Annotated in this window: 39 protein-coding genes, 1 pseudogene and 1 riboswitch (1 of these 41 cut by a window edge); of the genes and pseudogenes, 24 read left to right on the plus strand and 16 right to left on the minus strand. The window is 74.5% G+C overall.

Going from position 1 to position 46,485, the window contains the following annotated elements:
• The 5 genes from egtD to AB0K43_RS01535 all read right to left on the minus strand — a co-directional run.
• Positions 1 to 344 carry the 5' portion of an L-histidine N(alpha)-methyltransferase gene (gene egtD / locus AB0K43_RS01515; protein ID WP_363634541.1) on the minus strand. The gene continues 628 nt to the left of window position 1, outside the view, so only the first 344 of its 972 coding nucleotides appear in the window; its start codon is at positions 342 to 344; its stop codon lies off the left edge, out of view.
• 59 nt (positions 345 to 403) lie between these two features.
• Complete coding sequence (gene egtC / locus AB0K43_RS01520; RefSeq protein WP_363634543.1) at positions 404 to 1,183, minus strand: ergothioneine biosynthesis protein EgtC; 780 nt, start codon at positions 1,181 to 1,183, stop codon at positions 404 to 406.
• Positions 1,183 to 2,466, minus strand: coding sequence for an ergothioneine biosynthesis protein EgtB (egtB, locus tag AB0K43_RS01525; protein ID WP_363634700.1), 1,284 nt, complete (start codon positions 2,464 to 2,466; stop codon positions 1,183 to 1,185). The genes egtC and egtB overlap by 1 nt, the downstream gene beginning before the upstream one ends.
• 125 nt (positions 2,467 to 2,591) lie before the next feature.
• The gene (gene egtA, locus AB0K43_RS01530; protein ID WP_363634545.1) at positions 2,592 to 4,163 is read right to left on the minus strand and encodes an ergothioneine biosynthesis glutamate--cysteine ligase EgtA; all 1,572 of its coding nucleotides are present in this window, start codon (positions 4,161 to 4,163) and stop codon (positions 2,592 to 2,594) included.
• Positions 4,164 to 4,297: 134 nt separating this feature from the next.
• Positions 4,298 to 5,485: an aminotransferase class I/II-fold pyridoxal phosphate-dependent enzyme gene (locus AB0K43_RS01535; protein ID WP_363634547.1), complete on the minus strand. Its 1,188-nt coding sequence runs from the start codon at positions 5,483 to 5,485 to the stop codon at positions 4,298 to 4,300.
• Between the two features lie 259 nt (positions 5,486 to 5,744).
• Between AB0K43_RS01535 and AB0K43_RS01540 the strand changes: the two genes are divergently transcribed.
• Positions 5,745 to 6,341: an antibiotic biosynthesis monooxygenase gene (locus AB0K43_RS01540; protein WP_363634549.1), complete on the plus strand. Its 597-nt coding sequence runs from the start codon at positions 5,745 to 5,747 to the stop codon at positions 6,339 to 6,341.
• An 81-nt stretch (positions 6,342 to 6,422) separates the two neighbouring features.
• Here the strand turns inward: AB0K43_RS01540 and AB0K43_RS01545 are convergent, their stop codons facing one another.
• Entirely contained in the window at positions 6,423 to 7,157 is a 735-nt protein-coding gene (locus AB0K43_RS01545) for a helix-turn-helix domain-containing protein (RefSeq protein WP_363634551.1), read from the minus strand.
• 224 nt (positions 7,158 to 7,381) lie between these two features.
• Here AB0K43_RS01545 and AB0K43_RS01550 point away from each other — a divergent pair, with 224 nt between their 5' ends.
• From AB0K43_RS01550 to AB0K43_RS01560, 3 genes are all read left to right on the plus strand, one after another.
• Positions 7,382 to 8,050: a DUF4097 family beta strand repeat-containing protein gene (locus tag AB0K43_RS01550; protein ID WP_363634553.1), complete on the plus strand. Its 669-nt coding sequence runs from the start codon at positions 7,382 to 7,384 to the stop codon at positions 8,048 to 8,050.
• 50 nt (positions 8,051 to 8,100) lie between these two features.
• A complete protein-coding gene (locus AB0K43_RS01555) occupies positions 8,101 to 8,943 on the plus strand; it encodes an alpha/beta hydrolase (protein WP_363634555.1) in 843 nt (280 codons plus the stop codon).
• A gap of 339 nt (positions 8,944 to 9,282) precedes the next feature.
• Entirely contained in the window at positions 9,283 to 10,266 is a 984-nt protein-coding gene (locus AB0K43_RS01560; protein WP_363634557.1) for an RIO1 family regulatory kinase/ATPase, read from the plus strand.
• Positions 10,267 to 10,518: 252 nt separating this feature from the next.
• Here the strand turns inward: AB0K43_RS01560 and AB0K43_RS01565 are convergent, their stop codons facing one another.
• Both AB0K43_RS01565 and AB0K43_RS01570 read right to left on the minus strand, forming a co-directional pair.
• Positions 10,519 to 10,731, minus strand: coding sequence for a hypothetical protein (locus tag AB0K43_RS01565; protein ID WP_363634559.1), 213 nt, complete (start codon positions 10,729 to 10,731; stop codon positions 10,519 to 10,521).
• A gap of 52 nt (positions 10,732 to 10,783) precedes the next feature.
• Positions 10,784 to 11,020 (minus strand): hypothetical protein, encoded by a 237-nt coding sequence (locus tag AB0K43_RS01570; protein ID WP_363634561.1) that lies wholly within the window; start codon positions 11,018 to 11,020, stop codon positions 10,784 to 10,786.
• A gap of 167 nt (positions 11,021 to 11,187) precedes the next feature.
• Here AB0K43_RS01570 and AB0K43_RS01575 point away from each other — a divergent pair.
• From AB0K43_RS01575 to AB0K43_RS01585, 3 genes and pseudogenes are all read left to right on the plus strand, one after another.
• Positions 11,188 to 11,256: pseudogene (locus AB0K43_RS01575) on the plus strand (hypothetical protein); the annotation flags it as partial.
• Positions 11,257 to 11,399: 143 nt separating this feature from the next.
• Positions 11,400 to 11,882: a UTRA domain-containing protein gene (locus AB0K43_RS01580; RefSeq protein WP_363634563.1), complete on the plus strand. Its 483-nt coding sequence runs from the start codon at positions 11,400 to 11,402 to the stop codon at positions 11,880 to 11,882.
• A 511-nt stretch (positions 11,883 to 12,393) separates the two neighbouring features.
• The gene (locus AB0K43_RS01585) at positions 12,394 to 14,211 is read left to right on the plus strand and encodes a glycoside hydrolase family 6 protein (protein ID WP_363634702.1); all 1,818 of its coding nucleotides are present in this window, start codon (positions 12,394 to 12,396) and stop codon (positions 14,209 to 14,211) included.
• A gap of 118 nt (positions 14,212 to 14,329) precedes the next feature.
• On the opposite strand, the gene AB0K43_RS01590 is transcribed toward AB0K43_RS01585, so the two are convergent.
• Together AB0K43_RS01590 and AB0K43_RS01595 are read right to left on the minus strand one after the other, a co-directional pair.
• Positions 14,330 to 15,496: a winged helix DNA-binding domain-containing protein gene (locus AB0K43_RS01590; protein WP_363634565.1), complete on the minus strand. Its 1,167-nt coding sequence runs from the start codon at positions 15,494 to 15,496 to the stop codon at positions 14,330 to 14,332.
• A gap of 86 nt (positions 15,497 to 15,582) precedes the next feature.
• Positions 15,583 to 17,349: a glycoside hydrolase family 15 protein gene (locus tag AB0K43_RS01595; protein WP_363634567.1), complete on the minus strand. Its 1,767-nt coding sequence runs from the start codon at positions 17,347 to 17,349 to the stop codon at positions 15,583 to 15,585.
• Between the two features lie 208 nt (positions 17,350 to 17,557).
• Here AB0K43_RS01595 and AB0K43_RS01600 point away from each other — a divergent pair, with 208 nt between their 5' ends.
• The 11 genes from AB0K43_RS01600 to AB0K43_RS01650 all read left to right on the plus strand — a co-directional run bounded on the left by AB0K43_RS01600 (position 17,558) and on the right by AB0K43_RS01650 (position 32,112).
• On the plus strand, positions 17,558 to 18,364 hold the full coding sequence (locus AB0K43_RS01600; RefSeq protein WP_363634569.1) for an SAM-dependent methyltransferase: 807 nt from the start codon (positions 17,558 to 17,560) through the stop codon (positions 18,362 to 18,364).
• On the plus strand, positions 18,361 to 20,493 hold the full coding sequence (locus tag AB0K43_RS01605) for an EAL domain-containing protein (RefSeq protein WP_363634571.1): 2,133 nt from the start codon (positions 18,361 to 18,363) through the stop codon (positions 20,491 to 20,493). Before AB0K43_RS01600 ends, AB0K43_RS01605 begins: the two co-directional genes overlap by 4 nt.
• 361 nt (positions 20,494 to 20,854) lie before the next feature.
• Positions 20,855 to 21,685, plus strand: coding sequence for a glycosyltransferase family 2 protein (locus AB0K43_RS01610; protein WP_363634573.1), 831 nt, complete (start codon positions 20,855 to 20,857; stop codon positions 21,683 to 21,685).
• The gene (locus AB0K43_RS01615) at positions 21,682 to 23,001 is read left to right on the plus strand and encodes a glycosyltransferase (protein WP_363634575.1); all 1,320 of its coding nucleotides are present in this window, start codon (positions 21,682 to 21,684) and stop codon (positions 22,999 to 23,001) included. The genes AB0K43_RS01610 and AB0K43_RS01615 overlap by 4 nt, the downstream gene beginning before the upstream one ends.
• 6 nt (positions 23,002 to 23,007) lie before the next feature.
• Positions 23,008 to 24,357 (plus strand): glycosyltransferase, encoded by a 1,350-nt coding sequence (locus AB0K43_RS01620; RefSeq protein WP_363634577.1) that lies wholly within the window; start codon positions 23,008 to 23,010, stop codon positions 24,355 to 24,357.
• Positions 24,354 to 25,736, plus strand: coding sequence for a lipopolysaccharide biosynthesis protein (locus AB0K43_RS01625; RefSeq protein ID WP_363634579.1), 1,383 nt, complete (start codon positions 24,354 to 24,356; stop codon positions 25,734 to 25,736). The genes AB0K43_RS01620 and AB0K43_RS01625 overlap by 4 nt, the downstream gene beginning before the upstream one ends.
• Complete coding sequence (locus AB0K43_RS01630; protein ID WP_363634581.1) at positions 25,733 to 26,725, plus strand: glycosyltransferase family 2 protein; 993 nt, start codon at positions 25,733 to 25,735, stop codon at positions 26,723 to 26,725. Before AB0K43_RS01625 ends, AB0K43_RS01630 begins: the two co-directional genes overlap by 4 nt.
• Complete coding sequence (locus AB0K43_RS01635; RefSeq protein ID WP_363634583.1) at positions 26,722 to 27,537, plus strand: polysaccharide deacetylase family protein; 816 nt, start codon at positions 26,722 to 26,724, stop codon at positions 27,535 to 27,537. The genes AB0K43_RS01630 and AB0K43_RS01635 overlap by 4 nt, the downstream gene beginning before the upstream one ends.
• A 2-nt stretch (positions 27,538 to 27,539) precedes the next feature.
• Positions 27,540 to 29,516, plus strand: a complete 1,977-nt coding sequence (locus AB0K43_RS01640; protein WP_363634585.1) for a glycosyltransferase — start codon at positions 27,540 to 27,542, stop codon at positions 29,514 to 29,516.
• A complete protein-coding gene (locus AB0K43_RS01645) occupies positions 29,513 to 30,838 on the plus strand; it encodes a glycoside hydrolase family 16 protein (RefSeq protein ID WP_363634587.1) in 1,326 nt (441 codons plus the stop codon). The genes AB0K43_RS01640 and AB0K43_RS01645 overlap by 4 nt, the downstream gene beginning before the upstream one ends.
• Positions 30,839 to 30,861: 23 nt before the next feature.
• Positions 30,862 to 32,112 (plus strand): ATP-grasp domain-containing protein, encoded by a 1,251-nt coding sequence (locus tag AB0K43_RS01650; RefSeq protein ID WP_363634589.1) that lies wholly within the window; start codon positions 30,862 to 30,864, stop codon positions 32,110 to 32,112.
• Between the two features lie 24 nt (positions 32,113 to 32,136).
• Here the strand turns inward: AB0K43_RS01650 and AB0K43_RS01655 are convergent, their stop codons facing one another.
• Positions 32,137 to 33,348 (minus strand): FAD-dependent oxidoreductase, encoded by a 1,212-nt coding sequence (locus AB0K43_RS01655; RefSeq protein ID WP_363634591.1) that lies wholly within the window; start codon positions 33,346 to 33,348, stop codon positions 32,137 to 32,139.
• A gap of 170 nt (positions 33,349 to 33,518) precedes the next feature.
• Positions 33,519 to 34,166, minus strand: a complete 648-nt coding sequence (gene ribA / locus AB0K43_RS01660; protein ID WP_363634593.1) for a GTP cyclohydrolase II — start codon at positions 34,164 to 34,166, stop codon at positions 33,519 to 33,521.
• Positions 34,167 to 34,347: 181 nt separating this feature from the next.
• On the opposite strand from ribA, the gene AB0K43_RS01665 reads away from it, so the two are divergent.
• A complete protein-coding gene (locus AB0K43_RS01665; RefSeq protein ID WP_363634595.1) occupies positions 34,348 to 35,256 on the plus strand; it encodes an NADP-dependent oxidoreductase in 909 nt (302 codons plus the stop codon).
• A gap of 3 nt (positions 35,257 to 35,259) precedes the next feature.
• The gene (locus AB0K43_RS01670; RefSeq protein ID WP_363634597.1) at positions 35,260 to 36,024 is read left to right on the plus strand and encodes a VOC family protein; all 765 of its coding nucleotides are present in this window, start codon (positions 35,260 to 35,262) and stop codon (positions 36,022 to 36,024) included.
• 166 nt (positions 36,025 to 36,190) lie between these two features.
• Here the strand turns inward: AB0K43_RS01670 and lnt are convergent, their stop codons facing one another.
• Both lnt and cobN read right to left on the minus strand, forming a co-directional pair.
• Entirely contained in the window at positions 36,191 to 37,747 is a 1,557-nt protein-coding gene (gene lnt, locus AB0K43_RS01675; protein WP_363634599.1) for an apolipoprotein N-acyltransferase, read from the minus strand.
• A 109-nt stretch (positions 37,748 to 37,856) separates the two neighbouring features.
• Complete coding sequence (gene cobN, locus AB0K43_RS01680; protein ID WP_363634601.1) at positions 37,857 to 41,522, minus strand: cobaltochelatase subunit CobN; 3,666 nt, start codon at positions 41,520 to 41,522, stop codon at positions 37,857 to 37,859.
• Between the two features lie 131 nt (positions 41,523 to 41,653).
• Positions 41,654 to 41,761: riboswitch (cobalamin riboswitch) on the minus strand.
• Positions 41,762 to 41,873: 112 nt separating this feature from the next.
• Here cobN and AB0K43_RS01685 point away from each other — a divergent pair.
• The 3 genes from AB0K43_RS01685 to AB0K43_RS01695 are packed head-to-tail and all read left to right on the plus strand — an operon-like array spanning position 41,874 to position 45,201.
• Positions 41,874 to 43,076, plus strand: a complete 1,203-nt coding sequence (locus AB0K43_RS01685) for a cobalamin biosynthesis protein CobG (RefSeq protein WP_363634602.1) — start codon at positions 41,874 to 41,876, stop codon at positions 43,074 to 43,076.
• Complete coding sequence (locus tag AB0K43_RS01690) at positions 43,073 to 43,699, plus strand: precorrin-8X methylmutase (protein ID WP_363634604.1); 627 nt, start codon at positions 43,073 to 43,075, stop codon at positions 43,697 to 43,699. Before AB0K43_RS01685 ends, AB0K43_RS01690 begins: the two co-directional genes overlap by 4 nt.
• Entirely contained in the window at positions 43,696 to 45,201 is a 1,506-nt protein-coding gene (locus AB0K43_RS01695; protein ID WP_363634606.1) for a precorrin-2 C(20)-methyltransferase, read from the plus strand. The genes AB0K43_RS01690 and AB0K43_RS01695 overlap by 4 nt, the downstream gene beginning before the upstream one ends.
• 42 nt (positions 45,202 to 45,243) lie before the next feature.
• Here AB0K43_RS01695 and AB0K43_RS01700 read toward each other — a convergent pair whose 3' ends face one another.
• On the minus strand, positions 45,244 to 45,495 hold the full coding sequence (locus AB0K43_RS01700) for a hypothetical protein (protein WP_363634608.1): 252 nt from the start codon (positions 45,493 to 45,495) through the stop codon (positions 45,244 to 45,246).
• Entirely contained in the window at positions 45,479 to 45,967 is a 489-nt protein-coding gene (locus AB0K43_RS01705) for an ATP-binding protein (protein WP_363634610.1), read from the minus strand. Before AB0K43_RS01705 ends, AB0K43_RS01700 begins: the two co-directional genes overlap by 17 nt.
• Positions 45,968 to 46,147: 180 nt before the next feature.
• Here AB0K43_RS01705 and AB0K43_RS01710 point away from each other — a divergent pair.
• Positions 46,148 to 46,485 (plus strand): Scr1 family TA system antitoxin-like transcriptional regulator (locus AB0K43_RS01710; RefSeq protein ID WP_363634612.1); only part of this gene is annotated, 338 nt, incomplete at its 3' end.

Here is a 46,485-nt window from a genome sequence, read left to right on the forward strand (position 1 = left end):
ACGTCCACCGGGATGTACGTCTCCAGGGTGCCCAGCTCCTGGAGTGCGTCCAGCAGCAGCCGGGTCTTCTCGGAGGAGCCGGAACCGAGCTCCACCAGCGTCCTGGCCCGGGTGATCGCGGCGATCGCGCGGCCCCGGCTGGTCAGGATCTCCCGCTCGGCCCGGGTGGGGTAGTACTCCGGCAGCCGGGTGATCCGCTCGAACAGCTCGCTGCCCCGGGCGTCGTAGAACCACTTGGGCGGGAGGGTCTTGGGACTCGCGGTCAAGCCGTGCTGCACGTCATGGCGTAGCGCGTGGCTGAAGTGGTCGGCGGGCAGCTGCCGGGTCAGATCGTAGGAGCTCACGACAGGTCGTCCTCTCAACTCGTCAACTGGGGTGGTGGCTGTTGGACCGGTTTGGCCGGTCAGGTCGCTCTGATCGGATGGACGTCGACGCCGCTGCGGTCGGCGATCAGCAGGGAGCGGTCCGGCACCGGGATCCAGCCCGGCCCGTCGTCGCCGGGTTCGGAGGCGACCAGGACCGAGCCGCCGTGGTCCGGACCGGTGCCCTCGGGCGTCCGGGTGCCCTCGGTGCGGTGGAACAGGGTGTCGCCCCAGGCCGTCGCCGCGATCGAAGTCCCGTCGGTCAGCAGCAGGTTGAGCCGGGCCTCGCCGTGACCGGCCAGCGCCTGCACGGCGTGGGCCAGCGCCTCGCCCGGCGGGGCGCCCGCCCGCAGGCGGTGCAGCACCAGCGCCCAGACCAGCGCCGAGTCGCTGCGCGCCTCCAGCGCCAGCAGCTCGGCGGGCGGCAGCGCGGCGGCGGCCTTGTCGTACCGCTCGGGCCAGCCGGGCAGCGCGCCGTTGTGGCTGAACAGCCAGCGCCCGGCGGCGAACGGGGCCGCCGCGCTCTCGCCGTCCGCGCACCCCGGGGTGGCCGAGCGGACGGCGGCCAGCAGCGCCCGGGTGCGCACCACCCGGGCCAGGTCGGCGAAGGACCGGTCGGCCCAGATCGGCCCGGCCCGCCGGTACCGGGCGGGGACTTCGTCGCCGTCCGCGTACCAGCCGACCCCGAAGCCGTCCACGTTGACCGTGCCGTGGCGCTGCGAGCGCGGTGCCCAGGACTGCCGGTACAGGCCGAACGGCGGCTCCACCAGCAGCTGCTGGATCGGCACCGCGGGGCCGAGGTAGGCGAGGTGGCGGCACATCAGTCGTCCTCGGCGGAGCGCGCGGTGCGGAAGCCGGCGAAGATCTGCCGGCGGATCGGGTAGTCCCAGTTGCGGAAGGTGCCCCGGCAGGCGACCGGTGCCACCGCGAACGAGCCGCCGCGCAGCACCTTGTACTCCGGCCCGAAGAAGACCTCGGAGTACTCCCGGTACGGCCAGGCCCGGAAGCCCGGGTACGGCAGGAAGTCGCTGGCCGTCCACTCCCACACGTCACCGATCAACTGCCGTGCCCCGTACGCCGAACCACCCTGCGGGTAGCTGCCGACCGGCGCCGGCTGCAGATGCCGCTGACCGAGGTTGGCGTGCTCGGGGCCGGGAGTGGCGTCACCCCAGGGGAAGCGGCGGGAGCGGCCGGTGGCCGGGTCGTGCCGGGCGGCCTTCTCCCACTCCGCCTCGGTGGGCAGCCGCCGGCCGGCCCACCGGGCGTAGGCGTCCGCCTCGTACCAACTGACGTGCAGCACCGGCTCGTCCGGTGGCACCGGCTCGACCGCGCCGAACCTGCGGCGCAGCCACTGGCCGCCCTCGCTGCTCCAGAACAGCGGCGCGAACAGGCCGCTGCGCTGCCGGTGCTCCCAGCCCTCGGCCGTCCACCAGCGGGGCTCGTCGTAGCCGCCGTCGGCGATGAACCGCTGGTAGGCGGCGTTGCTCACCGGAGCGGTGTCCAGCCGGAAGGCCGGCAGCTCGACCCGGTGGGCCGGGCGTTCGTTGTCCAGCGCCCACGGCTCGGTGTCGGTGCCCATGGTGAAGGGGCCGGCCGGGATCAGGACCTCCGCCGGCAGCCGCTCGGCACCGGCGGGCGCGGGCGGGGGTGGTGCGGTCAGCGCGACCGGGCCCCGGCGCAGCTGGTGGGTGATCAGCATGGTCTCGTCGTGCTGCTGCTCGTGCTGGGCGATCAGGCCGAAGGCGAAGCCGTCCTCGAGCAGCGGCGTGCCCTCCAGGGGGCTGGCGGCCAGCAGGTCCAGCACCCGGCCACGGACCTCGTGCGCGTAGGAGCGGGCCTCGGGGGGCGGCAGCAGGGGGAGGGTCGGGCGCTCGGAGCGCGGGTGCTCGAAGGCGTCGTACAGCGGATCGATCTCGGGGTGCATCGGGTCGCGGCCGCCGACGTTGCGCAGCAGCCACAGCTCCTCCTGGTTGCCGATGTGCGCCAGGTCCCAGACCAGTGGCGACATCAAGGGGGAGTGCTGGGCGGTCAGGTCGTGGTCCTCGACGCAGTCGGTCAGCCGGGCGGTGCGCGCGCGGGCGGCGATCAGCTCGTCGGCGATCAGCTCGCGGAGCGCGGCGGGTGCGGCCCCGGCCCCGGGTGCGGCCCCGGCCCTGCGTACGGGGGTGGCGGCCGGTGCGGGGGTGGGGCGGTCGGCGCGGGTGGTGGTCGGCTCGGGCCGGTCGGTGTTCAGCACGGTGCGGCCTCCTCGGGGACGGGGCGGGCGCCTGCTCGCAGGGTGTCGAGTTGGTCGTCGGCGGGGCAGCGGCCGCGCGCCGGGTAGCGCTCGGCGAAGGCTGTCAGCCGTTCGCGCAGGAGGTCGGTGCCCTCGGTCCGGCCGAGCGCCTGCTCGGCGGCGCCGAAGCAGGCCAGGGCGGCCCGGCGCAGCTCGGGGTCGGTCATGCCCAGGACGGCGGCTCGCTGCCACAGCGCGTTGCGGGGGGCGTTCGCGGTGAAGTCGACGCGCGCGGCGGCGCGACCGTTCATGGATCCGCGCGCGTTCACGGCACCGCGACCGTTCACGGCTGCGCCGTCATTCACCATCTGGTGAATGTTCGCGCTCTTGTGAACGCTGCGGGGGTCACGACCGCTCACGGCTGCGTGAATGTTCACTCCGTCGCGAGCGCTCGCACCGTCGTTACCGTTCACCGCCGCGCTACCGTTCACCCGGGCCCCGACGTTCACCCTGTCGTGAGCGTTCACGCCGGCGCGAACGCTCACTCCACCGCGACCGTCCACACCCTCGACGGCGTGCAGCCGCTCCAGCGCCTCGAACGCCGCATCGGCGGCCACCGGGTCGTCCAGCAACGCGCTGACCAGCGCCAGCGGCGTGAGCCAGCCGTCGCCCGGCTGGGCGTCCAGCATCCGCAGCTCCATGTGCCCGCGCGGGCGCACCGGCGGGAACAGCGTTGTGCGGTGGTAGTCCAGATCGGCCAGCGTGGCCGGCCGCTCGCCCGCGCCGCGCAGCCAGTCCCGGAAGCGCAGCCCGGTCGGGGCCGTCCACGGCAGCCCGTCCGGCCGCTGCACGCACAGCACCTTGGCGTCGAGCACGTACCGCGCCCAGGCGGCCCGCGGGTCGCCGTCCGGCGCCGGGGCCAGCGTGCGGCTCGGGTCCATCCGGGACCACACCATCTGCCGGGTCGACCGGTAACCGGTCGGGCGGCCGTCCAGCAGCGGCGAGTTGGCGAAGGCTGCGACCAGCACCGGCCCGAGCAGGTGCACCAGGCGCCAGCGCTCCGCCAGCGACTGCGCCCCGGTCGCGGTCCCCGCATCCACGCTGACCTGCACCGACGCGGTGCCGCACATCATGATCCGGCCCCACGGCCCGGACTGGGCGAAGTACTGCTCCATCGCCAGGTAGCGCGGGTGGGCCAGCTGCATCCGGCGCTCGCGGGCCAGCGGATCGGTGCCGCTCCCGGTCAGGCACAGACCCTGGGTGGCATACGCGGCGCGGAGGGCCGCCTGGTCCCGCAGGAGATCGTTCGCGCATCGGGCGGCGCCTTCGGCGGGCGGGGAGCTGAGCTCGACCTGTCCGCCGGGTTCGTGGGTGAGGGTGGCGCCCGCCGGAAGCCGCGGGCCCTCGGGGTGACCGGGCAGCGTCGCGATGGCGGCGGCCGCCCGAGCCGGATCCACCGGAGCGTCGGGACATCGGGAGTCATGGACGAACCACTCGGTCTCGACCCCGATCAACCGGGGCGGACCGATCTTGAAACAGATGCCGGCCAGGTGCTCCTCGGCCGATGCCTCGGTCAGCGGTGTCACGCTCGGTGGCGGTTCCTGCTGTGCCGTTGCCTGGTGCGGACGTGCGGGTATCACCGGACTCACCATCCCTCGGTTCGCGATTTGCGGCCCGGTTCTTCCTGCTCAGTCTGCAACGCGGCAAACCTTGGCGCCGCTCAGAGTCCGTCCATGCAGGTCAGCCGGGTGAGTGCGAGGCGCAGGCGGGCGAGCGGCAGCGCGTAGTTGAGCCGGAGGCGGCCGCGGCCGGCGGCGCCGAAGTCGGAGCCGTCCGCCAGTTCGACATCACGTTCGGTGAGCAGCGCCTCCCGGGTCCGTTCGGGTGGCAACCCGGGCGCCAGGCCGGCCCGCCGGCCCAGCGCGGCCGCGTCCAGCCAGAGCAGGTACGAGGCCTGCGGCCGCGCCAGCACCGCGTCGCCCAGGGCGGCCACGGCCAGGTCCCGGGCCGCCGCCAGATGACCCAGCAGCCCCTCCAGCCACTCCTCACCCTCGGTCAGTGCGGCCCGCTGCACCACCTGCTCCAGCAGCCCGCCCTCCCAGCACCCGTACCCGGCCATCACCGCGCCCAGCCGCTCGCGCAGCCGCCCGTCCGGCACCAGGGCGAAGCAGCTGGGGATGCCGGAGGTGTTGAAGGTCTTGCCGACCGAGTTGAGCGTGACCGTGCACCGGGCCGGCCCGTCCTGGGCCGCGGCCGCCGAACCTGCCGAACCTGCCACCGCCACCGCCACCGGGTGCCGGGCGCCCGCGTCGGGGTGGACCAGGTCGCCGTGGACCTCGTCCGAGATCAGCAACCCGCCCGACTCCGCCGCGAGTTCGGCCAGCGCCCGGATCTCCGCGGGCCGCCACGGGCGCCCGGACGGATTGTGCGGGCTGCTCACCAGCACCGCCCCCGGCCGGAGCCGGGCGAACTCCTCCAGCGGCAGCCGGTACCCGTCCGCGTCCGGGAGCAGCGGCACCTCGTGGTACGGCAGCCCAGCGGCCCGGCAGACCGGCCCGAACCCGCCCCACTCCGGCGAACCGAACACCACCGGCCCCCGCGGTTCGGCGGCCTCCAGCAGCAGCCGGACGGCGGTCCGCGGGCCGAACGGCAGCAGCATCACCCAGTCCGGGTCCACCTCGACGCCGTGCCGGCGGCGGTACCAGTCGGCGACCAGCCGCCGCCCGCCCGGGTCGCACACCGTGTACCCGAAGGCGCCGTGCCCGGCCCTGGCCGCCAGCGCCGCGCCGACGGCCGGCGGGCCGGGCAGATCCATGTCGGCGAGGCCGAGCGCGATCCGCCCGGCACCGGCGCGGGCCCACTTGCTGCTGCCCGTCCCGCTGCGGTCGAACGACTCGAACCCGAACACGGCTGCTCCTTCCGATCATCCGGCCCCGCCGGCCCACGCTACCGGGGCCCACCCGGCCCACCCGGCTCACCCGGCCCACCCGGCCAACCCGGCCAACCCGGCCAACCCGGCCAACCCGGCCAACCTGGCCCACCCGGCCAACCCGGCCCACCCGGCCGCCACGGCCGGCCGGCCCGCCTCGCTCCGTGGACGGCGGCGACGCCGACCACCCCGACCCCGTAGCCTGCCCGCCTGGAGCGACCGGATGCGGGAGAGCGGCATGGCTGTGGTGGAGGGCGTCGGGGCCGGCGCGGGCGAGCACGGCGAGCAGGGCGAGCAGGGCGAGGAGGTCACGCTGTTCGTGGCCCGGCGGGTCGATTCCGGGTACGAGGAGTCCTTCGAGGCCTGGGCACGCGGCATCCTCGGCGCCGCCGCCGCCCACCCGGGCAACCTGGGCACCGGTCTGCTCCGACCCGCCGGGGCCGGCGACCCCTGGCACCTGCTGCTGCACTTCCGCGATGCCGAGGCGTTCCGGGCCTGGCAGTCCTCGCCCGCCCGGGCGGCCTGCTTCGCCCGGGTCGACGGCCACCATGTGGAGGTCGCCCGACGCGAACTCCACGGCATGGAGGGCTGGTTCGCGACCACCCCGACCGGCGCCCGGCGCACCCCGCCCGCCCGCTGGAAGATGGCGGTGGCCTCCACGGTGGCGATCGCCCCGCTCACCCTCACCGTGAACCTGCTGCTCGCCCCGCACCTGGCCGGCCTCCCGGTGGCCGTCCGCACCCTGCTGCTCGCCCCGCTCATCAGCATCCTGATGACCTATCTGGCTCTCCCCGCCGTCACCCGCCTGCTCCGCCGCTGGCTCTTCCCGGCCTGACCCCGACCCCGGCCCCGCGCCGACCCCGGCCCGGGTCGGCCGTAGCGCCAGACCCGGCCCCGGCAGCGATCCGAACATGGCTCAGGTGGCCCCGTCCGAGGGGGGTTCGGCCTTGGTGTAGAGCACCTCGCGAGCCTGTTCCGCGGCGCGGGTGATGCTCTCGCTGACGAAGTCGAGGAACCGGGCGATGTTCTCCAGGCGGGCGGCGGCGGGGGTGCCGGGGCCGAGGATGGCCACGCCCTGCTGTGCCGTCTCGATGATCTGGGCGTTGGCCCGGGCGCTGGCGATCATCGCCTGGTACCAGACGTCGTCGTCGACGACATAGCGGTCGCGGCGGCGTTCGTCGCGTTCCCGGCGGACCAGGCCCTGGCTCTCCAGGAACGCGACCGCCTTGGAGATGGACGCCGGGCTGACCTGGAGGCGCTGCACGAGTTCGGCCGCGGTGAGGCTGCCCGCGTCGGTGGTGTAGAGGCAGACCATCACCCGGGCCATCATCTTGGGCGTGCCCGCCTGCATCAGGACGGTGGTGAACACCTCCTCGTACGCGCGCACGGCCTCGGCGTCGCGTCCGTGGGCCGGCGGGGGCGCCTGCGTGCCGTGGGGGGAGGCCTGCGCGCGCCGGTGGGTGCGGCGTTCGGTGGCGCGGTGGGCCAGGTCGGCGCGGTAGGCGGTGGGGCCGCCGTTGCGCAGCACCTCCCGGGTGATCGTCGAGGTCGGGCGGTCGAGCCGTCTGGCGATCTCCGCGTAGGCGAGGCCGTCGGCCACCCCCAGCGCGATCTGCTGGCGTTCCTGCTGGGTGAGCCTGCCTCCCGGCATCCGCGATCTCCTTCGTTCTCCTCGGGATCGCCAGCATAGCGTTAACCCGCAGCCCATTGCAACGAGCGGCTCCCTGACGTTGCATTACCTTCGAAGACCATTGCAACAATTTTGCGCCATCTGCCTGCAGGGATAGGGATTTTGCGCAACAAGACTGTTGAAGGAACCTCGAACGCAACGTAGCGTTTCCAATGTCAGAAACGACAAGCCGAAGGACACGGACCATGCAGAAGTTCCAGACCCCCAGCCCGATCTCCACCACCCTCGACATCCCCGCCGGGCGCATCCGGTTCATCGCCGCCGACCGGACGGACACCACGGTCGAGATCCTCCCCGCCGACCCCACCAGGAGCCGCGACCTGAAGGCCGCCCAGCTGACCACCGCCGACTACCGCGACGGCACCCTGCACATCGAGACCGCACCCGCCAAGAACCGCGTCCTCGGCCACCCCGGATCCATCGAGGTGACCGTCCAACTCCCCACCGGCTCCAGCGTTCAGGCGAAGACCGCCACCGCCGAGCTTCGCGGTGTCGGACGGCTCGGCGACATCACCTACGAGAGCGCACAGGGCTCGATCAAGCTCGACGAGGCCACCAGCGCCCACCTCACCCTCCTCGCCGGCGACATCACCCTCGGCCGCCTCGACGGTCCTGCCCGGATCAGCACCGCCCAGGGCGACATCCACATCACCGAGGCCACCCGCGGCACCGTCACCCTGCACACCCAGGCCGGCGACATCTCCATCGGCGTCACCCGCGGCGCCTCCGCGTCACTGGACGCCGGCACCACCTACGGCCGCATCCACAACGCACTCAACAACACCGACCCCACCACCACCCTCACCATCCACGCCACCACCGCCCACGGCGACATCACCGCCCGCAGCCTCTGACCCGCCGCCCGACCCGCCGAGCACCGGACATCCCGCGAAGGAGCAGCACCATGACCGTCAGCAACCCCACCCACCGGTCCGCCTGGAGGGGCACCGTCCGGGTCGACGACACCGCACTGGCCGTCACCGACACCGGCGGGCCCGGCCGGCCCGTCGTCTACCTCAACGGCTCCTACGCCGACCAGTCGCACTGGCGGCGCGTCATCGCCGACCTCGACACCGGCAGCACCGGCAGCACCGGTAGCACCGCCTTCCGCCACATCACCTACGACGAGCGCGCCCGCGGCAAGTCCGAGCGCGCCGCCGACTACTCCTTCGAGGCGTGCCTGCGCGACCTGGACGCCGTCCTCACCGCCCGGGCCGTGGAGCGGCCGATCCTGGTCGGCTGGTCCTACGGCGCCATGATCGCGGTCCACTGGGCCGCCCGACACCCCGACCGCACCCACGCCGTGGTCTCCGTGGACGGCGCCCTGCCCCACGACTGGCTCGACGACGCCGCCCGGCAGCAGATCCGCAAGCTCTTCCGCCGGCTCAGCCCGCTCTTCCCGATCGCCCGCCCGCTCGGCCTCGCCGCCCGGATGAGCGCCGCGCAGCACGCCGAGATCAACATCGAGATCAACGAACTCTGCGCGCCCGCCGCCCTCGAACCCGTCCTCGACCGCCTGACCGCACCCACCCGCTACCTGCTCGCCAGCGGCGGCAACCTCGGCGGCGACGCACAGCTGATGGAGAAGATCCGCACCAACCTCGACCCGGTGCTCACCCGCAACCCCAACATCCGGATCAGCGCCAAGGTCCCGAGCAACCACTCCAAGATCCTCCGCAAGGACCACCGCGCCATCGCCGACGCGATCCGCGAACTCGCCACCACCCAGCACCGCAAGGCCGCCTGAGTCATCGGTGCCGGACGGGAGTGCGCGGACATCCGCCGGGCCGGGAGCAGCAGACGTCGCACCGGAAGCCGCAGGCCATCACGCCGGCTTCCGGTGCGACGCCTGCCGAACAATTCGGTTGCGCCGTGGGCGGGAGCGGTTAAGGTACTGACGTCCTCGCCGGTGTCGTGCGAGGGCCCGAGTGCCTGATGTCGAGGAGGTGTGTCCGGATGGTTGCCGCCGTGTCGCGGCGCGCCTTGGTGTGCGCGCCATACGCCTTCCTCGTTCGTCATCTCCCCACCGGCTGACAGCGCGTCGTATCGGACGCGCCCGGTGGGCCACTCCTCAGGAGCCACCGCAGTGCGTGAGCGCTTTGCCGACAGCGATTCCTTCTCCCGTATCCGCCCCAAGGGCGGTGCCCGGCGGGGCCGCCGGTCCGATCGGTTCGACGACTTCGAACCCGAGTACTTCCCCGTCGAGGAACCCCGGGCCGCCGAGTCGGCCGAGGACTCCGACGCCTTCTACGCTCTCGACGCACCCGCCCCGGTGGCGGACGGCCCCGCCGAGGGCGACCGCTGGTCCACCTGGGACCGGTCCACCCCCACCGAGAAGGGGCCCGAGCCGCGTCCCGCCTGGGTGGTGACCGAGCTGGCGGCCGTGGACACCGAGCTCGGGATCGTGAAGACCGGCAAGGAGGCCGACGTCTTCCTGCTGGAGCGCGGCGTGCCGGGCACCGGGCGGCGCACCCTGATGGCCGCCAAGCGCTACCGGGACGCCCAGCACCGGATGTTCCACCGGGACTCCGGCTACCTGGAGGGCCGCCAGCACAAGGAGTCCCGGGTCTCCCGGGCGATGGCCAAGCGCACCGCGTTCGGCAAGGAGGCGATCGCCGGCCAGTGGGCGGCGGCCGAGTTCGCGGCGCTGTGCCGGCTCTGGTCGGCCGGGGTCGCCGTGCCGTACCCGGTGCAGATCACCGGTACCGAGATCCTGATGGAGTTCGTCGGCGACGAGGGCGGCAAGGCCGCGCCCCGGCTCGCCCAACTCCGCTCCGAGGAAGCCGACATCGAGGACCTCTGGGAGCAGCTCGGCCGCAGCCTGTCGCTGCTCGCGTTCGACGGGTACGCGCACGGCGACCTGTCGGCGTACAACATCCTCGTCCACCACGGGCGGCTGGTGATCATCGACGTGCCGCAGATCGTGGACGTGATCGCCAACCCGCGCGGGCTCTCCTTCCTGGAGCGGGACGTGCGCAACGTCGGGGCCTGGTTCGCCTCCCGGGGCCTGCCCGGGAGCCGGGTCGACGAGCTGGTCGAGTCGCTGACCGCCGACGCGCGCCTGGGGTGACCCGGCCCGGTTTCGTCAGGTCGGCGAGCGGGGCTCGGGAGTCACCTACCCGGCCCCGCCCGCCCGGCCGGCGTTGCCGTACGGGCGGGCCCGCACGCCAGGGCATCCCGCCCCGGGGCATCGGGCCGCGCGGGGCAGTCCCGGTGCTGATCGACCGCCTCCGCCCGGTCGTTGATCGGTCGGACCGGATGCCCGAGCACATAGTCCCGGCAGTCCACGCAGTACCCCATGGTCCGTGCCACGGGCGCCTGTTCAGCCACGGATCCGTCCCTCGTCGAGGTACCGGCGGGCCCGGATCCACTGCTCGGCGCTGCCCCGGAGCGGGTAGCGCTCCAGCTCGCCGCCGGTCTCCACCCAGGCGCCGTCGTGGTGGAGGTCGCGGATGCCCCAGAGCACCCGGCCGAGGGTGTCGGGCGGGAAGTGGTCGACCTGGTAGCGGCCCGGCTCCCAGCGGTGCTCCGTCATGGTGCGCCGCCGGGGGCGGATCCCGCAGCCGGGCAGGGGAGTTGGCGGATGGTCACAGGTCCTCCTGGATCTCGACCCAGATCTGGGTCAGCCCTGCGGCGCCGGACGCGCCCCAGCGGTCGGCGGCCGAGAGGGCGCCGAGGATGTCGGCCCAGCGCTCGGGGCCGCAGTCGGCGGGGACGGGTGCGCTGATCCGCAGGCCCGCCTCGGTGCGGTGCGCGGCGGCCGGCTCCCCGGTGGCCCGTTCGATGGCACGGCGCAGAGCGGTCGCGCGCGCACTGATCTGCACCGAGCCCCCTATAGGTACGGTTGAACAGTATCGATACAGTACCCCCACTCGCGCTACCGTGTCATCCAGGTCATACCGATGCAGTAGAGAGGGACGCCGTGACGGACACCCCGCCGTACCTCCGCATCGCGGACGAGTTGCGCGCCCGGATCGTCGACGGCGGGGTGGTGGCGGGCGAGCGCCTCCCCTCGATCAGCGAACTGGCCGAGGAGTACGGCTTCTCGGGCGGAGTCGCCCAGCGGGCGTACGGCATCCTGATCGAGGAGAACCTGGTGGTGGCCCGCCCCGGCGCCGGTTCTTCGTCCAGTCGCAGGAGGCGCCCAAGGTCCTGGTGCGGCATCAGCGGGTTGGCCCGGGGCGGGGATCGCCCATCCGGGCGATGCTGGCCGAGCAGGGCGTGGATCCGACCCGCCGCACCGAGTCGTCGACGGCCAGGGCGGATGCGGCGATCGCCGCCCGGCTCGGCGTCGCGGTCGGCGACCCGGTGGTGCACACCGGGTACGTGCACCTCGCCGACGGGGTGCCGGTGCAGCTCACGGACTCCTGGGAGCCGATGTCCGTCACCGGGAACAGCCTGATCGTGCTTCCCGAGGCGGGCCCGCACGGCGGTATCGGCATCGCCGACCGGATGGCCGTGATCGGGATCGAGGTCGGCCTCCCGGTCGAGCGGGTGAGTGCCCGTCAGGCCACCCGGCAGGAGGCCCAGAAGCTCGCGGCCCAGCCCGGGGTGGTGGTGCTGGCCGTCGAGCGCACCCACTACGACCAGGCGACCGGCCGCCCGGTGGAGACCGCCGACATCATCCTGCTCGGCTCCCGGTGGATCGCCGAGTACGGTCGCCGGCCCGAGCCCGGCCGTTCCTGAGCCCGCCGCCGATTGCTCCCGGCCTGGGGTGGTGGCCGGCCTTCGGGAGCGCTCCCATGTGCGCGGAGCCTTCATCTTCTGAACGCTGCTGCACCGCTTGACGATTGACTGTGTGCATGGCTTGATAAGCGGTGAGCTCAGAACCCCCACCTGGCGGGCGGACGTTCCAGCGAGCTCCCGCCGTGCCGCTCCGGACGGCAGCTCAGTTCCGCGACTCCGTAAGCCCGTTGACGCCAGGTTGCACCGCCCGCTATGGGAGCGCTCCCATAGCGGGATGCCGAACAGCACGTCAGGATCCACCCCCACCCGAAAGGATCCGTAAGTGCCATCCCACCTCCTGCGCGGACTGCGCGCAGCACTCGCCGTGACGGCCCTGACGGCCGCCGGCGTCCTCCCGGCAGCCGCCGCCCAGTCGGCCCAACCAGCTTCCACCCCGGCCCGGTCGGCCCAGGCGGCCCGGACGGCGGAGGCCGCCCGGGTCGACAACCCGTACGCGGGCGCCGGCGTCTACGTGAACCCCGAGTGGTCCGCCCACGCGGCGGCCGAGCCCGGCGGCAGCGCCGTGGCCGGCCAGCCGACCGCCGTCTGGCTGGACCGGATCGCCGCCATCCAGGGCGGGGCGGGCTCGATGGGGCTGCGGGCCCACCTGAACGCGGCCGTCACCCAGGCCGCCGGCCGGCCGTTCGTGGTCCAGCTGGTCATCTACGACCTGCCCGGGCGCGACTGCGCCGCCCTGGCCTCCAACGGCGAGCTCGGCCCGACCGAACTCCCGCGCTACAAGACGGAGTACATCGACCCGATCGCCGCCGTCCTGGCCGACCCGGCCTACGCCGGGTTGCGGATCGTCACCACCGTCGAGATCGACTCGCTGCCCAACCTGGTCACCAACGCGGGCGGCACGGCGACCGCCACACCGCAGTGCGACACCATGAAGGCGAACGGCAACTACGTCAGCGGCGTCGGCTACGCGCTCGCCAAGCTCGGCGCCGTCCCCAACGTCTACAACTACATCGATGCCGGCCACCACGGCTGGCTCGGCTGGGACTCCAACCTCGACCCGACGGTCCAGTTGCTGCACCAGGCGGCCACCGCCTCCGGCAGCACCGTGGCGAACGTCCAGGGCTTCGTCGTCAACACAGCCAACTACTCGGCCCTCAAGGAGCCGAACTTCACCATCGACGACTCCGTCAACGGCACCTCGGTGCGGCAGAGCAAGTGGGTCGACTGGAACCGCTACGTCGACGAGCTCTCCTACGCCCAGGCCTTCCGGCAGCGGGCGGTCGCGGCCGGTTTCGACGCCGGTGTCGGGATGCTGATCGACACCTCCCGCAACGGTTGGGGCGGCACCGCGCGGCCCGCCGGTGCGGGGCCGAGGACCAGCGTGGACAGCTATGTCGACGGCGGGCGGATCGACCGCCGCCTCCAGGCCGGCAACTGGTGCAACCAGTCCGGCGCCGGCCTCGGCGAGCGGCCCGCGGCGGCCCCGCAGCCCGGGATCGACGCCTATGTGTGGGTGAAGCCGCCGGGGGAGTCGGACGGCGCCAGCTCGCAGATCGCCAACGACGAGGGCAAGGGCTTCGACCGGATGTGCGACCCGACGTACACCGGCAACCCCCGCAACGGCAACCAGATGTCCGGCGCACTGCCGAACTCCCCGCTGGCCGGGCACTGGTTCTCCGCGCAGTTCCAGGAGCTGCTGAAGAACGCCTACCCGCCCCTGGGTGGCAGCGGTGGCCCGGACACCACCGCGCCGACCACGCCCACCGGGCTGCGCTCCACGGCCGTGACCTCCTCGGGCGTGTCGCTGGCCTGGTCGCCCGCCACCGACAACGTCGGCGTCACCGGGTACGACGTGTACCGCGGCGGCGCGCTGGTGGGCTCGACCACGGCCACCTCGTACGCCGACAGCGGCCTGGCCGCCTCGACCTCGTACAGCTACACGGTGCGGGCCCGGGACGCGGCGGGCAACGCCTCGGCCCTCTCGGCGGCGCTGGTGGTCGGTACGAGCGCGGGTACCGGCGGCGGTTCCGGTTGCACCGCCAGGTACACCGTCAGCAGTGACTGGGGCGCCGGTTTCAACGCCGACGTCACCGTCACCAACACCGGCGGGGCGGCCACCAAGTCCTGGAAGGTGACCTGGAGCTGGGGCGGCAACCAGCAGATCACCAACCTCTGGAACGGCGGCCTGAACCAGAGCGGCCAGTCGGTCACCGTGGTCGACGCCGGCTACAACGGCGCGGTGGCGCCCGGGGGTTCGACCGCCTTCGGGTTCGGGGCGAGCTACTCCGGCGCCAACGCGGCCCCGACGCTGACCTGCACGGCCGGCTGACCTCCCGCGGGCACCGGGTGAGCCGGTGAGCCGGTGCCCCGTCAACGTGCCCGGCCCCGCTCCGGCGGGGCCGGGCCCCGGCCCGTCCGCCCACCCGCGGTCCGCCGGCCCGCACCGGTCAGGCCGAGAGCCGGCGCTCCAACGGGGTGCGGAACCGCGGCGTGATCCTGGTCGCGCCGACCCAGGCGTGCAGCCGGGCGGCCTCCGCCCCGACGGCGGACCCGACCTCCCGGCCGACCGGTTCGAGCAGCTCCCAGACGATCTCCCCGTCGGCCCGCTGGGCCCAGCCGCCGACGATCCGGCCGTCCAGCCACACCGTGGGGCCGATGTTGCCCGAGCGGTCGAAGAGCTCGGCCTGATGGGCGTCGGGCAGGAACCAGTGGCGGTATCTCGTCCCCATCGGCGCCGGATCGAGCGCCGGGAGCAGCGCGACCCAGCGGGCCGGCTCGGGCACCGGCTCGGTGTCCTCGGGCAGGACGAAGCCCTCGCCCTCGGTGAGCCGGACCGCCACGGCGCCGCAGGCCGCGAGCGCCGCCCGGACCTCCCGCAGCCCCCAGCCGGTCCACCAGCGCAGATCCGCCACGGTGGCCGGCCCGTAGCCGGCGAGCCAGCGGGCGGCCAGCGCGGCCTGCGCCTCGGCGACGGACGCCTCGGGGTAGGGCGGGTGCGTCGCCCACTGGTGCTGGCCGCTGGTCCAACCGCCGAGCGGGCGACGGCGGATGATCGAACCCTCCATCCCGAGCACCCGCAGCAGCCGCACCCCGACGGTCTGGGTGGCCTGGTACGGCTTGCCCACCGCCACCTCGATGCCTTCGCGCAGCCCGGGCACCAGCTCGCCGAGCCGCGCGCCGGTGGCCTCGCCGGCATCCGCGAGCGCGGCCAGCACCTGCCGCTCCACCTCCGCCAGCCAGCCGGCGTCGAAGCCGCCCTGCGCCGCGAAGTCGGTCAGACCGCGGCGCTCCTTCGCGGCGACCTTGGTGGTGGTGGAGGCCTGGACGGTGGCCGCCAGACCGGCCGGCACCACGAACAGGGTGTGCCGCATGCCGTGCATCCGCACCAGCGTGCCGTCCTCGTACAGCGCCTGCTCCACCGCGGCCACCGGATCCGGCCGGGCCAGCCGGGCGGCCGCCGAGAGGAAGACGCTGGCCGGGTCGGTCGCATGCAGGGCGATCACCGCCTCCGCGACCTGCTCCGGCGTGGCCGCCCGGTGCGGCGGCGCCAGCAACTGCCGCACTCCCAGCCGGGCCCGCCGCTGCGCGTCGTCGATGGTCGGGCGGGCGGTCATGGACCCTCCAGGTGTCGGCCGGTCCATGGTATGCGCCCGCCCGCGCCCGTCCACCCGCCGGTCGGGCCGGTGTCACCTCGCCCGGGTCACGGTTCGAGCAGGGCGAAGGCCGAGTTGACCAGCGCGACGTGGGTGAACGCCTGCGGGGTGTTGCCGAGTTGGCGGCCTTCGGCCGGGTCCCACTGTTCGGAGAGCAGGCCCAGGTCGTTGCCCAGGGCCACCACCCGGGTGAACAGCTCCCGGGCCTCGTCCCGCCGGCCGATCGCCACCAGCGCGTCGGCCAGCCAGAACGAGCAAGCCAGGAAGGCGCCTTCGGCCCCCGGCAGGCCGTCCGAGCCCGGCCCGGTGCGGTAGCGCCGGACGAAGCCGCCGTGGTCCAGCTCGGTGCGGACGGCCTCGACGGTGCGCACCACCCGCGGATCGTCCGGCGGCAGGAAGCCGGCCTTCACGATGAACAGCGTCGCGGCGTCCAGCTCCTTGCCGCCGTAGTGCTGGACGAACACGCCGCGGCCCCGGTGGTAGCCGTTGGCGCAGACGTCCGCGTGCACCTGGTCGCGCATGGCGCGCCAGCGGTCGACCGGGGCGGGCAGCCCGGTGGCCTCGGCCATCCGGACGGCGCGGTCGGCGGCCACCCAGGACATCACCTTGGAGTGGACGAAGTGCCGCCGCGGGCCCCGGACCTCCCACAGCCCCTCGTCCGGGTCGGACCAGTGCTGCTCCAGATAGCTCATCAGGCTGCGCAGCAGGCTCCAGACCTGCCGCTCCATCGGGATGCCGGCCTGCAGGGCGAGGTGGAGGGTGTCCACCACCTCGCCGTAGACGTCGAGTTGGAGCTGGTGGACGGCGGCGTTGCCGAACCGCACCGGGGCGGAGCCGCGGTAGCCGGGCAGCCAGCCGGCCACCGTCTCGGGCAGGCCGCGCTCGCCGGCCACCCCGTAGACGGTCTGCAGGTCGCCGGGGTCGCCGGCGATCGCGCGCAGCAGCCACTTGCGCCAGGCGGCGGCCTCGTCCCGGAAGCCGCTGCGGAGCAGGGCGGACAGCGTCATGCTCGAATCCCGCAGCCAGCAGAAGCGGTAGTCCCAGTTGCGCTCGCCGCCGATCAGCTCCGGCAGCGAGGCGGTCGGTGCGGCCACGATGCCACCGGTGGGCTCGTAGGCGAGGGCCTTGAGGGTGATCAGGGAGCGCAGCACCGCGTCCTGCCACTCGCCGGTGTAGCGGCAGTTGGCGGCCCAGTCGCGCCAGGCCAGCACCGTCCGCTCCAGCGCCTGCCCGGGGTCGGTGCGCGCGGCCATGTGCTGGTGGGAGGGCTGCCAGGTGAGCACGAACGGCACCTGCTGGCCGGCCTGCACGGTGAACTCGGAGATGGTGGCGCCGTCCTGGCCGAAGGTGTGCACCCCGGGCGGCACCCGTAGCCAGGCGGAGTCCGGCCCGGCCACGGCCACCCGGTGGTGCTCGGTGCGCCGCACCCAGGGGGCGACCCGGCCGTGGTTGAAGCGCAGCCGCAGGTCGCCGCGGATCGGCACGCTGCCGCGCAGCCCCTCGACGATCCGCACCAGTTGGGGCACCCGGTCCCGGTGCGGCATGAAGTCGGTGATCCGGACCGCGCCCCGGGGCGTCTCCCAGTCGGTCTCCAGCACCAGGCTGTGCTGCCGGTAGCGGCGGTCGGTGCACTCGGCGCCGTCGGCGGGGGAGAGCCGCCAGGCGCCGTGCCGGGCGTCGCCCAGCAGCCCGGCGAAGCAGGCGGGGGAGTCGAACCGCGGCAGGCAGAGCCAGTCGACCGACCCGTCCCGGCCGACCAGGGCGGCGGTCTGGAGATCTCCGATGAGGGCGTAGTCCTCGATGCTTCCGGTCATCGCCACCCCATTGTCCGCCGAGGTCGGGCGGGTGGCAGGACGACGGCCGGGGATGCCCCCGACGGCCGTGGCGCACGGCGCCCGGGCGGTGCGGGTACGACAGGTCCGTGCGGTTTCCGACCGGTGGACCCGACTTGCAAAGAAGATCGTAGGATAGGAAGATCTTTATGGCCTGTTGTCTTTTCCCATTGCCGGAAGGGGTGCCGTCATGCGGCAACCGAGCTGGGTGCCCGCCGGAACGGATCTCGACAAGCCGAACGCGGCCCGGGTCTACGACTACTACCTGGGCGGCTCGCACAACTTCGAGGCCGATCGCGAGATGGCCCGCAAGGCGATGGAACTCTGGCCGGACCTGCCGCAGATCATGCGGGCCAACCGGGCCTTCCTGCGCCGGGCGGTGCAGCACCTGGCCGAGCAGGGCTACACCCGGTTCCTGGACATCGGTTCGGGCATCCCGACCTTCGGCCCGGTGCACGAGGCCGCGCGCGCGATCCAGCCCGACGCCCGGGTGGTGTACGTGGACCTGGACCCGGTCGCGGTGGCACACAGCCGGCTGATCCTCAAGGACGACGGGCTCAGCTCGGTGGTCGAGGGCGACCTGCGGGACGTACCGGACCTGCTCTCCCGCCCCGAGGTGGCGGAGCTGCTGGCGCCGGGCGAGCCGGTGGTGCTGCTGCTGGTCGCCGTACTGCACTTCGTCAAGGACGAGGACGAGCCGGAGAAGCTGGTGCGGCAGCTGCGGGACGCGCTGCCGCCGGGCAGCGCCATGGTGCTCTCGCACGCCTCGCTGGAGGGCCGGCCGGACCAGGCGGGCGCACACCAGGACCTGTACAAGCGCACCCCGACCCCGCTCACCATGCGGCCGGTGGAGCAGATCACCGGGCTGTTCGACGGATTCGAGCTGCTGGAGCCCGGCGTGGTCTTCCTGCCCGAGTGGCGGCCGGACCGGCCGGAGGCCGTCGGCGCTCACCCCGAGCGGATGACCGGTGTGGCCGGCGTCGGAAGACTGCCGTGAGCGGGGGGCTGTCGGAGGCGGGCGCCGGCAGCGGACCCGCCTTCCACGACGCCTGGACCAGGCTGCTGCGCGGCGGCCACGGCAGCGCGGTGCACCCCGGCACCCTGAGCCTGCTGGTCGGCCGGACCGCCGAGCTGCTGCACCGGGCCCGGCAGGACGAGTCCTTCGACCCGGCCCTCGCCGAGCGGGCCGGCGCGCTGCTGGTCGACTCGCACTTCACCGATCCGGTCGTACTGGCGCAGGCGGTCGAGCTGCTCCAGGAGTTCCCGGTCCGGGACGACCGCGGGCCCGCGCTGTGCGGGGCCTTCGCGGCGGGGTGGGCAGCCGCGCTGCGCGAGCGCACGCTGCGTGAGCAGGAGGCCATCCGGCTGGCCGCGGACACCGCCCGGCAGGAGATCGAGCGGGCGCTGCGGTCCTCCGAGGCCCGGTTCCGGGCGCTGTTCGAGAGCGCCGCGATCGGGATCGGCCTCGGCGACACCGAGGGCAACATCCTGGCGGTGAACCGCGCCCTCCAGGAGATCTTCGGCGCCAGCCCGCAGGACATGCAGGGCCGCCGGGTGAACGACCTGGTGCACCCGGAGGACACCCCGGGGGTCTGGGAGGCGTACGAGGAGCTGATCAGCGGCAAGCGGGACTACTTCCAGTTCGACAAGCCGTACTACCGGCACGACGGCGAGGTGGTCTGGACCCATCTGACGGTCTCGCTGATCCGCGACGACGAGGGCGTGCCGCAGTACCAGGTGGCGATGCTGGAGGACATCACCGACCGCTACCGGCTGCAGGAACGGCTGCGCCATCAGGCCACCCACGATCCGCTGACCGGGCTGCCCAACCGGGCGGCCTTCTTCGAACGGCTGGAAGGGCTGTTCGAGGAGCCGGAGCCGGGTGCCAGGTTCGGCCTGTGCTACGTCGACCTGGACGGCTTCAAGGTGGTCAACGACAGCCTCGGCCACGACATGGGGGACCAGCTGCTGGCCGCCGTGGCGGCCCGGCTGGACTCGGCGCTGACCCCGCTCGGCCACATGGTCGCGCGGCTGGGCGGCGACGAGTTCGTGGTGCTGCTGGAGAACTGCCGGGGCGAGCAGGAGGCGGTCGCCGCCGCCAAGACCGTGCTGGCCGCGCTGGCCAAGCCGGTACTGATCGGTGACCACAAGCTGGCGGTCGGCGCCAGCGTCGGCGTGCTGGAGCGGCGGATCGCCACCACCACCCCGGGCGCCGCGGTCCGCGCCGCCGACCTCACGCTGTACCGGGCGAAGGAGGCCGGCCGCGGCCGGTGGACCCTGTTCGACCCGAAGGAGAACGCCCGGGCGGTCAGCCGCTACGCGGTCTCGGTGCGGATGCCGTCCGCGCTCGACCGGGGCGAGTTCTTCATCGACTACCAGCCGATGGTCGACCTGGCCGACGGCTCGCTGGTGGCGGTCGAGGCGCTGGTGCGCTGGCGCCACCCGCAGCTCGGCGTGCTCGGCCCCGAGGAGTTCGTCGGGGTGGCCGAGGAGACCGGGCTGATCATGCCGCTCGGCCGCTGGGTGCTGGAGCAGGCGTGCGGTCAGGCCGCCGACTGGGTCGACCGGTTCGGCAGCCGGGCGCCCAAACTCAGCGTCAACCTGGCGGTCCGTCAGGCCCGCAACGCCGGGCTGGTCGGGGACATCGACCGGATCCTGCGCGGCACCCGGCTGGATCCGGCGATGCTCCAGCTGGAGATCACCGAGTCCACCGTGGTCGGCCCCGAGGACGAGGCGCTCAAGGCGCTGCACGCGGTGGTGGACATGGGCGTCTCGCTCGCGGTGGACGACTTCGGCACCGGCTGGTCCAACCTGGCCTACCTGCGCGACCTGCCGGTCTCCGGGCTCAAGATCGCGGGCTCGTTCGTCGGCGATCTGCACGACCCGGCGAAGGACACCCACCTGGGCTGGCGGATCGTCAGCGGCCTGGTCTCGCTGGCCCACACGCTCGGACTGACCGTCACCGCCGAGGGCGTGGAGAGCCGGGCGGACGCCGAGCGGCTGCGGCTGATGGGCTGCGACTGGGCGCAGGGCTGGCACTTCGGGCGCCCGGTCCGGCCGGGCGAGATCGCCCGCCGGATCGCCGAGGCCAGCCTCCCCGAGGCGGGCCTCGCGCACGAGGCCTGAGCCCACCGGCGTGGGGTCACCGGCGCGAGGCCCGTCCGGTCACCGAGCGTGAACAGTAGCGCAAAGTAAGAAAAATCGGACAAAACCCCTTGACGTGCCGCGGTGGGGCTGATGTGATGGGGCTCTGGCACCGCCTCGCGGCGGACGTACATATCACGCCAGTTGCTGTAAGTGTCGGCGCTTCGGCGCCCGAGACCGGTCGGCGCACACGAGGGGCTTCGGGGGAGTACCACCGAGAAGCCCGTAGCGCCGTGGGGCCCGCTCTCCGCTTTTTCCCCGCCCGGGGCCCTCACCCGCCCCGTTCAGGTACCCGTGTGCCGGGCCTCTGAGTGCCCGGTGCCCTTCCTAGGGACTGCCCGCGATGAGCACCACGCTGCCTCCTGACAACGTCCTTCCCTACCCCGGCCCCGACGGCCGCCCGATGCGCCGTGCCTCCGACCGGCCCGTCACCCGGCCACCGATGCGCCGTGCCTCCGACTTCGCCGTCAGTCACAGCGTCAGCCTGGTCATCCCCGCGCACAACGAGGCGCGCAACATTCCCTGGGTCTTCGAGCAGATCCCGCGCTGCGTCGACGAGGTCATCCTGGTCGACGGGGACTCCAGCGACGCCACGGTCTCGGTGGCCAAGCAGTGCCTGCCCACCGTCCGCCACGTCGACCAGATCGGCCCCGGCAAGGGCAACGCCCTGCGCACCGGATTCGGCGCCGCCACCGGCGAGTTCATCGTGATGATGGACGCCGACGGCTCGATGTGGCCCGGCGAGATCCCGCACTACCTGCACTTCCTGGCGAACGGCTACGACTTCGTCAAGGGCTCCCGGTGCATGGGCGGCGGCGGCTCGCTGGACCTCACCCGGATCAGGTCGGTCGGCAACCGCGCGCTGCTGGCCGTGGTCAACCGGCTCTACGGGGCCAAGCTCACCGATCTCTGCTACGGATTCTGCGCCTTCCGCCGCAGCTTCCTGGACGAACTGGACCTGCGCTCCTCGGGCTTCGAGATCGAGGCCGAGATGATCGCGCACGTCCTCCGCTCGGGCCTCCGCCTCGCCGAGGTACCGAGCCTCGAACTCCCCCGCCGCAGCGGTCGTTCGCACCTGCATGCCGTCTCCGACGGCCGGCGGGTGCTGCACACCCTGATCGCCGAACGTCCCGGCGCCAAGGTGTCGGCGCCGCTCGCCTCGGAGGAGCGATGATGAATGGCTCCGACCGGCGCACCGCAGCTGCCTGCCCCTGCCCTGCCGCCCGCGACTCGCTCTACACCCCCGTCCGGGTAGTCGAACTGGACCTGGACGAGCCGGGCGCGCTGCGCTCGCCCGGCGGTCTCGGACCGGCCGACCCGGACGGCCGCGTGTTGGCGTTGGTGCGGCTGCACGGACACCCGCTCGGCCTGGTCACCTCCACCGGAACAGCGGGCGCCTCCGCCGCGCTGTGCCGGGCGCTGGTCGATGCCGCTCATCGCGAACTGCACGTCCCCGCCCTGTCCACGTCGACCCCCGGCACCCTGCCCGACCGCACCGGCCGGGCCCGCCTCGCCGCCACCGAACCGCCCTCGGTCAGCGTGATCGTCTGCACCCGCGACCGCCCGCACCTGCTGCCGCGCTGCCTGGACTCGCTCCTGCGCACGCCCTACCCGCGGGTCGAGGTGATCGTGGTGGACAACGCGCCCTCCAGCGACGCCACCGAGCGGCTGGTCCGTTCGAGCTACCCGGGCCGGGTGCGCTACCTGCGCGAGCCGGTGGCCGGCCTGGCCCGGGCCCGCAACACCGGCCTGGCCGCCGCCCACGGCGAGTACTGCGCCTTCGCCGACGACGACCTCGTGGTCGACGCCGGCTGGGTCGGCGCGATGGCGGCGGCCTTCCGCTCGGACCAGCGGATCGGCTGTGTCACCGGCCTGGTCCTGCCCTCCGAGCTGGACACCGAGGCCCAGATCGCGCTGGAGGAGTACGGCGGCTACGCCAGGGGCTTCACCGCCCGCAGCTGGTCGCTGCGCGAGCGCCCGGACGACCCGCTGCTGCGGTTCTCCGTCGGCCGTTTCGGCTCCGGCGCCAACATGGCCTTCCGCACCGCCGTGCTGCGCGGTCTCGGCGGCTTCGACCCCGCGACCGGCGCCGGCACCGCCGCCCGCGGCGGCGAGGAGCTGCTGGTCTTCTTCCGGATCCTGGGCGGCGGGCACACCGTGGCCTACCAGCCGGACGCCATCGTCTGGCACCCGCACCCGCGGACCATGGAGGCGCTCACCGCGCAGGTCTTCAACTTCGGCGTCGGCTTCGGCGCCTACCTGGCGGCCGCCGTCTCCCACCAGCCCGAGGTGCTGGTCGGGCTGGCCCGCCGGCTGCCGCGCGGCCTGTGGGCCTGGCAGGCGGCCCGCCGCCGCCGGGTGCAGGACGCCCCCGCCGTCCGCGACTCGCTGGCCGGTCTCGGCCGGCTGGAGTTCTGGGGCCTGATGTACGGCCCCGTCAGCTACCTGTTGAGCGTCTGGCACCAGCGCGGTGTCCGGACCGGAGAGTAGCCCGTGATGATCACTTCCCCCCGCCGTCCGGTCGCCGCACCCACCCAGGTGGTCGAACTGGACCTGGAACAGCCGGACGAGCTGCGCACCCCGGGCGGGCTGCGGACGCCGTCGACCGGCCGGGCGCTGGCGCTGGTCCGGCGGCACGGACACCCGCTCGGACTGGTCACGGCCACCGGCTCGGCCGGCGACCCGGCCGGGCTGCCGCGCGCGGTGGTCGAGGCCGCCTACCGTGACCTGGCCCCGCACCGCGACCCGAAGGTCCGCCACGACCCGCAATCTCCCCACGACCCGCCGACCCCCCACGACCCGCCGACCCATGGTGACCTGCTGGCTTCGCTGCCCGCCGCCCCGCCGCCCGCCGCGGGCGCCGACCTGGTGTCGGTCAGCGTGATCGTCTGCACCCGCAACCGCGAGGACCAGCTCAAGCCCTGCCTGGACGCCGTGCTCAGCACGACCCATCCGCGGGTCGAGGTGATCGTGGTGGACAACGCGCCCTCCAGCGACGCCACCGAGCGGCTGGTCCGTTCGAGCTACCCGGGCCGGGTGCGCTACCTGCGCGAGCCGGTGGCCGGCCTGGCCCGGGCCCGCAACACCGGCCTGGCCGCCGCCCACGGCGAGATCTGCGCGTTCACCGACGACGACGCCCTCACCGACGCCGGCTGGGTGCCGGCCCTGGTGGCGGCGTTCCGCTCGGACCGCCGGATCGGCTGCGTCACCGGCCTGGTCCTGCCCGCCGAGCTGGACACCGAGGCGCAGGCCGCGTTCGAGCGCTACGGCGGCTACGCGAAGGGCTTCACCGCCCGCAGCTGGTCGCTGATCGACCGCCCGGACCCGCTCCTGCCGCTCTCGGTGGGCGGCTTCGGCACCGGCGCCAACATGGCCTTCCGCACCGAACTGCTGCGCGGCCTCGGCGGCTTCGACCCCGCGACCGGCGCCGGCACCAGGACCCGCGGCGGCGAGGACCTGCTCGCCTTCTACCAGGTCCTGGACGGCGGGCACACCGTGGCCTACCAGCCGGACGCCATCGTCTGGCACCGCCACCGGCGCGACATGGCGGGCCTCACCAAGCAGATCTTCGGCTTCGGCGTCGGCTTCGGCGCCTACCTGACCGCCGTGCTCTCCCGCCGCCCCGGGCTGCTGGCCACCCTCGTCCGGGAGGCCCCCCGGGGCACCGCCGAGGTGTTCCGCCGCAGCCGCGACCGCTCCGGGCGGCACGACCGGCACGACCGGGTCACCGGACGCGCACCCGCCCCGTTCGGCCTTGCCGAGTTCCGGGGCCTGGTCTGCGGCCCGCCCAACTACCTGCTGAGCCGCTGGGAGCAGCGCGGCACCCGGGTGGGCGAACCGTCGTGACCTCCGGTCTCAGCGCCCGCTCGGCCGCCGCCCAGGCCGCCCGCCCGTGCTCCTGCCCCGAGCCGCTGCCCTGCCAGTGCTCCTACCTGACGCTGCTGCGCGCCCGGGTGCGGTCCGCCAAGCCGGCCGCCATCGGGGAGCCGCTGCTGCGCAACGGGCACATCCTGGTCGCCAGCACGGTGCTGGCGGCGGCGCTGGGATCGCTCTTCTGGATCTTCGCCACCCGCTGGTACAGCGCGGAGATCGTCGGCCGCAGCTACGCCGCGCTGTCGGCGGCCACCCTGCTGTCCGCCCTGGGCAGCTTCAACCTGGGCAACGTCCTGGTGCGGTTCGTCCCGAGGGCCGGCCGGCACACCCGGGGGCTGGTGCTGCGCTGCTACGCGATCAGCGCCGGCGCCAGCGCGCTGGCGGCCGTGGTGTTCCTGCTGCTGATCCCGATGATCGCGCCGGGCCTGGGATACCTGCGGGAGCCGGTCCTGGCGGTCGCCTTCATCGCCGCCACGGCCGGATACTCGGTCTTCGTGCTCCAGGACGGCGCGCTCACCGGGCTGCGCCGCACCGGCTGGGTGCTGGGGGAGAACGCCCTGTTCGCGGTGGCCAAGACCGGCATGCTGGCGCTCTGCGCGCTGCTCGCGCTCGGCACCGGGATCCTGGTCTCCTGGTCGGCCGGCCTGCTGGTGTCGATCGTGGTGACCAACCTGGTGCTGTTCCGCCGGGCGGTGCCCGAGCACCACCGGGCCGACCGCACCGGCGCGCCCGCACCCACCCGGGTGATGCGCTACGCCACCGCCGACTACCTGGGCAACCTCTCCAGCATCGCGGCCTACAGCGTGGTCCCGCTGATGGTGCTCAACCACCTGGGCGCCGAGCAGAACGCCTACTACTCGCTGGCCTGGATCATCGCCGACACGCTCTACGTGGCCGCCTACAGCATGGGCAGCTCCCTGGTCGTCGAGGCGGCCCGGGCCCCCGAGCGGCTGGCCGAGCACGCGCGCCGGACGCTGCGCCACACCGGCCTGCTGCTGCTCGCCGCGACCACGGTGGTCATCGTGGCCGCGCCGTGGATCCTGCGCCTGTTCGGGCCCGGCTACGCCGAGAACGGCACCACCGTGCTGCGGCTGATGGTGCTCTCCGCCCTTCCCAACGTGCTGCTGAGCGTCGCGATCGAGGTGTGCCGGGTCCGCCGGGCCCTGCGCTGGCTGATCGCCCTGCAGTTCGCCTTCGCCGTCCTGGTCATCGTCCTGGTCGGCGCCCTGCTGCCCGCGTTCGGCCTGACCGGTGTCGGCTTCGCCTGGCTGATCGCCGGATGCGCGCTCGGCCTGCCGCTGCTGGTCACCCTGCCGCGCTGGCTGCCCTCACCCGACCGGAGGCCGTCATGACCGCCCGACCCGACGGCGGGCCCACCCTGTCCGTCGTCATCTGCGCGTACACCCTCGACCGGTGGGAGGATCTGTCCGCCGCCGTCGCCTCGGTGCGCGCCCAGCGCCGACCGCCCACCGAACTCCTGCTGGTGGTCGACCACTGCCCCGAGCTCGCCGAGCGCGCGGCCCGGCTCCTGCCGGGCGTGCGGGTGATCGCCAACTCCCGGCAGCGCGGTCTGTCCGGCGCCCGGAACACCGGGGTCGCGGCCGCGAGCGGCGAGGTGGTCGCCTTCCTGGACGACGACGCGGTGGCCGACCCGCAGTGGACGCTGCGGCTGCTGGCCGGATACCGCGACCCCTCGGTGCTCGGGGTGGGCGGGCTGGTGCGGGCCTGGTGGGAGACCGGCCGGCCGAGCTGGTTCCCGCCCGAGTTCGACTGGGTGGTCGGCTGCTCGTACCACGGCTCCCCGCGGGCGCCCGCCGAGGTGCGCAACTTCACCGGCGCCAACATGTCCTTCCGGCGCGCCGACATGGTCGCGGCGGGTGGGTTCCGGCTGGACCTCGGCCGGGTCGGCACCAAGCCGCTGGGCTGCGAGGAGACCGAGCTCTGCCTGCGGATCGCCGCCCTCAACCCGCGCGCCGTGCTGCGCTTCGAGCCCGCCGCGGTGGTCCGCCACCACGTACCCCCGACCAGGACCACCTGGTCCTACTTCAGCTCCCGCTGCTACGCCGAAGGCCGCTCCAAGGCCATGGTGGCCCGGCACGCGGGGCCCCGGGCGGCGCTCTCCGACGAGCGCCGCTACCTGCGGCGCACCGTGCCGGCCGCGATCCTGCGCTGCGTCCTGCACGCCGAGTTCCGCACCGCCGGCACGCTCTGTGCGGGCGTGGGAATCACGATGCTCGGCTACACGTCGGGCCGTGCCAGCAGCCTCCGGGCCGGATCCGCCGGTGCCACCGGCACGGGCGGATCCGCCGCCGCGAGGCGATCGGTGAGGAGCCCGACATGATGCCGGTACCCGTCTTCCTCTACCACTCGGTGTCGGACGACCCGCCGTCCTGGATCGCCCCCTACACCGTCACCCCGCGGGTGTTCCGCGAGCAGATCGAACGGATCACCGACAGCGGCCTGTCCGTGGTGCCGCTGCGCCGGCTGGTCGCCGCGATCCACGGCGGACCCCCGCTGCCACCCAGGGTCGCGGTGCTCACCTTCGACGACGGCTTCGCCGACTTCTACTGGACAGTCGCCCCGATCCTCTCCGACCACGGACTGTCGGCCACCCTCTACGTCACCGTCGGCGCCATCCATCCGCCCGGCGGCACGCCCTCCGGCAGCCTGCTGCCGCCCGCGCCGATGCTCAACTGGCGCCAGATCAACACGCTGGACGCGCTGGGCGTGGAGATCGGCGGCCACTCCCAGACCCACGCCCAGCTGGACACCGTCTACGGCCAGAAGGCCACCGAGGAGATCACCGGGTCCAAGCACCTGCTGGAGGACGTGCTCGGGCACGAGGTGACCGCCTTCGCCTACCCGCACGGCTACTCCAGCCCGGCGGTGCGCCGCCGGGTGCGGGAAGCCGGCTGGACCTCGGCCACCGCGGTCGAGAACAAGTTCAGCTCGGCCGCCGACGACCCGATGCGGATCTGCCGGCTGATGGTCCGCAACGACACCCCCGACCACGTCTTCCAGGACTGGACGATGGGCAACGGGGCCGTGGTCGGGCCGGTGCCGGAGAGCCTCTACACCCGCGGGTGGCGCAGCTACCGCCGGTTGCGGGCAGCGGTCGGCAGCCCGGTGGGCGGCCCGCCGCAGGAGGCCTGACCATGATCGAGCCGATGCGCGGCGCGGAGCCGGAGGGCACCGAGATGGTTGACCAGCAGACCACCGGCGCCTCGGACCCGCCCGCCCACCCGCCGGCGGGGACCCGCCCGATCGGGCGCACCCGCCGCCTGCTGCGCCGCCTGCCCCGGACGGTCCACCTGCCCGGCGCCGTCCACCTGCCCGGCCGCTCCGGCTGGCTGATCCGGGCCGCGCTGCCGATCGCCCTGGGCCTGTGGCTGGTGTCGCTGTCCGGCGTGCACCTGGAGCGGATGGGCGCCCTCGGCCTGCTCCAGGCACTGCCGCCGCTGTTCTGGGTCGCGGTCGTCCTGCTCACCCTCGGCTTCGTCGCCACACTCCGGGCCCCGCAGGTCCCGCACCGCTGGGCGGCGGGCTACGTGGTCGGCCTGATCGCGGTCATCCACGCCACCCCGAGCCTGCTGTACCCCTCGCTGCGCTACTCCTGGGCCTGGAAGCACGTCGCGGTGATCGACGCGATGATGCGCCACAACGGCGCGGTGCCGGGCTCGCACAACATGGACGTCTACGACCAGTGGCCGGGGTTCTTCCAGCTCAACGCGCTGTTCCTGCGCGCCACCGGGCTGCACTCCGCGCTCGGGTACGCGGCCTGGTACCCGGTGCTGGCCAACCTGCTGCTGCTGGCGCCGCTGCTGCTGATCTACCGGACCTTCACCCGGGACCGCCGGCTGCTGTGGGGCGGGGTCTGGCTCTACTTCGCGACCGCCTGGGTCGGCCAGGACTACTTCGCGCCGCAGGCCTTCGCGTACTTCCTCTTCCTCACCGTGCTCGCCCTGGTGCTGCGGCGGCTGGCCGAGCTGCGCGCGGCCTCCCCGGGCGCGGAACCGGCCGGAGCGCGGGCGGTGTCGCAGCCACCCGAACCGCGCCGGCGCGGCTGGCGGCCGGCGCCCTTCGTGCTGCTGATGGTGCTGGTGGCGGCCGTCGTCTGCTCGCACCCGCTGACCCCGCTGATGATGATCAGCTTCCTGCTGATGCTCTCCCTGCCCCGCCGCAACCGCCGGGTGGTACTGCCGGTACTGGCCGGCGCGGTCGCGATGACCTTCCTGTGGAACGCCACGGTGGCCCGGCCCTACATCTCGGCCAACCTGAACAGCCTGGTCGCGGCGCTCAGCTCGCCCGACCAGAACGCGCTGCCCAGCCTGTCCCGGCTCGGCACCACCGCGCACGCCCAGGTGCTCGCCTCCTGGGTGGACCGCGGGATGACCGTCACCGTGTTCCTGCTGGCCGTGCTCGCCCTGCTCTGCCACCGCTGGACCCGCCGCACCCCGCTGCCGTGGCTGCTGGTGGCCCCGCTGCCGCTGCTGCTCAGCAACAACTACGGCGGCGAGATGATCTTCCGCGCCTACCTGTTCGCGCTCCCGGCCGCCGCCTTCCTGGTGGCCACCCTGCTGGTGTCGACCCGGCCCCGGCTGCGCCTGCGGTCCTGGATCGCGGCCGCGCTCTCCACCGCGGTGATGCTCGCCCTGCTCGCCGGGCTGTTCGTCGGCTACTACGGCAAGGAGTCGATGAACTACTTCACCGCCGACGAGGTCACCGCCACCCGGTACGTGGCCGACGTGCCCCCGCCCGGTTCGCTGGTGGTCTCGGTCACCGGCGACCTGCCGGGCGGCGAGATGCGCTACGACCAGCGGCAGCGGATCGTGTTGTCCCAGGGCAGCCTGCCCGACCGGCGGGAGCTGCTGGCCGACCCGAAGTCGGCACTGGAGGCCACGATGAGTGATCCGCGGGTGACCGGCCCGGCGTACCTCGTCCTGACCAGGGCGCAGGCCGTCGAGTGCGAGCTGACCGGGCTCTTCCCGGCCGACACCGTCCAGCGGGTGAACGACGCCGCCGCCTCCGCCCCCGAGTTCGTGCCCGTCTACTCCGGACACGACGCGATCGTCTACCGGTACGCACCGGTCGTCGACGGCGCGCACCTCTACCCGGAGATCGGACAGCCATGAGGACCTGGCGCCCCAACCCGCTGCGGCTGCTGCTGGGCCTGTCCGGCTGGCTGGCGCTGCTGACCCTGGTCCTGCCGGCCGCCGACCCGGTGCGGATCACCGTGACCGGCGCGTTCCTGCTGGTCTGCCCGGGAGCGGCGGCGATGCTGCCCGGGACGGCCCGGCCCCGCGCCACCGACTGGCCCGACCGGCTGGCCGTCGCCCTGCTCACCGTGGCGCTGAGCGCGGCGTTCGCGACGGTCACCGCCGTCGCCCTCTTCCTCGCCCACGCGTTCACCCCGGGCCGGGCGCTGGCCGCGCTGGCGCTGCTCACCTCCCTGCTGGTGCTGCTGCCCGGCCGGCGCCCGCGCCGCCTGTGGCCCTTCCGGGGGCACGCCCCCGGGCCGGCCGGCCAGCGGGACCCCGGCCCGGCCGTGCCCGCCGCCGCCCCCCGCCGCCGGCGGGTCACCGGCCGGGTCGGCGTCCTGCTGGGCAGCGTCCTGCTGCTGTTCACCGCGGCCTGCGGCACCCCGGCCGTCGCCGGCCTCAGGGTCCAGCCGCAGGCGCTGAACGGCGTCGACCCCGGCCCCACCGCCACCGCGACCGACCGGCCGGCCGCCGACGGCCCCTGGCACGAGGTGTTCCGGGACGACTTCAACGGCCTGACCCTGAACCCCGCCAACTGGGTGACCTGCTACGACTGGAACGACGGTGGCTGCACCAACGCCGGCAACCACGAGGAGCAGTGGTACCTCCCCGGGCAGGCCAAGGCGGCCTCCGGCGCCCTCGTCCTGACGGCCGACCGCCGGGCGACCCCGGGCAGCGACGGCCGGACCTACCCGTGGACCTCCGGCATGGTCAGCACCGGGCGCGCCAGCTGGAACGGCGCCCCGCTGCACACCTTCACCTACGGCTACTTCGCGGCCGCCATCCAGACCCCGCAGGACCCCGAGGGCATGTTCCCGGCGTTCTGGCTGATCCCGGCCGAGACCCGGGGCACCCCGCCCGAGCTGGACGTCGCCGAGTTCCCCGGCAGCAACAGCTTCGTCGACATGAACCTGCACTGGCGCGCCCCCGGCGGTGGTGACGACCGGGTCGGCCGGCGCTACCAGTCCACGGACTTCTCCGCGGGGCTCCGGGTGTTCGCCATGGACTGGGAGCCCGGGTCGGTGACCTGGTACGTGGACGGGGTCGAGCAGTTCCGGGTGACCGACCCGGCCGTCATCCCGCACGTCGCGATGGAGCTGATCCTCAACCTCGCCGTGGGATACCCGAGCTCGCCGCCGCTCTCGGTCGACGCAGCCCAGCTGCACGTCGACTGGGTCGCGGTCTGGCAGCACTGAGCGCGAGAGGAGGCGGCGCAGCCATGCAGCGAGCCGGGCCCGATCTGGACCGAGCCGTCCCCGTCCTGCTGGTCAAGGTCGGCTGCTACCCGCAGGCGCACAGCCCGGTCGGCGTGGCCCGCTCGTTCGGCCGGCTCGGGGTGCCGGTGCACGCCATGGTCGAGGACCGGTTCACCCCGACCGCCGTCTCCCGCTACCTCAGCTCGGCGTTCGTCCGGCCCACCACCGGCCGCGAGCCGCCCCGGCTGCTGCTGGAGGCCCTGCTGGCGGCGGCCCGGTCGGTCGACGGCCGCAGCGTCGCGGTGGCCACCGACGACGAGGCGGCCGTCCTGCTCGCCGAGCACGCCGAGGAGCTGTCCCCCCACCTGCTGCTGCCGGCGGTGCCGGCCGGGCTGCCGCGCCGGCTGGCCGACAAGGGCGAGCTGCGCCTGCTCTGCGAGGCGAACGACATCCCGACCCCGCGCGCCCGGGCCCCGCGCGACCGCGCCGAGCTGCTCGCCGCGGCGCGCGAGTGGGGGTACCCGGTGGTGCTGAAGAACCTCGGCGCGTTCAGCCGGCTGGACCGCCCGGCGGTCGGGGCCACCACGGTGGTCCGCGACGAGGCGGCGCTGCTGGCCGCCTGCCCGTCCGAGCTGCTGCCCGCGCTGCTGATCCAGGAGTACCTGCCGCCGGAGCACGCCGAGGACTGGTTCACCCACCTGTGCTGCGGGCCCGGTGGCGAGCCGCTCGCCGTCTTCACCGGGCTCAAGCTGCGCTCCTGGCCGCCCGGGGCCGGGATCACCACCCGCGCCCGCGCGCTGCCCAACCCGCCGCTGGCCGAACTGGCCGCCCGGCTCTGCCGGCAGATCGGCTACAGCGGGGTGGCCGATCTGGACTGGCGGCTGGACCGCCGCGACGGCCGGTACAAGCTGGTGGACTTCAACCCCCGGACGGGCGCCCAGTTCCGGCTGTTCGAGACCACGGCCGGGGTGGACGTGGTGCGGGCCCTGCACCTGTCCCTCACCGGGCGCCCGGTGCCGCAGGGCCCGCAGCTGGCCCGGCACTTCGGGGTCGGCCAGGTGGATCTGCTGTCGACCGCGGTCACCGCCTGGCGGGAGCGCACGCCGCCGGCCGACCCGTGGCCGCGCCGCGGCACCGAGCGGGCCTGGCTCTGCCGGGACGACCCGCTGCCCGCGCTCGCCGAGGCGGTCCGGTTCGGCGGTCGCCCGGCCCTGCGGATCGCCCGCCGGGCCCTGAGCGCACCGCTGGCTCCGCTGCGCATGGTGCCCCGCTGAGGGCGCCCCGCCGGGCCGGTGCGCTCAGCGCTTCGCCGGGGCCAGCGCGCCGCTGATCCGCCGGGCCGCGAACTCGGTGCCGGCGACGAACCGCAGCAGCGGGCCGAAGCTGTCCGCGGCGGACAGCCCGGAGAAGTACAGCCCCGGCACCGAGGACTCGAAGCCGGCCGACAGCCGCGGCGCCCCGAGCGGGGTCCGCCGCACCGCCTGCCGCACCCGGGCGTCCAGCAGGGCCAGCCGCTCCACGTCGACCCGGTACCCGGTCGCCACCAGCACGTGATCGGCCTCCAGCGACCTGGTCGGGCCGCGCAGCCGCAGCCGGGCGCCGCTCCCGTCGGCCTCGGCGGCCTCCAGGGCGTGCCCGGTCAGCACCGGGAAGCGGCCGTCCACCCGGGGCTGCAGCCACCAGGCCCCGGCCGGGCCGAGCACGGTGCGCACCGAGCGGGCCCGCCGGGCGTCGGGCAGGTACCGGAAGGCGGCGGGGATCCGGCTGAAGGCCAGCAGCCCCCAGCCGGGGCCCAGCGGCGAGCCCGGGCTGGCCAGCCGGGCTGGCAGCGGGCGGTCCCGGCTCTCGTCGGTGTCCGGCGGGACGCCGAACAGCAGCTTGTCGGTGCGGGCGACCACGGTCGGCTCGGCGCCCGCCTCGTGCAGCAGGGCGGCGCTCTCCAGCGCCGACTGGCCGGCCCCGATCACCGCGACCCGCTGCCCGGCGAACTTGCCCAGATCCACGTGGGCCGCGGAGTGCGAGGCCAGGCCCGCGTCCACCAGCGGTTGCAGCAGGCCCGGCACCGAGGCGTACGGCTGCAGCCCGGTGGCCAGCACCACGGCGCCGCTGGTGAACGACTCCCCGGTGTCCAGCAGCAGCTGGAAGCGCCCGCCCTCGTACCGGACGCCGAGCACCGTGGTCCGCTCGACCTCGGGGACGCAGGTGCGCTCGAACCACTCGCCGTAGCCGATGAACTCGTCGATCGGGATCGGGTGTTGGTCACCGCCCTGGGGCCGGCCGGTCGCGGCCCGGAAGTCCGCCAGGCGGTACCGGCCCGCGGGGTCGGAGATGGACGAGGCGCGCGGCGTGGACTTCAGGAACATCCCGGTCGGCATCCGGGAGCGCCAGCTGTCCATCGGCTCGCCGAAGATCCGCAGGGGCACCCGGCGGCCCTTGAGATGGGCGGCCACGGCCAGCCCGTACGGTCCGGCGCCGATCACCGTCACCGGGACGGTCACGTCGGCGTTCATGACCGCCTCCGGGTCGGCGCGGTGCGCCGTGGGGCGGGGCGGGGTCGGCGGTGCGGCGTCATCGGGCCACCTCCTCGGGGCGGGGGGATCCCCAACTCCCAGGGTGCACCGTGCACACCGGCCCGGCATGTCCGGCCGCCGGACCCAGGTCCGACGTCTCGGCCCCGGCCTCAGCCGACCAGTCCGGCCAGCCGGATCGAGTGCCCGGTGTGCTCGACCTTCGCCCGCAGGTAGCGGACGTTGCTCGCGGAGACGTGCACCCCGGTCGGGATCCGCTCGGTGACCTCCACGCCCAGGCCGGCCAGCTGCTGCGCCTTGTCCGGGTTGTTGCTGAGCAGGCGGACGGCGCCGACGCCGAGGGTGGCGAGCATCTGGGCGGCCGCCGTGTAGTCGCGGCCGTCCTCGGGCAGGCCGAGGGCGGTGTTGGCCTGGTAGGTGTCCAGCCCGGCGTCCTGGAGGGCGTAGGCGTCCAGCTTGTTGTAGAGGCCGATGCCCCGGCCCTCCTGGCGCAGGTAGAGCAGGTAGCCGCCGGTCTCGCCGATCCGTTCGACCGACTCGCGCAGCTGGGGGCCGCAGTCGCAGCGGTCGGAGCCGAAGACGTCCCCGGTGAGGCACTCGGAGTGCAGCCGCACCAGCGGCGGTTCGGCCCCCGGGGTGCCGAGCGCGAGCGCGAGGTGCTCGGCGCCGTCGGCCAGGCCGTGGAAGGTGAAGACCTCCGCCTCGACCCGGTAGCCGTCGGGGAAGGTGAGCGGGATGCGGACCTGGGAGCGCACGGTGGCGGGCGCGGGCTGCTGCGGGTCGGTCTCGGTCTGCGTCATGCCCGGCCTCCAGAGTGGTTCAAATTCAAACTTTGTGTCCGGCTCAGACCGTACACCGTAGTTCCAATTTGAACAACGGTGGTCCCGGGAGACCACTTTCGGCCCACCATCCCCAGCCGCCCCGGTCGGGCACCACGCACAGTGGGCAGGGGGCACAGCCGCACTTCGACGAGGGATGACTATGTCCAAGGCATTCGGCTTCACCGAGTACGGAGGCCCGCAGCACCAGGTCTTCCTGGACCGCCACGTCCCGGTGCCGGGGCCCGGCCAGCTGCAGATCGCCGTCCGGGCCGCCGGGGTGAATCCGATCGACTGGAAGATCCGCCGGGGCCTGACCGGCAAGGGGCTGGACCTGCCCGGGGTGCTCGGGGTCGAGGCGGCGGGTGTGGTGGAGGCGGTCGGCGACGGGGCCACCGGGTTCGCCGTCGGCGACCACGTCTTCGGCATCACCGTGGGCGGCGGCTACGCCCAGCACACCCTGCTGACCGCGGCGGCGGCCGCCCGCAAACCGGCCGCGGTGAGCTTCGTCCAGGCCGCCGCGCTGCCGGTGGCCGCCGCCACCGGGTACGACGGGGTGGAGGACGTCGGCCTCAAGGCCGGGCAGACGCTGCTCATCCTGGGCATCGCGGGCGGGGTCGGCAGCGTGGCGGCCCAGATCGCCCGCGAGCGCGGCATCGGCGTGCTGGGCACGGCGAGCGAGGCCCGCCGCGGGTACGTCGAGGAGCTCGGCGCGACCTGGATCCGCTACGGCGACGGGGTGGCCGAGCGGATCCTGCTCGCGGCGCCGGACGGCGTGGACGGCATCCTCGACCTGATCGGCGGCGCGGACGCCCGGGCGGCGGCCGGGACGCTGGCCGACCGCAGCCGCCTGGTCGCCACCTCCGACCCCGGCACTGCCGCCGAGCTGGGCGGCTCCTTCATCCGCCGCAGCCCCGTCGGTCCCACCCTGGTGAAGCTGGCCGCCCTGGTCGCGTCCGGCCGGCTGGACCAGAAGATCACCGCCACCTACCCGCTGGAGCAGGCCGCCGAGGCACTGGCCGAGGTCGAGGCCGGCCACGCCCGCGGCAAGCTGATCCTGGAAGTGAGCTGACCCGTGAAGATCACCGCAGCCACCGTCGGCGCCCCCTGCTGGGTGCAGCTCGCCACCGTCGACCCCGACGCCGCCAAGGCCTTCTACACCGAGCTGTTCGGCTGGCGGGTCGAGGAGGATCCGCGGCCGGAGGCCGGCGGCTACTGCACCCTGCTGCTGGGGCAGGCGCCGGCCGCCGGGCTGACCCCGGTCCAGCAGCCCGAGCAGCCGACCGCCTGGTCGGTCTCCTTCGCCACCAAGGACGCGGACGCCGCCGCGGCGAAGGTGGTGGCGGCGGGCGGCCGGGTACTGATGGAACCGTCGGAGGTCTTCGACCTCGGCCGGTTCGCGGTGGTCGCCGACCCGGCCGGGGCGGTCTTCTCGCTCTGGCAGGCCCGGGCCTTCGACGGCCAGGCGGTGGCCGACGAGCCCGGGTCGCTCGGCTGGGTCGAGCTGACCACGCGGGCGGTCCACCAGTCCAAGGAGTTCTACCCGCGGGTCTTCGGGTGGAGCGTCACGGTCGGCGAGATGTACACCCAATGGGGCATCGCCGGGCGGGACTTCGGCGGCATGGCCGACATGGCCGACCAGTTCCCGGACGACACCCCGCCGTACTGGATGCCGTACTTCGCGGTCGCGGACGTGGACCGCACGGCCGAACGAGCGGCCGCCCTCGGCGCGAGCGTCCTGCTCCCGCCCACCGAAGTCCCCGACGGCCCCCGGCTGGCAGTCCTCAAGGACCAGCAGGGAGCGGTCTTCGGCATCCACATCGCCCAGGCCCCGGCCTGAGGCCGGCAGGGGTAACCCCAGGGGCGCGAGGAACTGCGCGAAGGCGGGAGGTGTCCGCCCGCACTCTCCCGCTTTCGCGCAGTTCCTCGCGCCCCTTCCTCGGGGTGCCCCGAAGCCTTCGATGCCCCTTGGGGGTCCCCGGTGTTCCTGGAGGTGCTGCTCCCCGCTAGGGGTTCCCCGCGGTGACGTCCTCGGTCGGGGCCGGGCTGGCCGCTTCGGGGCGGGGGCGGCGGGTGGTGGTCCGCAGGGCGGTGGCCGCGGCGGCCAGGGTGATCGCGACGGAGCTCAGCGGCACCCAGTCGCCGAGCCGGTCGTACCAGGTCAGCGCGGTCGGGGCGGCCAGCGCCAGCCGTACGGTGACGGCGCCGGTGGCCCCGGTGCCGAGGTGGGCCAGCCGGCGGCCCTGGCGGTCGTAGGCGACCGACTCGCCGGTCAGCGCGGCCTGCACCACCGGCCGGCCGGTCTCGGCCGCCCGGATCGCCCCCAGCGAGGCGTGCTGGGCCGGGGCCCAGGTGTCCTGGAAGGTCGAGGTCGCCGACTGGTAGACGATCACCCGGGCGCCGTCCCTGGCGGCCTGCCGGGACATGTCGGGGAAGGCCGACTCGAAGCAGATCAGCGCGCCGACCGGCATCGCCGCGCCCGCCCGGTCGGTGGTCGGCAGCAGGTGGAAGGCGGTGCCGGGGGCCCGGTTCTCGCCGGCGGCGGCGCTCACCCCGGCGATCCAGCCGAGCAGCGGCCGCAGCGGGATGTACTCGCCGAACGGCACCAGCCGGATCTTGCGGTAGCGGGCGGCCACCCCGTCCGGGGTGATCAGCACCGCGTCCTTGGAGATCCGCCCGTCCGCCTTCCGGGCGTCCTCGCCGACCAGCAGCTGGGCGCCGGTGAGGGCGGCCAGCGCGCGGACGTCGCCGAGCGCGGCCGGGTCGCGGTCCAGGTCGGCGGTGGTGCTGCTCTCGCCCCAGATCACCAGGTCCAGCGGCTGCCCGACCAGGCCCTGGCTGATCCGCACCCCGGCCGCCAGCCGGGCGTCCGGGTCGGCGGTCTGGCCGGGCTGCACCAGCGCGACGGCGGCGGAGCCGTCCGGGGCCGGCTGGCGCTGGACGGCGAACAGCAGCGGCCCGGCGACCAGCGTGGCCACCAGGGTGCCCGCGGCCAGCGCCCGGACCGGCAGCCGGTGCGCGGTGAGCAGGATCAGCACGGCGGTGTTGGCGGCGGCCACGGCCGCGCTGACCAGCCAGACGCCGCCGACCGAGGCCAGCCCCAGGATCGCCGGGTGCTCCCACTGGCTGGCGCCGAGCAGCGCCCACGGCCCGCCCAGCGCGTGCCAGGACCGGGCGAACTCGCAGCTCACCCAGACCGCCGGGACGACCACCAGGGCCGTCAGCGCCCGCCGCGGGGTCAGCGGCGGGTGCAGGGTGCGCCACACGGCCAGGCCCAGCACCGCCTGGAGCGCGCCGAACAGCAGCGCGAGCAGGATCAGCCCCGGCCCGATCGAGGGGATCAGCCAGTACATCGCCACCAGGATGAACCCCGCGCCGAACCACCAGCCGCGCACCGCCGCCTCCCGGCCGCTGGGTGCCCGCTGCATCGCCAGCAGGCCCGGCACCAGGGCGACCCAGGCCAGCATGGCCAGCCCGAGCCCCGGGAAGGCCAGCACGGGCAGGGCCCCGGCGGCGAGGGCGCCGTAACGGGCGGGCTGGGTCAGGCCGGCACGAAGGGTCATGCCGTGATTCTCCGCCTCCTGAGGCCGGCTCACCTCATTCCCGGGTCACCCGCGTGGCGGACCGGAGGTGAAGATCTGGTGCACCCCCGGCCCGCACCGGCGGGGCCGGTCAGCCGTCGCCCTCCAGGTCGCCCTCGGTCTCCAGGAAGGCGGTGCGCAGCGCGTCGATCAGCTCCGGGTCGGGCTCGGCCCACAGCCCGCGCTCGGCCGCCTCCAGCAGGCGCTCGCTGATGCCGTGCAGGGCCCACGGGTTGGCGCCGGTGAGGAACTCCCGGTTCACCGGGTCGAGCACGTACTCCTGGGTGAGCTTCTCGTACATCCAGTCCGCGACCACGCCGGTGGTGGCGTCGTACCCGAACAGGTAGTCCACCGTCGCCGCCATCTCGAACGCGCCCTTGTACCCGTGCCGCCGCATCGCCTCCAGCCAGCGCGGGTTGACCACGCGGGCGCGGAACACCCGGGCGGCCTCCTCGGTCAGGGTGCGGGTGCGGACGGTCTCCGGGCGGGTCGAGTCGCCGATGTACGCGGCCGGGTTCTTCCCGGTCAGCGCGCGCACGGTGGCGACCATGCCGCCGTGGTACTGGAAGTAGTCGTCCGAGTCGGCGATGTCGTGCTCGCGGGTGTCGGTGTTCTTGGCGGCGACGGTGATCCGCTTGTAGGCGGTCTCCATCTCCTCACGGGCCGGACGGCCGTTCAGCTCGCGGCCGTAGGCGTAGCCGCCCCAGACCGTGTACACCTCGGCCAGGTCGGCGTCGGTGCGCCAGTCCCGGCTGTCGATCAGCTGGAGCAGGCCCGCGCCGTAGGTGCCGGGGCGGGAGCCGAAGACCCGGACGGTGGCCTTGCGCTCGTCGCCGTGCACGGCCAGGTCGGCCTGGACGTGGGCCCGGACGAAGTTGTCCGCATCGGCCTCCTCCTGCCGGGCGGCGAGCCGCACCGCGTCGTCCAGCAGCGCCACCACGTGCGGGAAGGCGTCCCGGAAGAAGCCGGAGATCCGCAGCGTGACGTCGATCCGGGGGCGGCCCAGCTCCGCCGGGGAGATCACCTCCAGACCGGTGACCCGGCGCGAGGCGTCGTCCCAGACCGGGCGCACGCCCAGCAGCGCGAAGGCCTCCGCGATGTCGTCGCCGGCCGTGCGCATCGCGCTGGTGCCCCAGAGCGAGAGCCCGACCGACGGCGGGTAGGCGCCGTCGTTGTCGGCCCGGTAGCGGTCCACCAGCGAGGAGGCCAGCGCCTGGCCGGTCTCCCAGGCCAGCCGGCTGGGGACGGCCTTCGGGTCGACCGAGTAGAAGTTGCGGCCGGTGGGCAGCACGTTGACCAGCCCGCGCAGCGGCGAGCCGGACGGCCCGGCGGGCACGAAGCCGCCGTTCAGCGCGTGCAGCACCGCGTCCAGCTCGTCCGTCGTGGCCGCGAGCCGGGGCACCACCTGGCGGGCGGCGAAGTCCAGCACCTCACGGACGGCGTCCGGGTGCCCGGCGGCGACCTTCTCGACCGCCTCGGGCGCCCAGTCCTCGGCCTCCATCGCCTCCACCAGCGCGCGGGCCTGCGCCTCGGCGGCGTCGGTGGCGCCCAGGGTGAGCGCCGCCTCGTCCAGCCCGAGCGCCTCGCGCAGGCCGGGCAGCGCGCTGACCCCGCCCCAGATCTGCCGGGCCCGCAGGATCGCCAGCACGATGTTGACCCGGTCGGTGCCGGCCGGGGCCTGGCCGAGCACGTGCAGGCCGTCCCGGATCTGGGCGTCCTTGACCTCGCACAGCCAGCCGTCGACGTGCAGCAGGAAGTCGTCGAAGCCGTCGTCCTCGGGCCGCTCGTCCAGGCCGAGGTCGTGGTCGAGGCGGGCGGCCTGGATCAGCGTCCAGATCTGGGCCCGGATCGCCGGCAGCTTGGCCGGGTCCATCGCCGCGATGTTGGAGTGCTCGTCCAGCAGCTGCTCCAGCCGGGCGATGTCGCCGTAGGAGTCGGCCCGCGCCATCGGCGGCACCAGGTGGTCGACCAGGGTGGCGTGCGCCCGGCGCTTGGCCTGGGTGCCCTCGCCCGGGTCGTTCACCAGGAACGGGTAGATCAGCGGGAGGTCGCCGATCACCGCGTCCGGGCCGCACTCGGCGGACAGCGCCGCGGTCTTGCCGGGCAGCCACTCCAGGTTGCCGTGCTTGCCCAGGTGGATCACCGCGTCGGCGCCGAAGCCGCCGTCCGCCTGCGCGGCCGCGATCCAGCGGTAGGCCGCCAGGTAGTGGTGCGAGGGCGGCAGGTCCGGGTCGTGGTAGATCGCCACCGGGTTCTCGCCGAAGCCGCGCGGCGGCTGGATCAGCACCAGCAGGTTCCCCGAGCGGATGCCGGCGAGCACGATGTCGCCGTCCGGGTTCTGCGAGCGGTCCACGTACAGCTCGCCGGGCGCCGGGCCCCAGTGCTCCTCGACCCGGGTGCGCAGAGCCTCGGGCAGCGTGGCGTACCAGCGGCGGTAGTCGGCGGCCGGGATCCGGACCGGGTTGCGGGCCAGCTGGTCCTCGGTCAGCCAGGCCTGGTCGTAGCCGCCGGCCGCGATCAGCGCATGGATCAGCGGATCGCCCTCGTGCGCCGGATCCGCTGCTGCTCGCCCGCTCGCCTCCGGGCCCTGCGACCCTTCGGCTCGGGGCGGGTCGACCGGCGGGAGCCCCGGCAGATCGGTGCCGAGGTCCATGCCCTCCGCGCGCAGCCGGGTGAGCAGCCGGATCGCCGAGGCCGGGGTGTCCAGGCCGACCGCGTTGCCGACCCGGGCGTGCTTGGTCGGGTAGGCGGAGAGCACCAGCGCGAGCCGCCGCTCGGCGGCCGGGATGTACCGCAGCCGGGCGTGCCGCACCGCGATGCCGGCCACCCGGGCGGCCCGCTCCGGGTCGGCGGCGTAGACGGTCAGGCCGTCCTCGTCCAGCTCCTTGAAGGAGAACGGCACGGTGATCAGCCGGCCGTCGAACTCCGGCACGGCGACCTGGGTGGCGGTGTCCAGCGGGGAGAGGCCGTCGTCGCTGGCCTCCCAGGCGGCCCGCGACCAGGTCAGGCAGAGCGCCTGGAGGATCGGCCGGTCCAGCGCGGCCAGCGCGCCCGCGTCCCAGGCCTCCTCGTCGCCGCCCGCCTGCGCGTCGGCCGGGCGGGTGCCGCCGGCCGCCAGCACGGTGGTGACGATCGCGTCGGCGGTGCCCAGGCGCGCCAGCAGCTCCGGCTCGGCCCCGCGCAGCGAGGAGCAAAACAGCGGGAGCGCCCGCGCGCCCTGGTCCTCGATCGCCCGGCAGAGCGTCTCGACGAACCCGGTGTTGCCGCTCATGTGGTGCGCGCGGTAGTACAGCACCGCGATCACCGGGCCCTCGGTGGTGCGGGCGGTGCGCTCCAGCGGGCCCCACTCCGGTGCGGAGGCCGGCGGTGCGAAGCCGTGGCCGGTCAGCAGCACGGTGTCGGACAGGAAGGCCGCCAGCTCGGCCAGGTTGGCCGGGCCGCCGTGCGCGAGGTAGGCGTGCGCCTCGGCGGCGATGCCGGCCGGCACCGTGGACAGCTCCATCAGCTGGGCGTCCGGGGCCTGCTCACCGGTCAGCACGATCACTGGACGGGGGCCGGCCAGCAGCGCGTCCAGACCCTCCTGCCAGGCCCGGCGGCCACCGAGCAGCCGGACGATCACCAGGTCGGTGCCCTCGGTCAGCGCGGGCAGGTCCTCGACGGCCAGCCGGGCCGGGTTGCCAAGCCGGTACGGCACCGGGCCGGTGGAGGCGCGGGCGCTGAGCAGGTCGGTGTCGGAGGTCGACAGCAGCAGGATCATGCGAGGGGCCTCCCGGCCTCGTCGGAGAACGGGCAGGGCGCAGGCATGCGGCAGCGCACAGGTCAGGCCTTCCTCGGGGTCCGCGCCCCGCGGGTTTCGCCCCGGCCGAGGCCCGGGCGGAGGACGTGGACGGCGGGAGTTCCTGGCTCCCACGGCCGATGAGCCGTGGTCACAGTGGCGGGACCGCACCGGATTTGCACCGGTTTCCTCCCCTTGCGCCGTCGCTGGCACGGGCCGCCCGCAGGGCAGCCCGGGCAGCATCGTACGGGGTGCCGGAGGCCCACGGACCTGGCTCTCGGCTGTGATCTACGAGACGGGGCGCCCGGTCGGACAATCTGTATGCTCGCCGCCATGCCACCCGAACCCGCCGCCGCAGCGCCGGGCCCCGCCGTGCCCGACCGGGGCCAGGCCGACGCCTGCCCCGGCGCGCTGCGCCTGCACCGGGCCGACGACGGCGCCCTGGCCCGGGTCAGGGTGCCCGGCGGACTGCTGACCGGCGGTCAGCTGCGGGTGCTGGCCACGGCCGCCGAGGAGCTCGGCGACGGCGAGCTGGAGACCACCTCGCGCGGCAACCTCCAGCTGCGGGGCCTCGGTTCGGACGCCGGCCTCGAACTGGGCACCCGGCTGCGCGCCGCCGGCCTGCTGCCCTCCGACGCGCACGAGCGGGTCCGCAACATCGTCGCCTCCCCGCTGGCCGGCCTCGACGGCCGCGGCCACGCCGACGTCCAGGCCTGGGTGCGCGAGCTCGACCGGCGGCTGTGCGCGAGCGACTGGGCGGTCGGCCTGTCCGGCAAGTTCCTCTTCGCGCTCGACGACGGCCGGGGCGACGTGGCCGCGCTGGACGCCGATGTGACATTGATCGCAAGGCCCGCCGGAGCCGCGCTGCTGCGCCTCGGCCGGGCCGCGACCGCCCGCCCCGTACCGGCCGGCGCGGCCGTGGACGCGGCCCTGGCGGCCGCCCGCGACTTCCTGGCCGCGCTGCGGGCCACCGGCACCGCGGCCTGGCACCTGCGCGAGGCCCCCGACCTGCTCGACCCGGGCCCACTGCCGCTGCCCGCCTTCGACGACCCCTACCCGCGCCCCGGCGCGCTGCCCGGCGGCCTCTGCGTCGGCCTGCGCTTCGGCCGGGCTCCCGCCGACCGCTGGCGCCTGCTCGCCGACGCCGCGCCGGACGGCCTGCGGCTCACCCCGTGGCGCGGCGCGGTGCTGCCCGCCGCGGCGGGGGAGTGGCTGCCCAGGCTGGCCGCGGCCGGCTTCCGCACCGAGCCCGGCACCGCCTGGGACGGCGCCACCGCCTGCACCGGCACCCCGGGCTGCGCCAGGTCGCTGGCCGACGTACGGGCTGATGCCCGGGCCGCCCTGGACGCCGCCGGGCGCCCCGGCCTGCCGGTGCACTGGTCCGGCTGCGCGCGGCGCTGCGGACACCCGGGCGGTGACTGGGTGGATGTCCTCGCCACGGGGCAGGGCTACCGGGTGACCCGAGGCGCTGCCTCGGTGGAAGTGACGACGCACGAGATGGCCGAGGCGGTCGCCGAGGCCCGGAGGACCACGTGATCGAGTACGAGAAGGACGGCGCCGCCATCTACCGGCAGTCCTTTGCCACCATCAGGGCCGAGGCCGACCTGGCCGCGCTGCCCGCCGACCTCGCCCAGGTCGCGGTGCGGATGATCCACGCCTGCGGCATGACCGACCTGGTCGAGGACCTGCTGTACTCGCCGGGCGTGGTGGCCCGGGCCCGCGAGGCGCTGCGGGCCGGCGCGCCGATCCTGTGCGACGTCAACATGGTGGCCAGCGGCGTCACCCGCAAGCGGCTGCCCGCCGACAACGAGGTGCTCTGCACCCTGACCGACCCCGCGGTCCCCGAGCTGGCCGCGAAGCTGGGCACCACCCGCAGCGCCGCCGCGATGGAGCTCTGGCTGCCCCGCCTGGAGGGCGCGGTGGTCGCCGTCGGCAACGCGCCGACCTCGCTGTTCCGGCTGCTGGAGCTGATCGAGGCGGGCGCCCCGCGCCCGGCCGCCGTGATCGGCGTCCCGGTCGGCTTCATCGGCGCCGCCGAGTCCAAGCAGGCCCTGGCCGAACACCCCGCGGGCCTGGAGCACCTGGTGGTCCGGGGCCGGCGCGGCGGCAGCGCGATGGCCGCCGCCGCCATCAACGCGATTGCGAGCGAAGTGGAATGACGGATCGTCAGGCAGGCCGGCTGTACGGGGTCGGGCTCGGCCCGGGTGACCCGGAACTGGTCACCGTCAAGGCCGCCGCGCTGATCGCCAAGGCCGACGTGGTCGCCTACCACAGCGCCCGGCACGGCCGCTCGATCGCCCGCTCGATCGCCGAGCCCTACCTACGGGGCGACCAGCTCGAGGAGCAACTGGTCTACCCGCTGACCGTGGAGAGCACCGACCACCCCGGCGGCTACCGGGGCGCGCTGGACGAGTTCTACGAGGAGGCCGCCGCCCGGCTGGCCGCCCACCTGGACGCCGGCCGCGACGTGGTGGTGCTGGCCGAGGGCGACCCGCTGTTCTACGGCTCCTACCAGCACATGCACAAGCGCCTCGCGCACCGCTACCCGACCGAGGTGGTGCCCGGCGTGACCTCGGTCAGCGCCGCCGCCGCCCGGCTCGGCCGGCCGCTGGTGGAGGCCGAGGAGGTGCTCACCATCATCCCGGGCACCCTGCCCGAGGAGGAGCTGACGGCCAGACTGGCCGCCGCCGACTCCGCCGTGGTGATGAAGCTCGGCCGCACCTTCCCGACCGTCCGGCGGGCGCTGGAGCGGGCCGGCCGCCTCGCCGACGCGCAGTACGTCGAGCGGGCCACCATGCCCGGCGAGCGCACCGCACCCCTGGCCGAGGTCGACCCGGCCTCGGTGCCCTACTTCTCGGTCGCCGTGCTGCCCAGCCGGATCGACCGGACCGTCCCGGAACACCCGGACGGCGAGGGCGAGGTGGTCGTGGTCGGCACCGGCCCGGCCGGACCGCTCTGGCTCACCCCGGAGGCGCGCGGCGTGCTCGCGAACGCCACCGACCTGGTCGGCTACACCACCTACCTGGACCGGGTGCCGGTGCGCCCCGGCCAGATCCGGCACGGCTCCGACAACAAGGTCGAGGCCGAACGGGCCGAGTTCGCGCTCGACCTGGCCCGGCGCGGCCGGAAGGTCGCCGTGGTCTCCTCCGGCGACCCGGGCGTCTTCGCGATGGCCACCGCCGTCCTGGAGGCCGCCTGCGCCGAGCCGTACCGCTCGGTGCCGGTGCGGATCGCCCCCGGGATGACCGCCGCGCACGCCGCCGCCTCCCGGGCGGGCGCCCCGCTCGGCCACGACTACGCGGTGGTCTCGCTCTCCGACCGGCTCAAGCCCTGGGAGGTGGTCGCCCAGCGGCTGCGCGCCGCGGCCGCCGCCGACCTGGTGCTCGCCCTGTACAACCCCGGCTCCAGGAGCCGCACCACCCAGGTCGGACTGGCCCGTGACCTGCTGCTGGAGCACCGCGCCCCCGACACCCCGGTGGTGCTGGCCCGGGACGTCGGCGGCCCGACCGAGCGGGTCCGTACGGTCCGCCTGGCCGAGCTCGACCCGGCGGAGGTCGACATGCGCACCATCCTGCTGGTCGGCTCCTCGCAGACCCAGGCCGTCGCGCGGGACAACGGCACCGAGGTGGTCTGGACCCCGCGCCGCTACCCGCCGGTCTGACGACGTGGGAGGGCGCCGGCCGTCCGGTCGGCGCCCGCCCGCTCAGCCGAGTTCCGCCCACACCGCCTGGCCGTGCGCCCGGGCGTGGTGGCCGAACCGGTCCGCCTCCCCGAGCAGGTCCAGCACCCCGCGCTGCGCCTCGCCGCCCATGCCGTCCGGCAGCGGCGCCTCCACCCGGTAGCTGCCGCCGGGCGCCGGGACCACCCGGGGCCGGGTGCCCGTCACCCCGGCCAGCCGGACGGCCAGTTCGAACGCCGCCGCCCGGGGCGGTTCCGCGCTACCGGGTCCGCCCATCGCGGCGCTCCTCCCGCCCGTCCTCCGGGGCCACCGTCGCCCAGACCACCTTCCCCGGCCCGCCCGGGCGCGGCCCGACACCCCAGGCCTCGGAGAGCAGTGCGACCAGATGCATCCCGCGCCCCGACTCGTCCAACTCGGCGGGCACGGTGGGGGAGGGGAGGGCGGCGCTCGCGTCGTGCACCTCGATCCGCAGCCGGCCGAACTCCACCGCCAGCCGGACCTGGATCTTCCGCCCGGGCGGGACACGGGCATGGCTCACCGCATTGGTGACCAGCTCGGAGAGCAACAACTCCCCGGCCCAGAGGTACGGTTGGCCGTCCGGCAGCCCCGCCAGGAACTCCCGCAGCAGCCTGCGGGCGGCGCGGGCCGATCTCGGGCGGCGGGGGAGCCAGCGGCTCTGTTCTGGGGGCGCGGGGTGAGTGGGGTGCGCGGGCTGCGTGCCGGGGGGTCTGTCGAGAGTTTCGGGCATGGCGAAGCCGCCTTCCGGGGTGCTTACGCAAGGTGAGTGACTTGCTCCGTTCCGCCACCAAGCATCGCGGCTCGCCGGTAGCGTGGCGAGGGATCGGACTTTCCAAACGATCTGACACAACCGGGGGTTGCCATCAACCGTCGCAAGGGCCTGACCAGCCCGATCACCTGTTCCCCGGCCATGTTCGGCTCCGAGCTGCTGTACGCCCGCGAGGCCGCCGGGCTGAGTCAGCAGGAGCTCGGCGGCCGGGTGCACTGCACCGCCGGCCAGATCAGCCGGGTCGAGGGCGCCACCCGCAAGCCGTCGCAGGAGTTCGCTCGGGACTGCGACCGGGAGTTGGGCACGGGGGAGCTGCTGGCGCGGATCTGGACGCGGGTGGACTGGAACGGCGCTGCCGCGCACCCCGATTGGTTCCGGCGGTACGCGGGGCTGGAGGCGGAGGCGACGATCATCCGCAAGTTCCAGGTCCAACTGGTGCCCGGCATCTTGCAGACCGCGGACTACGCTCGGGTTCTCTT

It is taken from the genome of Kitasatospora sp. NPDC049258 (assembly GCF_040678895.1).
Taxonomy (GTDB): domain Bacteria; phylum Actinomycetota; class Actinomycetes; order Streptomycetales; family Streptomycetaceae; genus Kitasatospora.

Coding starts and splice junctions, on each gene's coding strand:
- egtC (WP_363634543.1), bottom strand. CDS start 1,183: ATGTGCCGCCACCTCGCCTACCTCGGCCCCGCGGTGCCGATCCAGCAG.
- AB0K43_RS01540 (WP_363634549.1), top strand. CDS start 5,745: ATGGCTGTGGTGGAGGGCGTCGGGGCCGGCGCGGGCGAGCACGGCGAG.
- AB0K43_RS01545 (WP_363634551.1), bottom strand. CDS start 7,157: ATGCCGGGAGGCAGGCTCACCCAGCAGGAACGCCAGCAGATCGCGCTG.
- AB0K43_RS01550 (WP_363634553.1), top strand. CDS start 7,382: ATGCAGAAGTTCCAGACCCCCAGCCCGATCTCCACCACCCTCGACATC.
- AB0K43_RS01555 (WP_363634555.1), top strand. CDS start 8,101: ATGACCGTCAGCAACCCCACCCACCGGTCCGCCTGGAGGGGCACCGTC.
- AB0K43_RS01565 (WP_363634559.1), bottom strand. CDS start 10,731: ATGACGGAGCACCGCTGGGAGCCGGGCCGCTACCAGGTCGACCACTTC.
- AB0K43_RS01580 (WP_363634563.1), top strand. CDS start 11,400: ATGCTGGCCGAGCAGGGCGTGGATCCGACCCGCCGCACCGAGTCGTCG.
- AB0K43_RS01590 (WP_363634565.1), bottom strand. CDS start 15,496: ATGACCGCCCGCCCGACCATCGACGACGCGCAGCGGCGGGCCCGGCTG.
- AB0K43_RS01595 (WP_363634567.1), bottom strand. CDS start 17,349: ATGACCGGAAGCATCGAGGACTACGCCCTCATCGGAGATCTCCAGACC.
- AB0K43_RS01600 (WP_363634569.1), top strand. CDS start 17,558: ATGCGGCAACCGAGCTGGGTGCCCGCCGGAACGGATCTCGACAAGCCG.
- AB0K43_RS01610 (WP_363634573.1), top strand. CDS start 20,855: ATGAGCACCACGCTGCCTCCTGACAACGTCCTTCCCTACCCCGGCCCC.
- AB0K43_RS01615 (WP_363634575.1), top strand. CDS start 21,682: ATGATGAATGGCTCCGACCGGCGCACCGCAGCTGCCTGCCCCTGCCCT.
- AB0K43_RS01620 (WP_363634577.1), top strand. CDS start 23,008: ATGATCACTTCCCCCCGCCGTCCGGTCGCCGCACCCACCCAGGTGGTC.
- AB0K43_RS01630 (WP_363634581.1), top strand. CDS start 25,733: ATGACCGCCCGACCCGACGGCGGGCCCACCCTGTCCGTCGTCATCTGC.
- AB0K43_RS01635 (WP_363634583.1), top strand. CDS start 26,722: ATGATGCCGGTACCCGTCTTCCTCTACCACTCGGTGTCGGACGACCCG.
- AB0K43_RS01640 (WP_363634585.1), top strand. CDS start 27,540: ATGATCGAGCCGATGCGCGGCGCGGAGCCGGAGGGCACCGAGATGGTT.
- AB0K43_RS01645 (WP_363634587.1), top strand. CDS start 29,513: ATGAGGACCTGGCGCCCCAACCCGCTGCGGCTGCTGCTGGGCCTGTCC.
- AB0K43_RS01650 (WP_363634589.1), top strand. CDS start 30,862: ATGCAGCGAGCCGGGCCCGATCTGGACCGAGCCGTCCCCGTCCTGCTG.
- AB0K43_RS01655 (WP_363634591.1), bottom strand. CDS start 33,348: ATGAACGCCGACGTGACCGTCCCGGTGACGGTGATCGGCGCCGGACCG.
- ribA (WP_363634593.1), bottom strand. CDS start 34,166: ATGACGCAGACCGAGACCGACCCGCAGCAGCCCGCGCCCGCCACCGTG.
- AB0K43_RS01665 (WP_363634595.1), top strand. CDS start 34,348: ATGTCCAAGGCATTCGGCTTCACCGAGTACGGAGGCCCGCAGCACCAG.
- lnt (WP_363634599.1), bottom strand. CDS start 37,747: ATGACCCTTCGTGCCGGCCTGACCCAGCCCGCCCGTTACGGCGCCCTC.
- cobN (WP_363634601.1), bottom strand. CDS start 41,522: ATGATCCTGCTGCTGTCGACCTCCGACACCGACCTGCTCAGCGCCCGC.
- AB0K43_RS01685 (WP_363634602.1), top strand. CDS start 41,874: ATGCCACCCGAACCCGCCGCCGCAGCGCCGGGCCCCGCCGTGCCCGAC.
- AB0K43_RS01695 (WP_363634606.1), top strand. CDS start 43,696: ATGACGGATCGTCAGGCAGGCCGGCTGTACGGGGTCGGGCTCGGCCCG.
- AB0K43_RS01700 (WP_363634608.1), bottom strand. CDS start 45,495: ATGGGCGGACCCGGTAGCGCGGAACCGCCCCGGGCGGCGGCGTTCGAA.
- AB0K43_RS01705 (WP_363634610.1), bottom strand. CDS start 45,967: ATGCCCGAAACTCTCGACAGACCCCCCGGCACGCAGCCCGCGCACCCC.